At 67.1% G+C, this 56,614-nt stretch carries 49 protein-coding genes and 2 pseudogenes (2 of these 51 only partly in view); 17 read left to right on the top strand and 34 right to left on the bottom strand.

Annotated features, from left to right (window positions below):
- The 4 genes from NIBR502770_RS07400 to coaE form a co-directional block, all read right to left on the bottom strand.
- On the bottom strand, window positions 1–693 hold the 5' portion of the coding sequence (locus tag NIBR502770_RS07400; RefSeq protein WP_141181531.1) for an MFS transporter. 651 nt of this gene lie to the left of the window's left edge; 693 of the gene's 1,344 nt are visible here — the first part of the coding sequence; its start codon is at window positions 691–693; its stop codon lies off the left edge, out of view.
- A 141-nt stretch (window positions 694–834) separates the two neighbouring features.
- On the bottom strand, window positions 835–1,863 hold the full coding sequence (locus tag NIBR502770_RS07395; RefSeq protein ID WP_141181530.1) for a TerC family protein: 1,029 nt from the start codon (window positions 1,861–1,863) through the stop codon (window positions 835–837).
- A gap of 188 nt (window positions 1,864–2,051) precedes the next feature.
- The gene (uvrB, locus tag NIBR502770_RS07390; RefSeq protein ID WP_141160524.1) at window positions 2,052–4,166 is read right to left on the bottom strand and encodes an excinuclease ABC subunit UvrB; all 2,115 of its coding nucleotides are present in this window, start codon (window positions 4,164–4,166) and stop codon (window positions 2,052–2,054) included.
- A 79-nt stretch (window positions 4,167–4,245) separates the two neighbouring features.
- Window positions 4,246–5,460, bottom strand: coding sequence for a dephospho-CoA kinase (gene coaE, locus NIBR502770_RS07385; RefSeq protein WP_141181529.1), 1,215 nt, complete (start codon window positions 5,458–5,460; stop codon window positions 4,246–4,248).
- 57 nt (window positions 5,461–5,517) lie between these two features.
- On the opposite strand from coaE, the gene NIBR502770_RS07380 reads away from it, so the two are divergent.
- The 4 genes from NIBR502770_RS07380 to NIBR502770_RS07365 are packed head-to-tail and all read left to right on the top strand — an operon-like array spanning window position 5,518 to window position 8,923.
- Window positions 5,518–6,456 carry an ABC transporter ATP-binding protein gene (locus NIBR502770_RS07380; protein WP_141160526.1) on the top strand — a complete coding sequence of 313 codons (939 nt, stop codon included), beginning with the start codon at window positions 5,518–5,520 and terminating at the stop codon, window positions 6,454–6,456.
- A gap of 2 nt (window positions 6,457–6,458) precedes the next feature.
- Window positions 6,459–7,739, top strand: coding sequence for an ABC transporter permease (locus tag NIBR502770_RS07375; RefSeq protein ID WP_141181528.1), 1,281 nt, complete (start codon window positions 6,459–6,461; stop codon window positions 7,737–7,739).
- 10 nt (window positions 7,740–7,749) lie between these two features.
- A complete protein-coding gene (locus tag NIBR502770_RS07370) occupies window positions 7,750–8,439 on the top strand; it encodes a YigZ family protein (RefSeq protein ID WP_141160528.1) in 690 nt (229 codons plus the stop codon).
- Complete coding sequence (locus NIBR502770_RS07365; RefSeq protein ID WP_141181527.1) at window positions 8,423–8,923, top strand: GNAT family N-acetyltransferase; 501 nt, start codon at window positions 8,423–8,425, stop codon at window positions 8,921–8,923. The genes NIBR502770_RS07370 and NIBR502770_RS07365 overlap by 17 nt, the downstream gene beginning before the upstream one ends.
- 142 nt (window positions 8,924–9,065) lie before the next feature.
- Here NIBR502770_RS07365 and rpsA read toward each other — a convergent pair whose 3' ends face one another.
- The 3 genes from rpsA to polA all read right to left on the bottom strand — a co-directional run bounded on the left by rpsA (window position 9,066) and on the right by polA (window position 14,794).
- The gene (gene rpsA / locus NIBR502770_RS07360) at window positions 9,066–10,541 is read right to left on the bottom strand and encodes a 30S ribosomal protein S1 (protein WP_018761235.1); all 1,476 of its coding nucleotides are present in this window, start codon (window positions 10,539–10,541) and stop codon (window positions 9,066–9,068) included.
- Window positions 10,542–10,776: 235 nt separating this feature from the next.
- Complete coding sequence (locus tag NIBR502770_RS07355; RefSeq protein WP_141181526.1) at window positions 10,777–12,075, bottom strand: GNAT family N-acetyltransferase; 1,299 nt, start codon at window positions 12,073–12,075, stop codon at window positions 10,777–10,779.
- Between the two features lie 76 nt (window positions 12,076–12,151).
- The gene (gene polA / locus NIBR502770_RS07350; RefSeq protein WP_246857480.1) at window positions 12,152–14,794 is read right to left on the bottom strand and encodes a DNA polymerase I; all 2,643 of its coding nucleotides are present in this window, start codon (window positions 14,792–14,794) and stop codon (window positions 12,152–12,154) included.
- Window positions 14,795–15,011: 217 nt separating this feature from the next.
- Here polA and NIBR502770_RS07345 point away from each other — a divergent pair, with 217 nt between their 5' ends.
- Entirely contained in the window at window positions 15,012–15,476 is a 465-nt protein-coding gene (locus NIBR502770_RS07345) for a hotdog fold thioesterase (protein ID WP_141160532.1), read from the top strand.
- An 11-nt stretch (window positions 15,477–15,487) separates the two neighbouring features.
- Here NIBR502770_RS07345 and NIBR502770_RS07340 read toward each other — a convergent pair whose 3' ends face one another.
- From NIBR502770_RS07340 to NIBR502770_RS07315, 6 genes and pseudogenes are all read right to left on the bottom strand, one after another.
- Complete coding sequence (locus tag NIBR502770_RS07340) at window positions 15,488–16,048, bottom strand: dihydrofolate reductase family protein (protein ID WP_141160533.1); 561 nt, start codon at window positions 16,046–16,048, stop codon at window positions 15,488–15,490.
- A gap of 74 nt (window positions 16,049–16,122) precedes the next feature.
- Window positions 16,123–16,344: a hypothetical protein gene (locus NIBR502770_RS07335; protein WP_141160534.1), complete on the bottom strand. Its 222-nt coding sequence runs from the start codon at window positions 16,342–16,344 to the stop codon at window positions 16,123–16,125.
- Window positions 16,341–17,587 (bottom strand): annotated as a pseudogene (locus tag NIBR502770_RS07330) (anion permease). Before NIBR502770_RS07330 ends, NIBR502770_RS07335 begins: the two are co-directional and overlap by 4 nt.
- A gap of 152 nt (window positions 17,588–17,739) precedes the next feature.
- The gene (locus NIBR502770_RS07325) at window positions 17,740–18,246 is read right to left on the bottom strand and encodes an HAD domain-containing protein (RefSeq protein WP_141181524.1); all 507 of its coding nucleotides are present in this window, start codon (window positions 18,244–18,246) and stop codon (window positions 17,740–17,742) included.
- A 19-nt stretch (window positions 18,247–18,265) separates the two neighbouring features.
- Entirely contained in the window at window positions 18,266–18,940 is a 675-nt protein-coding gene (locus tag NIBR502770_RS07320; protein WP_210418949.1) for a hypothetical protein, read from the bottom strand.
- Window positions 18,941–19,050: 110 nt separating this feature from the next.
- A complete protein-coding gene (locus NIBR502770_RS07315; RefSeq protein WP_141181522.1) occupies window positions 19,051–19,482 on the bottom strand; it encodes a VOC family protein in 432 nt (143 codons plus the stop codon).
- A gap of 155 nt (window positions 19,483–19,637) precedes the next feature.
- Between NIBR502770_RS07315 and NIBR502770_RS07310 the strand changes: the two genes are divergently transcribed.
- Entirely contained in the window at window positions 19,638–20,258 is a 621-nt protein-coding gene (locus tag NIBR502770_RS07310) for an L-threonylcarbamoyladenylate synthase (RefSeq protein ID WP_141160539.1), read from the top strand.
- A gap of 123 nt (window positions 20,259–20,381) precedes the next feature.
- Here the strand turns inward: NIBR502770_RS07310 and ligD are convergent, their stop codons facing one another.
- Window positions 20,382–21,419: a non-homologous end-joining DNA ligase gene (gene ligD / locus NIBR502770_RS07305; RefSeq protein ID WP_141181521.1), complete on the bottom strand. Its 1,038-nt coding sequence runs from the start codon at window positions 21,417–21,419 to the stop codon at window positions 20,382–20,384.
- Window positions 21,420–21,487: 68 nt separating this feature from the next.
- On the opposite strand from ligD, the gene NIBR502770_RS07300 reads away from it, so the two are divergent.
- A complete protein-coding gene (locus tag NIBR502770_RS07300) occupies window positions 21,488–22,174 on the top strand; it encodes an alpha/beta family hydrolase (RefSeq protein ID WP_141181520.1) in 687 nt (228 codons plus the stop codon).
- On the opposite strand, the gene NIBR502770_RS21715 is transcribed toward NIBR502770_RS07300, so the two are convergent.
- Window positions 22,158–25,067: an AAA family ATPase gene (locus NIBR502770_RS21715; protein ID WP_141181519.1), complete on the bottom strand. Its 2,910-nt coding sequence runs from the start codon at window positions 25,065–25,067 to the stop codon at window positions 22,158–22,160. The genes NIBR502770_RS07300 and NIBR502770_RS21715 overlap by 17 nt on opposite strands.
- A 158-nt stretch (window positions 25,068–25,225) precedes the next feature.
- On the opposite strand from NIBR502770_RS21715, the gene NIBR502770_RS07290 reads away from it, so the two are divergent.
- Window positions 25,226–25,450: a hypothetical protein gene (locus NIBR502770_RS07290; protein WP_141181518.1), complete on the top strand. Its 225-nt coding sequence runs from the start codon at window positions 25,226–25,228 to the stop codon at window positions 25,448–25,450.
- A 25-nt stretch (window positions 25,451–25,475) separates the two neighbouring features.
- Here the strand turns inward: NIBR502770_RS07290 and hrpB are convergent, their stop codons facing one another.
- The 7 genes from hrpB to NIBR502770_RS07255 all read right to left on the bottom strand — a co-directional run bounded on the left by hrpB (window position 25,476) and on the right by NIBR502770_RS07255 (window position 33,367).
- Complete coding sequence (hrpB, locus tag NIBR502770_RS07285; RefSeq protein ID WP_141181517.1) at window positions 25,476–28,079, bottom strand: ATP-dependent helicase HrpB; 2,604 nt, start codon at window positions 28,077–28,079, stop codon at window positions 25,476–25,478.
- 42 nt (window positions 28,080–28,121) lie between these two features.
- A complete protein-coding gene (locus NIBR502770_RS07280; RefSeq protein WP_210418928.1) occupies window positions 28,122–28,697 on the bottom strand; it encodes a hypothetical protein in 576 nt (191 codons plus the stop codon).
- Complete coding sequence (locus NIBR502770_RS07275; protein ID WP_141181516.1) at window positions 28,687–29,001, bottom strand: hypothetical protein; 315 nt, start codon at window positions 28,999–29,001, stop codon at window positions 28,687–28,689. Before NIBR502770_RS07275 ends, NIBR502770_RS07280 begins: the two co-directional genes overlap by 11 nt.
- A 104-nt stretch (window positions 29,002–29,105) precedes the next feature.
- Entirely contained in the window at window positions 29,106–29,621 is a 516-nt protein-coding gene (locus tag NIBR502770_RS07270) for a flavin reductase family protein (protein WP_141181515.1), read from the bottom strand.
- Window positions 29,622–29,764: 143 nt separating this feature from the next.
- Window positions 29,765–30,703 carry a 5'-3' exonuclease gene (locus tag NIBR502770_RS07265; protein WP_141181514.1) on the bottom strand — a complete coding sequence of 313 codons (939 nt, stop codon included), beginning with the start codon at window positions 30,701–30,703 and terminating at the stop codon, window positions 29,765–29,767.
- A gap of 60 nt (window positions 30,704–30,763) precedes the next feature.
- Window positions 30,764–32,596: a GTP cyclohydrolase II RibA gene (gene ribA, locus NIBR502770_RS07260; protein ID WP_246857443.1), complete on the bottom strand. Its 1,833-nt coding sequence runs from the start codon at window positions 32,594–32,596 to the stop codon at window positions 30,764–30,766.
- Between the two features lie 135 nt (window positions 32,597–32,731).
- Window positions 32,732–33,367 carry a dihydrofolate reductase family protein gene (locus tag NIBR502770_RS07255; RefSeq protein WP_141160550.1) on the bottom strand — a complete coding sequence of 212 codons (636 nt, stop codon included), beginning with the start codon at window positions 33,365–33,367 and terminating at the stop codon, window positions 32,732–32,734.
- A 154-nt stretch (window positions 33,368–33,521) separates the two neighbouring features.
- On the opposite strand from NIBR502770_RS07255, the pseudogene NIBR502770_RS07250 reads away from it, so the two are divergent.
- Window positions 33,522–35,511 (top strand): annotated as a pseudogene (locus NIBR502770_RS07250) (glycogen debranching N-terminal domain-containing protein).
- Here NIBR502770_RS07250 and NIBR502770_RS07245 read toward each other — a convergent pair.
- Entirely contained in the window at window positions 35,484–37,487 is a 2,004-nt protein-coding gene (locus tag NIBR502770_RS07245; RefSeq protein ID WP_141181512.1) for a VWA domain-containing protein, read from the bottom strand. The pseudogene NIBR502770_RS07250 and the gene NIBR502770_RS07245 sit on opposite strands and share 28 nt — an antisense overlap.
- A 14-nt stretch (window positions 37,488–37,501) precedes the next feature.
- Complete coding sequence (locus tag NIBR502770_RS07240) at window positions 37,502–38,890, bottom strand: sigma 54-interacting transcriptional regulator (protein WP_141181511.1); 1,389 nt, start codon at window positions 38,888–38,890, stop codon at window positions 37,502–37,504.
- Window positions 38,891–38,969: 79 nt separating this feature from the next.
- On the opposite strand from NIBR502770_RS07240, the gene NIBR502770_RS07235 reads away from it, so the two are divergent.
- Window positions 38,970–39,599, top strand: a complete 630-nt coding sequence (locus NIBR502770_RS07235) for an MSMEG_4193 family putative phosphomutase (protein ID WP_141181510.1) — start codon at window positions 38,970–38,972, stop codon at window positions 39,597–39,599.
- Window positions 39,600–39,609: 10 nt separating this feature from the next.
- Entirely contained in the window at window positions 39,610–40,329 is a 720-nt protein-coding gene (locus NIBR502770_RS07230) for an SCO1664 family protein (protein ID WP_246857442.1), read from the top strand.
- 14 nt (window positions 40,330–40,343) lie between these two features.
- Here NIBR502770_RS07230 and NIBR502770_RS07225 read toward each other — a convergent pair whose 3' ends face one another.
- Both NIBR502770_RS07225 and NIBR502770_RS07220 read right to left on the bottom strand, forming a co-directional pair.
- Window positions 40,344–41,087: an SGNH/GDSL hydrolase family protein gene (locus NIBR502770_RS07225; RefSeq protein WP_141160554.1), complete on the bottom strand. Its 744-nt coding sequence runs from the start codon at window positions 41,085–41,087 to the stop codon at window positions 40,344–40,346.
- A gap of 191 nt (window positions 41,088–41,278) precedes the next feature.
- Complete coding sequence (locus tag NIBR502770_RS07220; protein WP_141181508.1) at window positions 41,279–42,103, bottom strand: DUF1206 domain-containing protein; 825 nt, start codon at window positions 42,101–42,103, stop codon at window positions 41,279–41,281.
- Between the two features lie 152 nt (window positions 42,104–42,255).
- Between NIBR502770_RS07220 and NIBR502770_RS07215 the strand changes: the two genes are divergently transcribed.
- Both NIBR502770_RS07215 and NIBR502770_RS07210 read left to right on the top strand, forming a co-directional pair.
- A complete protein-coding gene (locus NIBR502770_RS07215; protein ID WP_141181507.1) occupies window positions 42,256–44,841 on the top strand; it encodes an excinuclease ABC subunit UvrA in 2,586 nt (861 codons plus the stop codon).
- 45 nt (window positions 44,842–44,886) lie between these two features.
- Window positions 44,887–45,774, top strand: coding sequence for an SDR family oxidoreductase (locus NIBR502770_RS07210; protein WP_141181506.1), 888 nt, complete (start codon window positions 44,887–44,889; stop codon window positions 45,772–45,774).
- Here the strand turns inward: NIBR502770_RS07210 and NIBR502770_RS07205 are convergent.
- From NIBR502770_RS07205 to NIBR502770_RS07195, 3 genes are all read right to left on the bottom strand, one after another.
- Entirely contained in the window at window positions 45,719–46,492 is a 774-nt protein-coding gene (locus NIBR502770_RS07205) for an enoyl-CoA hydratase/isomerase family protein (RefSeq protein WP_141181505.1), read from the bottom strand. The genes NIBR502770_RS07210 and NIBR502770_RS07205 overlap by 56 nt on opposite strands.
- Before the next feature lie 48 nt (window positions 46,493–46,540).
- On the bottom strand, window positions 46,541–47,104 hold the full coding sequence (locus NIBR502770_RS07200; protein WP_246839688.1) for a flavin reductase family protein: 564 nt from the start codon (window positions 47,102–47,104) through the stop codon (window positions 46,541–46,543).
- A gap of 69 nt (window positions 47,105–47,173) precedes the next feature.
- A complete protein-coding gene (locus NIBR502770_RS07195; protein ID WP_141181504.1) occupies window positions 47,174–48,496 on the bottom strand; it encodes an MFS transporter in 1,323 nt (440 codons plus the stop codon).
- A 379-nt stretch (window positions 48,497–48,875) separates the two neighbouring features.
- Here NIBR502770_RS07195 and NIBR502770_RS07190 point away from each other — a divergent pair, with 379 nt between their 5' ends.
- Entirely contained in the window at window positions 48,876–50,309 is a 1,434-nt protein-coding gene (locus NIBR502770_RS07190) for a flotillin family protein (protein WP_141181503.1), read from the top strand.
- A 7-nt stretch (window positions 50,310–50,316) separates the two neighbouring features.
- Window positions 50,317–50,559: a hypothetical protein gene (locus tag NIBR502770_RS07185; RefSeq protein WP_141160562.1), complete on the top strand. Its 243-nt coding sequence runs from the start codon at window positions 50,317–50,319 to the stop codon at window positions 50,557–50,559.
- A 32-nt stretch (window positions 50,560–50,591) separates the two neighbouring features.
- Here NIBR502770_RS07185 and NIBR502770_RS07180 read toward each other — a convergent pair whose 3' ends face one another.
- A complete protein-coding gene (locus tag NIBR502770_RS07180) occupies window positions 50,592–51,623 on the bottom strand; it encodes an aldo/keto reductase (protein WP_141181502.1) in 1,032 nt (343 codons plus the stop codon).
- Between the two features lie 58 nt (window positions 51,624–51,681).
- A complete protein-coding gene (locus NIBR502770_RS07175; protein ID WP_246839689.1) occupies window positions 51,682–51,948 on the bottom strand; it encodes a YciI family protein in 267 nt (88 codons plus the stop codon).
- A 224-nt stretch (window positions 51,949–52,172) separates the two neighbouring features.
- On the opposite strand from NIBR502770_RS07175, the gene NIBR502770_RS07170 reads away from it, so the two are divergent.
- On the top strand, window positions 52,173–52,937 hold the full coding sequence (locus NIBR502770_RS07170) for a cytochrome P450 (protein ID WP_246857441.1): 765 nt from the start codon (window positions 52,173–52,175) through the stop codon (window positions 52,935–52,937).
- A 37-nt stretch (window positions 52,938–52,974) separates the two neighbouring features.
- On the opposite strand, the gene NIBR502770_RS07165 is transcribed toward NIBR502770_RS07170, so the two are convergent.
- A complete protein-coding gene (locus tag NIBR502770_RS07165) occupies window positions 52,975–53,706 on the bottom strand; it encodes a lytic transglycosylase domain-containing protein (protein ID WP_370871409.1) in 732 nt (243 codons plus the stop codon).
- Window positions 53,707–53,775: 69 nt separating this feature from the next.
- Here NIBR502770_RS07165 and NIBR502770_RS07160 point away from each other — a divergent pair, with 69 nt between their 5' ends.
- Window positions 53,776–54,291, top strand: coding sequence for a nucleoside kinase (locus NIBR502770_RS07160; protein WP_141181500.1), 516 nt, complete (start codon window positions 53,776–53,778; stop codon window positions 54,289–54,291).
- Between the two features lie 33 nt (window positions 54,292–54,324).
- Here NIBR502770_RS07160 and selB read toward each other — a convergent pair whose 3' ends face one another.
- Window positions 54,325–56,121 carry a selenocysteine-specific translation elongation factor gene (selB, locus tag NIBR502770_RS07155; RefSeq protein WP_141181499.1) on the bottom strand — a complete coding sequence of 599 codons (1,797 nt, stop codon included), beginning with the start codon at window positions 56,119–56,121 and terminating at the stop codon, window positions 54,325–54,327.
- A 3-nt stretch (window positions 56,122–56,124) separates the two neighbouring features.
- Window positions 56,125–56,614 carry the end of an L-seryl-tRNA(Sec) selenium transferase gene (selA, locus tag NIBR502770_RS07150; RefSeq protein ID WP_141181498.1) on the bottom strand. Its footprint extends 842 nt past the window's final position, so only the last 490 of its 1,332 coding nucleotides appear in the window; the start codon falls outside the window, past its right edge; the stop codon is at window positions 56,125–56,127.

Below are 56,614 nucleotides of genomic sequence, written 5' to 3'. Positions count from 1 at the left end.
CGCGGCTGCGGCCGGGCGTTCCCCTTCCCCGGGCACAATTGGCACGATGGACGCCGCTGCAAGCTGCCGTGCCAGCAGGAGCGGGTCAGGCCGCAGGCCGGCGAACAGGAGCACCGCGGCGATGAGGAGGCCGGCCCCGGAAATCACGAACGGGCCCGCGATGGGAGGAAGGCCCAGGAGTGTTCCCACGACCGTTCCGGGCTGGATGAGGTTGGGTCCGGCGACGGCACCAACCGTCACCGCCCAGACCACGGTGGACAATGCCCGGCCGCGGTGTTCGGCGGTGGCCAGGTCCACGGCGGCAAACCTCGCCTGCAGGCTCGCTGCCGTGCCGATGCCAATACCCACCGACCCCAGGACCAGCAGGACAAAAAGCCCGGATACAACGGCCAGGACCATGAGGACTGCGCCGGCCAAGGCAGCCGAGAGGCCGGCCACCTGCCCAGCCCGCCGTCCACGGCGTTCAGCCAGCGAGGCCAACGGCAGGGCCGACGCCGCGGCGCCCAGGGTCATCACGGTGGCCACCGAACCCGCCCAGGCGCTGGAACCCGAGAGTTCCACGGCCAGGATGGAGCCGATGGACACGGTTGATCCGGTCCCCAGCCCACCAAACACCTGGGCCACGCTCAACAGCAGGACGGTTCGCCGCTGCACCCGTCGCGCGCCCGGATCCATCGGAATCGTGCGGACCATGGTTCGAGCATAGTCCTGCCTCTGCCCATGCCACAGGGGGTGCGGACCGAGGTGCGGATCGATGCGTCCTGCGGAGGCTTAAACAGGTAATCCCGGCCGTGGGGGCCGGGATTACCTTGATGTAAAGAGGCGGGTGCGTGCCTACTCGGCGTCGCTGTGGCTCTTCCGGGCGTCCTCTTCGAGGCGCGGATCGATCTTGGCAGCCTGGGCCTTGGAGCTGAGCAGGCTGGCGATAACCGCAACGACGATGGTGCCCACAATCACTGCGAGCGAGACGAACGTGGGGATTTCAGGTGCCCACTCGATGTGGTGTCCGCCGTTGATGAAGGGAAGCTCGTTGACGTGCATGGCGTGCAGGACAAGCTTGACACCGATGAACGCCAGGATGAAGGACAGGGCGTGCTTGAGGTAAATGAGCCGGTTCATCAGGCCACCGAGCAGGAAGTAGAGCTGCCTCAGGCCCATCAGCGCGAAGAGGTTGGCGGTGAAGACAATGAAGGGGCTCTGGGTGAGGCCGAAGATCGCAGGGATGGAGTCCACTGCGAACAAGAGGTCAGTGAGGCCGATGGTGATGAAGACGATCACCATCGGAGTGAAGACCTTCCTGCCGTTGACCACGGTACGCAGCTTGCCGCCGTCGAACTTCTCCGACATCGGGATGACCTTGCGGATCTTCGCAATCAGCGGGTTCTCCCGGTCCTCTTCCTCTTCACCCTCGTCCTGGGCCTGCTTCCAGGCTGTCCACAGCAGGAACGCGCCGAAGATGTAGAACACCCAGCTGAACTGCTCGATGACGATGGCGCCGAGCATGATGAAGATGCCGCGCAGGATGAGCGCAATGATGATGCCCACCATCAACACTTCCTGCTGGTACTTCCTGGGCACGGAGAACCTGGCCATGATGATGATGAAGACGAACAGGTTGTCGATGCTGAGGCTGTACTCGGTTACCCAGCCTGCGACGAACTGGCTGCCAAATTCGGGCCCCGTAAATGCAAACATGGCTCCGGCGAATGCCAGGGCAAGGGTGACATAGAAGGTCACCCACAGGCCGGCTTCCTTCATGGACGGTTCGTGCGGCCGCCGCACCACCAGGAGAAGGTCAACCAGGAGAATCAGGCCGAGGACGGCAAATGAGCCAACCTCAAACCACAGGGGCAAATCGAGCACGGGAAAGCCTTTCGCAGGGTACACAAAATGGTGTAAGTCTCTCCGGCCAGCCTGTGCACTTTGTGCTGATGTGGCGGCCCGCTACGCCCGGCAGGGCAACTATGCCCTGCGTGTTGACGATCGTAGCGCTTGGGATACTCCCCTACGTCCTTTAACTGTACCCCAAGCCGGACACCCGCCCGCGGACGTCAGGCATGCCCTGCCGCCTGCATCTGGCGCAGCTCCTTCTTCAATTCGCTGACCTCATCGCGGATCCTTGCCGCCACCTCGAACTGCAGCTCCGCCGCGGCTCCATGCATCTGTTCGGTGAGCTGCCCGATCAGGCCCACCAGGTCCTCGGCCGGTGCGGCGGCCAGCCCGTCGGAACGGACCTGCGCCGCGCCCTTCCTGGCAGCGGCCTTGTTCGCCCCCGTGATGCCACGCTTGCCCTTGCCGTAGTCGAAGCTGCCCAGCAGCGCATCGGTATCGGCGTCTTCCTTGGCCAACTGGTCCGTGATGTCGGCGATCTTCTTCCGGAGCGGTTGCGGATCGACACCGTGTTCCTTGTTGTACGCCACCTGGATGGCGCGGCGGCGGTTGGTTTCGTCGATGGCGTTGGCCATGGAGTCGGTGATCCGGTCCGCATACATGTGCACCTGGCCGGAGACGTTGCGGGCGGCACGTCCGATGGTCTGGATCAGCGAGGTGGAGGAGCGCAGGAAGCCTTCCTTGTCCGCATCCAGGATGCTGACCAGGGACACCTCAGGAAGGTCCAGGCCCTCACGGAGGAGGTTGATGCCCACCAGGACATCGAAGGAACCCAGCCGCAGCTCGCGCAGGAGCTCCACGCGGCGCAGGGTGTCGACGTCAGAGTGCAGGTATTCGACTTTCACGCCGTGGCCCAGCAGGTAGTCGGTGAGGTCCTCCGCCATGCGTTTGGTCAGCGTAGTGACCAGGACGCGCTCATCCTTCTCCACCCGGGTCTTGATCTCGCCGAGGAGGTCATCGATCTGCCCCTTGGTGGGCTTGACCACCACCTCGGGGTCCACCAGGCCGGTAGGCCGGATGATCTGCTGGACGAAACCGTCCGCTTTGCCCAGCTCGTACTTGCCGGGGGTGGCTGACAGGTAAACGGTTTGGCCGACGCGTTCCAGGAACTCGTCCCACTTCAGCGGCCGGTTGTCCATGGCAGAAGGCAACCGGAACCCGAAGTCCACCAGGTTCCGTTTGCGCGACATGTCTCCTTCGTACATGGCGCCGATCTGGGGGATCGTCACATGGGACTCGTCCACCACCAGCAGGAAGTCGTCCGGGAAGTAGTCGAGCAGGCAGTGCGGCGCGGTGCCGGGTCCGCGGCCGTCAATGTGCGCTGAGTAGTTCTCGATGCCGTTGCAGAAGCCCATCTGCTGCATCATTTCGAGGTCGTACGTGGTGCGCATCCGCAGCCGCTGGGCTTCGACGAGCTTGTTCTGGCTTTCCAGCACCTTGAGCCGGTCGGCCAGCTCATCCTCGATCCGCTTGATGGCCCGCGCCATCCGTTCCGGGCCGGCCACATAGTGGGAAGCCGGGAAGACGTACATCTCTTCCTCGTCGCGGACGACCTCACCGGTGAGCGGGTGGAGGGTGTGGATGTTCTCGATTTCGTCGCCGAAGAATTCGATCCGGATGGCCAGTTCCTCGTACATGGGAATGATTTCCACGGTATCGCCGCGCACGCGGAAGGTGCCGCGGTGGAAGTCGACATCGTTGCGCGCGTACTGCATGGAAACAAACTTGCGGAGGAGGTCGTCCCGGTTCATTTCTGCGCCCTTGCGCAGGGTGACCATCCCGGAGATGTATTCCTCCGGGGTTCCCAGGCCGTAGATGCAGGACACGGTGGCCACCACGATCACGTCCCGGCGGGTCAGCAGCGCGTTGGTGGCGGAGTGCCGGAGCCGTTCAACCTCCTCGTTAATGGAGGAATCCTTCTCGATGAAGGTGTCCGTCTGCGCCACGTAGGCTTCTGGCTGGTAGTAGTCGTAGTAGGAGACGAAGTACTCCACCGCGTTGTTGGGCAGCAGTTCGCGGAATTCGTTGGCGAGCTGGGCGGCAAGGGTCTTGTTCTGCACCATGACCAGGGTTGGCCGCTGCACCTGCTCGATAAGCCAGGCGGTGGTGGCGCTCTTGCCGGTGCCAGTGGCACCGAGCAGCACAACGTCCTTTTCCCCGTTGTTGATGCGTTCGGTCAGCTCCGCGATGGCGGCCGGCTGGTCGCCCGCGGGCTTAAACTCGCTGATCACTTCGAAGGGCGCTACAACACGGTTGATCTCCTGCGCAAGGCTCATGAATCTAATTTACCGCCGGGCACCGACAGTGATGGGTCCAATCCGTTACGGGCGAACATCCGCCAGGCGTGGAGCGGGGTCAGGAACCGTACGACGGCGGTTCCCACCCGGTGGCTCTGGCCCACGCCGCCATCAGGGGCCAGGCGACGTCAGTGAACCACGGTTCCTTGGCCTCCGCGTAGGACCTGGTGCTGTCCGGGCCCGCGTGCTCCGCCGCAAGCTCCGCCTTGTGCCCTTCATAGAGGCTCCGGGCCGAGGGATCGCTCCGCAGCCAGTCGCGGAACATGAGCGCGTACCGCCATCCAGCCGAACCGTGCGCGCGCACGTGCACATTGACGGCGCGGCAGGGGTCTGCGTTGGCGTGGAACCGCTTCAACCATTCGCCCTGGTCCGGGGCGTTGGGCTTGGGAGTGTCGGCTTCGACGTCCCGTACCGCCGGAAAGCCTGCAGCGGACAGCAGTGGTGCGATCGCAGCGGCGACCGCAAGGTCCGGCACAGCCACCTGGAGGTCGATGACGTCCTTGGCGGAGAGGCCGGGAACAGCCGTGGATCCGATGTGGTCCACTGCCAAAATCTGCTCCGGGGCGGCCGCCGCAATCCGGGCCCCAATCCGGGCCGCCTGCTGCGCCCAGTCAGCCCGGTGCGGTTCCAGGACCGGGCCGCCATTCCGGGCGGCCCGTTGGCCCGCAGCCAGGTTGCGGGCGAAGGGGACCAGCCGCCCGTCCCAGAGCCGGTCCACCTGGACCAGCAGGTGCTGCACCGTACCGGAGTTGTCCAGGACGGCATCGGCAGCGGCCAGCCGGTCACCGCGCGTGGCCTGGGCGTCCATCCGGGCACGCGCTGCTTCCCTGGTCATTCCCCGGTGCTCGAGCATGCGCTGCAGCCGCACGTCGTCCGGTGCATCGACGACCACCACCAGATGGAAGCTGCTGCCCTGGCCCGTCTCCACCAGGAGGGGAATGTCCTGGACCACCACGGCGTCACCGGGCGCCGCGGCCGTGATGGCGGCGGCGCGGGCGCGCACCAGTGGGTGGACGATGGCGTTCAAGGCGGCGAGGCGCTCTGGATTGCCGAAGACCGCCGCGCCCAGACGGGCGCGGTCCAGCCGCCCGCCGTCGTCGAGCATCCCTGCCCCGAACTCCTCCGCGATGCGCTGCAACCCTTCAGTCCCGGGCTCCACAACTTCCCGGGCCAGCGCATCCGCGTCAACCAGCACGGCGCCGCGTTCCAACAAATGCGCGGCCACCACCGACTTCCCTGAGGCGATCCCGCCCGTCAACCCGATTCTCAGCACACCCCCACCCTACTTAGCCGCAGCTGCATCCGGTGCCAATGCGGATAGGCTGAAGGCATGACTGCAGGGGGTGCGGCCGCGGAGCCGCTGGTCCATATCGAGGATTTCCGGATGGATTTCGGTGACACCACCGTGATTCGGAACCTGTCCTTCGATGTCCAGGCAGGTGAGACATTCGGGTTCCTTGGCAGCAACGGTTCGGGAAAGACCACGACCCTCCGCGCCCTCCTGGGCATCTACCAGCCGACGTCCGGAGTTCTGCACATCGACGGAAAGCCCTTCGAACCCGGTGATGGGACCCGGCTGGGGTACCTTCCGGAAGAACGGGGCCTCTACAAGAAGGAACCTGTCCTGGATGTCATGGTGTATTTCGGCCGGCTCAAGGGCCTGGGCAAATCGCAGGCCCGCAGCTGGTCCCTGGCATACCTGGAACGCGTCCAGCTGGCGGACAAGGCAACCATGACCCTGGACAAACTCTCCAGCGGCCAGCAGCAGAAGGTGCAGCTCGGCGTCACCATCATGAACGACCCCGAACTCCTGATCCTGGACGAGCCTACAAAGGGATTCGACCCGGTAAACCGCCGCCTGCTGATGGACATCATCGAGGAACACAAGCGCGGCGGGGCAACGGTGATCATGGTCACCCACCAGATGGAGGAAGTGGAGCGCCTCTGCGACCGGGTGGTGCTGCTCAAGGACGGCACCTCCCGCGCCTATGGGACGGTAGCTGACGTCCAGGATCAATTCGGCGGCACGGTCTACCGTCTTTCCTATGCGGGAGACCAGGTCCTGCCCTCCTCAACGCTGTACGACGTGGTCCGGCAGGGAGGCGGCCGCGCTGAACTCGTCCCGCGGCCCGGCGGCAATGAAGCGGCAGTCCTTCGGGAGCTGGTTGCCGCTGGACTGCCGGTCAGCGGTTTTACCACCTCCAGGGTCTCCCTTGAGGAGATCTTTATCCAGGTATACGGCGAACAGCACGCGGCCGGAAGGGTTTGACCATGACGACGACACCGGCCAGGAAATCCTCCCCCAGCCGCCACAACCTCGGCACCGTGGTGGGCTTCGAGTTTGTCCGCACCATCAAAAAGCCGCGGTTCTGGATCGCGACCCTGGCTATTCCGGTGGTTATGGCCATCATCTTCGGGCTGCTCTTCATCAGCAACAGCTCAAGGAGCGCCTCCGCCGATGCGCAGAAAAACGCTGCCCTGGCATTCAGCTATACGGACAGGTCGGGAATCATCCCGGACCAGGTTGCCGCCGCAATGGGCGGCACCAGGGCGGACAGCTCCACCGACGGGGCCCGTGAGGTGAAGGAGGGACGCATCGAAGCCTTTTTCGCCTTCCCGGCCAATCCTGCCACGGAGGCAGTGAAGGTTTACGGTGCTGACAAGGGCGTATTCGACAACGGCAAATACGAGGCGGTCGCCAAACAGCTCCTGGCCCTGTCAGCGCAGGCCAAGATCGGTTCCGCAGCCATCACCGCGGCCTCCGGCGGCAACATCAAGGTGGAGACGGAAACCTATCGGGACGGCCAGGTCTCCGGCGGTTTCGGAGCCGCTGTGCCGCCCCTGATGTTCCTTGTGCTGTTTTACATCACGATCATCCTGCTCTCGAACCAGATGCTGAACAGCACTCTGGAGGAGAAGGAAAACCGGGTCACGGAGATGATCCTCACTACGCTGAATCCCACCACCCTGATCGTGGGCAAGATCATTTCCCTGCTGCTGGTTGGCCTGGTGCAGATTTCCGTGTTCCTGGCCCCAATCGTGGTTGGGTATGCCTTCTTCCGCGAGCGGCTTTCGCTTCCGGACATCGATCTGAGGGAGATCGTCTTCGAACCGGGGCCGCTGCTGGTGGGGGCACTGCTCCTGCTGGGCGGGTTTACACTCTTCACCGCCGTACTGGGCGCGATTGGCGCAGTGATGCCGAACGCCAAGGAAGCCGGGGTCATCTTTGGTCCGCTGATGGCCCTCATTTTTGTGCCCTTCTATGCCATCAGCCTCATCCTCAGCGACCCGCACTCCCCCATTGTCCAGGTGTTCACGTATTTCCCCTTGTCGGCCCCGGTAACCGCGATGCTCCGTAATGGCTTCGGCACGCTCGGCCCGGTTGAATCAGTGGTCACCATTGCCGAGCTGTTCATCGTGGGAATCCTGGTCATGCGCCTGGCCATTCATTTGTTCCGCTACGGCTCCATCCAATACACGGGGAAACTCTCCATCATGAGTACCTTCCATCGCCGTTCGGGCGAGGAACAACACCCGCCGGCACCCCATTAGACTGGGCCGGATGCAGGAGCAAGAGAGCCGGGCCACCTCCTACACCACGCTGGCAGCGGGCCGGGACGTCCGGAATGAACTTCAGGTCAAGCGCTCCAGGTTCATCACGGTCCTCCGGAGGGCGGGCACGGAAGACACAGCCCGTGATCTGGTGGCCGGCCTTCGCCGCGAGTTCCACGATGCCCGCCACCACTGCTCTGCATTCGTCATCGGGCCGGACCGGACCGTCCAGCGTTCGAGCGACGACGGCGAACCCGCCGGGACTGCCGGCATCCCCATGCTCGAGGCCCTGCTGAAAAGGGAAACCGCCACGGGGGTGGCCGACCTCAGCGACGTCAGTGCCGTCGTCGTCCGCTATTTCGGCGGCGTCCTGCTCGGCGCCGGCGGCCTGGTCCGGGCGTATTCGGAATCAATCTCGACAGCCTTGGACGTGGCGCCCCTTGTGCGGCGCAGCAGGCGCCGGATCTGTTCCACCGCCGTTCCGCACGCGGCAGCGGGGCGGCTGGAGAACGATCTGCGCGCCGCGGGTATGGTCATGGCTGACACCAGCTACCAGGACCGGCACGCGGTGCTGCGGATTGCGGTGGCTGACAACGCTGCCGCCATTGCTGCCGCGGCTGACCGGCTGCTCCAACTGACGGCAGGCGCCGCCGAGCTTACTCCCGACGGGACGGAATGGATCGATGAGCCCCTCGACTGATGTGACCCTGGCGGACGTGGATGAGGCAGTGGCTGACCGGCTGCTCCAACTGGCCAAACGCGACGCCTCGCCTGATGAAGTGGCGCCCCCGCTGGGCGGCCCTGGCTGGAACCTCGAGCGCACGGCCTGGTTCTACGGTTACCACCGCGCTGCAGCCGCCGGGTTGGACGGTCCTACGGCGGAAAAGTCCTGGGCCGTCTTCAACGGTTCTTGCATTGCCGGCTCCGTCCGGCTCAGGCGCGACCCCACGGCCGGGATCCCCTCTGCGGAGACCGGTATCTGGCTTGGCCGGAGCTTCCGTTCCCAGGGGATCGGCGGTGCCGCCCTGGACCTCGTCCTGGCGGAGGCCCGCCGGGCAGGCCTGAAGCGCGTCACGGCGCGTACCCTGTCCGGGAACCTCAGCGCCCAGCGGTTGCTCACCGCAGCAGGCGCGGCACTGACGCACGACGGCGACGGGACGGTCCTCGCCGTCGTCGACCTTTAGCGCGGTGGAGGGCCCGTCCGGACGGCGGCCAGGGCGCCAGGCGCCTATTGCCCGGAATGCACGGCGGGCGCCTTAAAGCACAGTGGGCCCCCGCTTTCGCGGGGGCCCACTGTGTCAGCCCGGGAAGTCCGGGCGGCGGCAATTAGTTGCCGGTCAGCTTCTCACGCAGGGCAGCAAGTGCCTCGTCCGAAGCCAGGGTGCCGGCACCGGTGTCGGTGGCAGCAGGCTCGGAGGAGTAGCTGGTAGCACCGGAATCGCTGTCACCGGAGGTTGCAGCTGCAGCGTCGTCGGCAGCGTGCTGGGCAACCTGCTTCTTGTGTGCTTCCCAACGGGTCTGGGCGTCAGCGTACTGCTGCTCCCAGGCGGCGCGCTGGTTCTCGTAGCCCTCGAGCCATTCGTTGGACTCGGGGTCGAAGCCCTCGGGGTACTTGTAGTTGCCCTCTTCGTCGTACTCTGCGGCCATGCCGTACAGAGCGGGATCGAATTCGGTGCTGTCGGCGTCGACGCCCTCGTTGGCCTGCTTGAGGGACAGCGAGATACGGCGGCGCTCAAGGTCGATGTCGATGACCTTGACGAACAGCTCGTCACCAACGGAGACAACCTGCTCGGCCAGCTCAACGTGGCGCACGGCGAGCTCGGAGATGTGGACCAGGCCTTCGATGCCGTCTTCGACGCGGACGAACGCACCGAACGGAACGAGCTTGGTGACCTTACCCGGAACAACCTGGCCGAGGGCGTGGGTGCGGGCGAAGGTCTGCCACGGATCTTCCTGCGTAGCCTTGAGCGACAGGGAGACGCGCTCGCGGTCCAGGTCGACCTCGAGAACCTCGACGGTGACTTCCTGGCCAACTTCGACAACCTCGGACGGGTGGTCGATGTGCTTCCAGGAGAGCTCGGAAACGTGGACGAGGCCGTCTACGCCGCCCAGGTCCACGAATGCACCGAAGTTGACGATGGAGGAAACGACGCCGGGACGAACCTGGCCCTTTTCCAGCTTGTTGAGGAACGTGGAGCGGACCTCGGACTGGGTCTGCTCGAGCCATGCACGGCGGGACAGCACAACGTTGTTGCGGTTCTTGTCCAGCTCGATGATCTTGGCTTCGATCTGCTGGCCGATGTACGGAGCAAGGTCGCGCACACGGCGCATCTCGACGAGGGATGCGGGCAGGAAGCCACGCAGGCCGATGTCGAGGATAAGACCACCCTTGACGACCTCGATGACGGTACCGGTGACGACACCGTCTTCTTCCTTGACCTTCTCGATGTCGCCCCAGGCGCGCTCGTACTGAGCACGCTTCTTGGAGAGGATCAGGCGGCCTTCTTTGTCTTCCTTGGTGAGCACCAGGGCTTCGACCTGATCGCCAACGGAGACAACGTCCCCGGGATCAACGTCGTGCTTGATGGACAGCTCGCGGGAGGGGATGACACCTTCGGTCTTGTAACCGATGTCGAGCAGGACTTCATCGCGGTCGACCTTGACGACGGTACCTTCGACGAGGTCTCCGTCGTTGAAGTACTTGATGGTGGCGTCGACAGCTGCGAGGAAGTCCTCAGCGGTACCGATGTCGTTAATCGCGACTACGGGGGTACCGGGCTTCTCGGTGGAGGTGATGGTCATGTAGTAGGGGCTCCGTTGTGGATAGTTAGTCGGTCAGGCAAACCGGCGCGCCCGCGTTATGGAACGCAGGCGCGATTCTCGGTGAATCCGATGGATTCCCCGGGTCATCCTGATTTGTGGATTGCTTTCAATGCCGTCTTTAGGGGACCGCAAGCGCGTGCACGTGGTACACGCCCGTTCATTCTAGTCGCTGCCGGCAATGGGGGTCAAAGCGGGCGGGGAGCCGGGACGGGGCTCAGAAGTGGGTCAGGCAGTGCGTCGCCCGTTCCACCGCAAACATCTGGCGCGCCCGAAGGGCGGCCCCCGGCCGCAGCTCGCTGATGGCGCCGGCAGCCTTCAGGGTGACCGGGCACACACCACCGAGGAAGATCGAGGACAGCGCGGCGACCCCCAGTTCGAGATCGGCGGCGGTGCCGTCGGGGAGGCGTTCGACGGCGGCCTGGCCGCCCTCCACGGTCAGGGCAAAAATCCCCGGCGTGAGGCCGAGCGGATCATCGACGTTGAGGACCAGCCGGCCATCGGCCGGGTAGTGCCGCGCAGCGAGGGCTTGCGGAACGTCGAGGATCCTGAGCCAGAGCATATCGCGGCTGTCCGAGGCGTCGATGCAGCGGGGGTCAGCCAGGGCCCAGGCGAGGGGATCATCCACCGGGGCCTCGTTCCAGGTAACCCGTTCAACGAGGTCGATGGCCGCCAGGTACTGCCAGAGTTCGAGGTAAGCGTGGTCGGTGGCGGCCACAAGGTCCACCACTTCCACCGTGTAGGGGGTGGTGTCCCAGCCAAGGAACTTGTAGGAGACGTAGCCGTCGATGGTTGCGTCCGGGCCGTAGTGCAGCGCCACCTTGATGGCGGGATCTTCCTTGCCGTCGCGTCCCAGCGACCCGGAGGCCAGGTGCCGGTACCATTCCTGCCGGCCGAGGGACCCGGGCGTGTGCCGGTGGACGCGTTCGAACACGGCGGGAGCCACGTCCAGCAGTGTTTTGGGGTCCGCCACTTCCACGGCGCCCGTGGCCGTGTGCCGCAGGGTGAACCGGCCCGTGGTGTCCACCTTCACGGTGCGCTCGAGGCTTGCGACGCCGTAGCCGAACCTGCCGTAAATGCTGCCCTCCGAGGCTGTCAGCGCTGCCATGGCGACGCCGTCGTCCTTGGCAGCCTGGAGGTCTTCGGTCATCATGCGGCGCAGGAGGCCGCGCCGGCGGTGCGAAGTGCGGACGGTCACGGCCGTGACCATCTGCGTCTCCAGCATGCGGCCGAAACCAATGTTCAGGGTCTTGCGGAAGGTCCCGAACGTGGCAACGGGCACCTCGGCAGGCAGCGAGGACGGGGCCACGGGACCGGTCTGGTAAGCCCCGGTGAAGATCCGGCCATCGACCTCGTAGGTGGCAAGGGACCGCTCCCGGTGTTCGGGCGTTCGGGTGGAGTCGTGGAAACCGAACCCAACGGCCTTGGCCCAGGTTTCGGCCTCCGCGTACCCTTCGTTGCCTTTGGACACGGCGGGAAAGCGCCGGATTTCATAGTTTCCGCTCAGATCGCCCATTTACCCGAGCCTAGCCAATGGATCCGGCGCTTGACCAGCACAAACGCACCGGCCGCCTGCTGGGCGGGCGTGAAGCCTAGTGGCCGGCGTCGTACCAGCTGGGGCCGACGCCGATCTGCACTTCCAGCGGCACGCTGAGGTCGGCTGCGGCAGCCATCTGCTCGGTGACGAGTTTCTCGACGGTTGCGCGTTCACCGGCGGCCACTTCGAGGACCAGTTCATCGTGGACCTGGAGCAGCATCCGCGATTTCAGCCCCTGGGACTGAAGTTCGGCGTGGACGCCCAGCATGGCGCGTTTGATGATGTCGGCGGCGGACCCCTGGATGGGGCTGTTGAGCGCGATCCGCTCGGCGTTCTCGCGCAGCTGGCGGTCGGTGCTGGTGAGGTCCGGCAGGTAGCGGCGGCGGCCTTCAATGGTGGCCGTGTAGCCGTCCACCCTGGCCTGGTCCACTACTCCACGGAGGTAGTCCCGGACGGCGCCGAAGCGGTCGAAGTAGTCCTTCATGAGGGTGCGGGCCTCATCGACGGAGATCTCGAGCTGCTTGGACAGGCCAAAGGACGTCAGTCCGTAGGCCAGGCCGTAGGACATGGCCTTGACCTTTGAGCGCATGGCACTGGTGACCTGGTCCGTGGGGACGTGGAAGATATTGGAGCCGACGAACCGGTGCAGGTCCTCGCCGTCCTTGTAGGCCTGGATCAGGCCTGCGTCGCCGGAAAGGTGTGCCATGATGCGCATCTCGATCTGCGAGTAGTCAGCTGACAGCAGGCACTCGTACCCGTCGCTGACCACGAAGATGCCGCGCACGCGGCGGCCTTCCTCACTGCGGATGGGGATGTTCTGCAGGTTGGGGTTGTTGGACGAGATGCGGCCGGTAGCTGCCACGTTCTGGGCGTAGGTGGTGTGGATCCGCCCGTCTTCGGCCACGGACTTCTTCAGCGACTCGATCATCTGCCGCAGCTTGGCGGCCTCCCGGTGCGCCATGAGCTGGACCAGGAACTCATGCCCGGTCTTCTCCAGCAGGTTCTTCAGCGATGCGGCGTCCGTGGTGTAGCCGGACTTGATCTTCTTGGTTTTGGGGAGCTGGAGCTCGTCGAACAGGACGGTCTGGAGCTGCTTGGGCGAGCCCAGGTTGACCTCGTGGCCGATGGCGGCGAATGCCTGTTCCTGGGCCTGGTCGATCACCCGCGCCAAATCGGCGAGCTGTTCTTCCATTTTGTCCATGTCGATCGCGATGCCGGCGAGTTCCATGTCCGCCAGGACGCGGCTGACCGGCAGCTCCAGGGTGGACAGGAGTTCCTCGGCGCGGCGGTCCTTGAGTTCGTCCTCGAAGTAGCGGCTCAGGGCCAGTACCACGGCGCCGGCCTGGACCAGGGCGTCGGCAGCGGCGGTGTCCTCGCCGTCGAAGGACAGCTCCAGTTGACCCGCTTTGGCCGTGGTGGCCGGTATGCCCACGTTGAGGTGGTGCTGGGCGAGTTCAGCCAGTTCGTACGTGCGCCGGTCCGGCTGGATCAGGTAGCCGGAGATGGAGGTGTCGTCCACGACGCCCTCCAGCTCCAGTCCTCGGGCCGAAAGTGCCTTGAGCGCGGCTTTGAAACCGTGGATCACCTTGGGCGCCCCGGGATCGCGCAGCCATGTGGCCAGCACGTTTTCGGTTTCAGCGTCCTGGCCGGCAAGGTCGACATAGACTGCCGCGTCCCCGCGGACAATTGCCACCCCTGCAGCGTCCTCCCCGATCCGGCCGGGCACGAGGTCGACGGCCAGCGCTGACCGCTGCCCGGTGCCGCCGGCCAGGAACGCGGCCAGCTCCGCGGCACCGGCAGGGGTGCTGTAATTCGGGGTTTCGATGCTTTCGCGCTCCGCGGCGGGGGTGTCTGCGTCGCCGTACAGGGCAAATAACCGGCCGCGGATGGCCTTGAACTCGAGCTGGTCGAAGAGGTCCTCGATGGCGGCCTGGTCAGGGCGTGGCTGGTAGAGGTCGTCGAGGGTGACGGGGAGCTCGAGGTCGGTGTGGAGCTGGTTCAGCCGGCGGTTGCGCTTGACGGCGTCAACATTCTCCCGCAGGGCATCGCCCACTTTACCGCCGATCGAATCGAGGTGTTCCAGGACGCCTTCGAGGCCGCCGTAGAGGTTGATCCACTTGGCTGCGGTCTTGGGTCCGACCCCGGGAACACCGGGAAGGTTGTCCGCCGTCTCCCCCACCAGGGCGGCGAGGTCGGAGTAGCGCCCCGGACTGACAAAATACTTCGCCTCGATGGCGGCAGCATCCATCCGCGGGATGTCGCTGACCCCCTTGCGCGGGTACAGCACGAAGACGTTGTCCGTGATGAGCTGGAATGCGTCCCGGTCTCCGGATACGAGCAAAACCTCGAACCCTGCTTTCTCGCCCATGGCAGCCAGGGTGGCCAGGATGTCGTCGGCCTCGTAGCCGGGCATCTTGATGGTCTTAATGCCCCAGGCCTCCATGACTTGGCCGATGAGGTCGATTTGGCCGCTCATTTCACGGGGGGTTTCGTTCCGGCCGCCCTTGTACTCGCTGTACTCGGTCTTGCGGTGGGTGGATTCGTCAGAGACGTCGAACGCGACCGCGATGTGGGTGGGCTGCTGCTCCTTGATGAGGTTGATCAGCATCGAGGTGAAGCCGTGGATGGCGTTGGTGTGCTGGCCGTTGGAGGTGGAGAACTTGTCCGCCGGCAGCGCGAAGAAGGCACGGAAGGCCATCGAGTGGCCATCAAGGACCAGCAGCCGCGGCTGGCTGGTGATGGGAACCACCGGCGCTTCGGTGGCTGAAACAGACCCGCCGGCGGCGGGGGCGACGCTCGTCACTGCAGGCTTTAGGGCGTCGGCGGGGCGCTGCCCGGCAGCCCCCTCATCGATGGCCTGGGACGGGAAGGGAGCCGGTTTGGTTGTTTCACTCACAGGTGCCAGCCTAGTTGCCATGACAGACAATTTCACGCCGGGCCCTTTCGCCAAAGAGCTGGCGGCCGCCGGGATCCCCGACCATATGCATGACTGGCTGGGCGCCTTCGGGGTCGGTGCCCTGGTGGTCAAGATGGGGATCCATTTCCTGGAGATGAGCCCGGAACGCACGGTCGCCACCATGCCGGTGGAAGGCAACACGCAGGTGGCCGGAATCCTGCACGGCGGCGCGCACGTGGTCCTCGCCGAAACCCTGGGCTCCTTCGCCTCCGGCATGCACGCGGGGCCGGGACGCCACGCCGTCGGAATCGAAGTCAACGCCACGCATCACCGGTCCATCGCTACGGGCCTGGTGACGGGCACCTGCACGGCGGTCCACTTGGGCCGGACCCTGGCCACCCACGAAATCGTCATGACCGACGCCCAGGGCCGGCGCCTCTCAACGGCGCGGATCACCAACCTGCTGCGGGACAACGCCGGCTGACGCGCGCGGCCTCAGGACTGCCGGCCGGCCGCCGGGTGAAGAAGGTACCGCAACTCCACGATCCCCCGGCCCAGGGTGCGTGAGGCAGCCAACTCCAGGGGCGGCGTCGGGCCCTTCATGGGCAGCAGCCGCTTTCCCTCCCCCAGCACCACCGGTATGACGGAGAGGATGATCTCGTCCAGCAGGCCGGCGTCGGCGAACTGGGCCGCCAGCTTGCCGCCGCCCACCACCCAGATGTTCCGGCCACGGGCCGCCTGGCGGAAGTCTGCCGTGAATTCCCGCACGTCCCCGCGCACGAAGGTGATGTCTGCCCCGTCCGGTGCCCGGTGTTCATGGTGGGTGAAGACATAGCAGGGCGTACCGTCGTACGGCCAGGTACCGGGTTCATGCTCCATCAGCCAGGCGTAGGTTTCCCCGCCCATGACAATGCAGCCCACACCTGCCATGAAGTCGTTGTAACTGTCGGTCCCGCCGTCGAAACCGTCGAACTGCAGCAGCCAGTCGAGATCGTCAGTGGGTGTGGCAATGAAGCCGTCGAGGGACGCGGCCACAAAGTATTGGATGCGCGGCATGGCCCCAGCCTAGCCAGCAGGCCCTGCTGGGCCAACAGGCCGGCCAATGGTGTGCGCCGCCAGCCCCGGGGCTGCTACTTGGTGAAGTACGGGATGATCAGGTACAGCCCGAGAAGCACAGCCACCCCGCACAGCCCGAAGCACAGGTACGCGATGGAGCGTTTGACCCCGGGGGACGCCTGCTGGGCATCGCCGGCGATGGCGGTGAACCGGACCCCAAGCGAGTAGAGGGTCACCACAATTGCCGCGGACACGAGCGTGGTGCCTGCAACGGTCAGGAGTTCCAACCACTTCATCGCTGATTCTCCTTGGAGTTGTTGGCTTTGGCGTCAGCCTGCGCCTTGGCTTTTGCTTCCGCCCGGGCGCGCGCCAGGGCCTTCTTCTTGGCGAACCGGACGGCCTGGCCGGCTTCCTCGACCTCGACGGCGTTCTGGTGGCTCACGGAAGACTTGCGGGAGTAGAAGAACATGAACAGGACCGCCGCGGTGCCGGCGATCGCGGCGATGAGGACACCAACGACGCCGGTCTTCACCAGCAGCGCGGTCAGGGCGCCGACGACGCCGGCGGCCGGCAATGTGAAGAGCCACCCCAGCGCGATCTTGCCCACCATGTTCCAGCGGACTGTGGTGCCGCGGCGTCCCATGCCGGAGCCGATCACGGAACCCGAAGCCACCTGCGTGGTGGAGAGGGCAAAGCCGAGGTGCGAGGAGGCAAGGATGGCAGAGGCGGTGCTGGTTTCGGCGGCGAAGCCCTGCGCGGGTTTGACCTCGGTCAGGCCCGAGCCCATGGTGCGAATGATCCGCCAGCCGCCGGCATAGGTTCCGATGGCGATGGCAAGGGCGCAGGCGGTGATCACCCATAGCTGGGGGCCGGAGCCGGGCGTCTGGCTGCCGGCAGCGATCAGCACCAGCGTGATGATGCCCATGGTCTTCTGTGCGTCATTGGTGCCGTGGGCCAGCGCCACCAGGCTGGAGGTGAAGACCTGGCCGGTACGGAAGCCACCGCGTTTCTGGGTGAGCTTGGACCCCGTCTCGGGATCCTGGCGTGCGGTGAGGGCGTAGGCCAGGCGGGTGCATACGTAGGCGGCAAGCCCTGCAATAACGGGGGCGAAGACCGCGGGCAGGATGACCTTCTGCAGCAGGCTCTCAAAGTTGACCGAGTTGAAGCCCGCTCCTACGACAGCGGCGCCGATCAGTCCGCCGAAGAGGGCATGCGAGGAACTGGAGGGCAGGCCCTTCAACCATGTGACCATGTTCCACAGAACGGCCCCATCAACCCGGCAAAGATGATTTCGGGAGTGATCTGCACGCCTCCGGACCCCTCGCGGATGATGCCGCCGGAAACGGTCTTGGCCACCTCCGTGGACAGGAAAGCACCCACCAGGTTCAGGACGGCTGCCAGGGCCACTGCTGTCCGGGGCTTGATTGCACCCGTTGCGATGGGCGTAGCCATGGCGTTCGCGGTGTCGTGGAAGCCGTTCGTGAAGTCGAAAAATAGTGCCAGTCCAATGACCAGCGCCACCATGAAGGTGATATCCACCTGTTGCCCAATCTGCAGAGTCGACGTTCAGCAGTTTCTCGTACCAGGCTGCCGTGGACAGCATAGTTCACCAGCTGTTTGCGTGGAATGACTTGTGTTGTTGGCACAACCGGTGGGAAACCTTATCGATCGTACGCGTCCACGGCATGAGGTCAAAACACGGGTCGGGCCAGAAATGCGTGGATCCGGTCGAGTTCCGCGGGCGTGATTCCGTGCCGTGGGTGGGGTGAGACCGTGAGGATGCGCCGGCCCAGGAAACCTGCCCATCGTTGCGCTTCGGCCTCGAATGCGAGCTGGTCGTCCACCCAGGCGACCGCCCTCGGCCCGGTTTCTTCGACGTCGTCCTGGATGGCGCGGAGTTTCCACCAGCCAGTCCCGCCGGCTGCGCCGTCTGCGGCCAGGTACGGCCAGCCGCCGCCCGTGAGTCCGATGGCGGGGCACAGGTATTGGGGCGCGAGTTCCTCCCAGCTGGTGAGCCAGACGCACCGCAGTCCCGGCATCAGGGCCAGGGAGTTCAGCCCTGCCACGAGCTCGGCCGCGAAGGCTACGGGCAGCAACCCGGCGTCGGCGTGCTGCCAGGAGGAACCCCAGCCGGTGGTCCCTTCGGGGCTGAACGGACAGATGACTCCGTCGACGTCCAGATAGAGGGTGCACTCCATCCCGCAGCCCCGGGCAGCCTCAGCCGCCGTGGAGCTGCGCGGCCCGGGGACCGGCGTCCAGTTCCGGGGCGAGTTTCTCCTCGAGTGCTGCGAGGGTAACGTCCGGCAGTGCTATGAGGCCGTCCAGCTCGCGCCGTACCCGTTTGTAGGCTGCCTGCCGTTCGGCGGGAGTGGCTGCCGAGTTCTCAGCGATCATCAGCAGTTTGCGGGCTGTGGCAAGGCGTTCACGTTCGGGTCCACTGAATTTGCTGTCCCTGATGCGGCGCGCTTCACGCTCGGCCACGTCGAGGGCCACGGCGAAGTTGTTGACCGCCTGCCGGTACGCGTCCAGACCGGACACGGACCGCAGGTCTTCGGCGTTCGCTGGACGCTGCCCGTCGGCTTCCCGTTTGGCGCGAAGGAAGGCCACGGTGAGGGGTTCGCGGACGTCGGTCATGAGGGGGAAGTCGATGAGTTTGCCCACGTCGAGCTCATACTCCAGCCAACGGCGGTTGGTGGCATCGTGCGTGGCCATCAGCGCGCGCACCTCCGCCGTCGACGCCTCCTCGGCTTCCACCGCCTGGTTCTTGAGGGCATGGAGTTCAACCCGGCGCCGGTGGCGGCGCTCCGCCGAACGCCGCCAGCCCCCTGCCCACCGGCCGGCAAAAGCCATCAGTGGAAACACCATCCACCATTTATCGGACAGGAACTCCATCAAGGACCTCACGCGTTAATCCTCGCAGTCCGGGGGCGTGGCCTCAAGAAGCACCGGTAAGATCCGCGGGCAACCGGCCCCGCACCCCTCCAGCCGCTACCGCCGGGTGGTCACGGTGCCGCGGTTGCCTGCCCCGAGTTGACGTTCACCAGCCATGAGACGCCGAACCGGTCCGTGCACATGCCAAAGACGTCACCCCACGGCGCCTTCTCCATGGGGACTGTCACCGCTCCCCCGTCGCCGCTGAGCTTTTCGTAGTAGCCGCGAAGTTCCGCCTCGTTGTCGCCGCTCAGGGATACCGAAATGGCAGATCCTGCGTGGTACTCCATGCTGTTCGGGGTGTCAGCGCCCATGAGCACCAAGCCCTGGGTGGTGGTCAACATGCCGTGCATGATCTTCTCCGCTTCCGCTGGATCCTCGCTGGCTTGGAAGTCGCCGAAAGTGCTTAGCGTCAGTTCGCCGCCAAACACGGATTGGTAGAAGTTCATGGCATCGCGTGCATTATCGCGGAAGCTCAGGTAGGGATTGAGGATCGTGGGCATGTTGGGATCTCCTTCACAGTGCCGGAAGTTGCTGGGCCCGAAACCCGGGGCAGACAACATCCTGCCCGATCCGGGTGAGGACCGGTAGGGGGAACGGTCCCCTGTCCGGCCTGCTGCATGGTGCGGTGGGGGCCCGGGGAACGTAGGCTCGGGGCATGGCCAGATTTTTCGATGTTCATCCCCACGACCCGCAGCCCCGCGCCATTGCCCAGGCGGTGAAGATCATCCGCGACGGCGGCCTGATCGCCTACCCCACGGACTCCTGCTACGCCTTGGGTGCGCAGATGGGAAACCGGGAAGCCCTGGACCGGATCAGGAGCATCCGGCACCTGGACGACAAGCACCACTTCACGCTGGTCTGCCGGGATTTCGCGCAGTTGGGCCAGTTCGTGAACATCGGCAACGACGTCTTCCGCAGCATCAAGGCGGTGACACCCGGAAGCTACACCTTCATCCTGCCCGCCACCAAGGAGGTTCCCAAGCGGCTGCTGCACCCCAAGAAGAAGACCGTGGGCGTGCGCATCCCTGACAACCGCGTGGTCCAGGCGCTGCTGGCCGAACTGGGTGAGCCGCTGCTCTCCAGCACGCTGCTGCTGCCGGACGAGGAGGAGCCGCTGACGGTGGGCTGGGAGATCAAGGAGCGCCTTGACCACCAGGTCGATGCCGTGATTGATGCCGGGGACTGCGGCGCCGAGCCCACCACGGTGGTCGACTTCTCCAGCGGTGTGGCCGAGGTTGTCCGCCGTGGCATGGGCGACCCCTCCCGCTTCGAATAAACCTGCTTCGGTTAGTCCCGGGCCACCCCTGCGCTCCCGGGGCACTTTGGCGGGGCCGCCGTCGTAATTTCCGACGGCGCCCGGCGTGTCCGTGCCAAAGTGCCCCGTTTTGGAGGGCGCGGGTCAGTCGTTGTTGGCGTCAGTCTGCTTTTTCGCGCGGCTCGGCTGCACCCGGGGCGGTTCGCCGGGCATCTTGGGATAGTCCGGCGGAAACGGCATCTCGCCCAAACCCGCTTTGGTGTCGCGGTCCCACCAGTCGAGCAGCGTGCCAATGGAGCCGGGGTTCCCGCCAAACCGGGACCAGGGGTCACCAACGGTTTTCAACCTGTCCGGGACGGTGAGGACAGTGAAGTCCTTGGGATCAACGGTTTCGAGTTCATCCCAGGTGATGGGGCAGGATACCGGGGCGTGCGGAAGGGCCCGCGGGCTATAGGCGCCGGCGATGGTGCGGTCCCGGTTGGCCTGGTTGAAGTCCAGGAAGACCCGTTGACCGCGTTCCTCCTTCCACCACGCCGTGGTTACCTTGTCCGGCATGCGCCGTTCGACCTCCCGGGCGGCGGCGATGACTGCGTGCCGGACGTCCAGGAATTCATGCACGGGTTCGATTGGCGCGTAGACATGCAGTCCCCGGTTTCCGGAGGTCTTGATGAACGATTCCAGCCCTGCCTCCGACAGGACGTCCTTGAGCACCAGGGCGGCCGGCACGGCGTCGCCAAAGTCGGTTCCGGGCTGTGGGTCAAGATCGATGCGCAACTGGTCCGGATTGTCGGTGTTCCCGGCGCGGGACGGCCAGGGGTGGAAGACCACGGTGTTCATTTGCACGGCCCAGACGGCGGCCGCCGGCTCGTCGAGGACCAACTGGGGATGGGACCGGGCACTGGGGTACACCACCTTCACGGACCGGACGAAGTCCGGCGTTCCCCTCGGCGGGTTCTTGGAGAAGAACATCTCGCCCTCGATGTTGTCCGAGTACCGCTGGAGCGACACGGGGCGGTCCCCGTTGGCGGCGATGAACGCCTCCCCGACGTCGCAGATGTACCGTGCGAGGTCGAGCTTGGTCAGGCCCAGGTCGGGCCAGAGAACCCGGTTGGGGCTGGAGATGCGCATCTCACGCCCGCCGTTGGGACCCGGGACGGTAATGGTGGTTTGTTCGCTCGCCATGGGGACAACGTACACCCCGCCGCGCGGACGCTGGACCATTTGTCCCGCTGGTCCGGCATGATGGTCCCATGCCCGGAACCGATCAGCAGCTGACCATTCCCGTGGGCGATGGCACAGTGTCGGCCGCCTACGGCCGTCCCGGCAAACCTTCACCCCACGCACCCACCGTCGTGGTGGCTCATGGTGCCGGCGCCGGTATGGAGGACCCGTTTCTTCTCGGCTTCACCGATGCGCTCAACGTCCTGGGCCTCGCCACGCTCCGGTTCAACTTTCCGTACCGGGAAGCGGGCCGCAAGTTCCCGGACCGGCCTCCGGTGGCCATCGCCACCTGGCGGGCTGTGATGGATGCCGCGGCGAATCAGGCTGCCCTGCGCGGCGACACCGGCCCTTTGGTGGCCTGCGGCAAGTCATTCGGCGGCCGGATGGCGTCAATGGCCGTCGCGGCGGGAATGCCGGCGGCCGGCCTGGTCTATCTGGGATATCCACTCCATCCGCCCGGCAAACCAGACAAGCTGCGTGACGAACACTTGTATGGGTTGGCCACTCCGATGCTGTTCCTGCAGGGAACCCGGGACACGTTTGCCACGCCGCACATCCTCGAGGATGTAGTCTCCCACATCGGCCGCAACGCCGTCCTGCAGTGGGTCGAGGGCGGGGACCACTCGTTTGCGGTTGCTGGTCACAAACGGCCGGCAGGCGAAGTCGGAGCGTCACTGGCCGTGCCGGTGGCTGAATTCATCAGTTCCCTGGAGTGACCGCGTCCAGTCCTGCCAGCCTGGCCAGGTCCACGCGGTTGCCTGCGCCGGTCTTCCTCAGCATGTTGGAGATGTGCGAGCTGACGGTCTTTTCGCTGATGACCAGGGCGCTCGCGATTTCGCTGTATGTCTTGCCGGCAACCACGAATTCGAGAATGACCTGTTCCCGCGGAGTGAGTCCGGGCAGGTGTGCCCGCTTAACGCCAACGGCCGGCAATGGGTCAGCGGCGATGTGGGCGTGTACTGCGAGCCGCTCCAGGGCTTCCTGTTCGGGAGCGGACCGGAGTTCACGGGCCAATGCCAGGCCGCGCCGCAGGAGCGCTGGGGCCCGGTGCCGCCCCGACTGGCCCTGGAGCAGCATCGCTTCGACGGCCCGCCTGCAGCAGTAGGCTTCCTCCCAGGGCAGGTTTCCGGCGTTGAAGGCGTCGGCTGCAAGGACCCAGGACCCACCATTCCCAGATATCCCCCGGACCCTGCCCAGTTCGGCCTCATACAACAGCGAAAAGGCCGTGGTCTGGCGCCGGTACAGGTCGGTATGGGAACCGGATTCGAAAAGCCCGGAAGGAAACCGCTCCTTCAGCTGTCGGGCCTCGGCAACGAATCCGTCCGGCGGGAAGCCGGTGTCCCTGGCCTGTTGGGCCAGGTCGGCCAAGGCACGGGCGGCCAGCGGGAGCAGCCATTCGCACATGGTCGGTGGTGGGCCGGGCCGCATGGCACCCGCCAGCGAGGATTCGTAGGACATCCGGAAATGCCCGACGGCGGATTCCACCTGCGCCCGGACGGCGGCGAAGCTGAGGTTCACGAATGCGCCACTGTCCGTATTGATTTCCTCCGCCCTCGCCAGGTGGGCTGCGGCCTCGGCGCCGCGGCCCTGCAGGAGGGCAAGCCGGGCTGCCGTGAGCCGCCCGCTGACGTCTCCCATAGGGCCGGGATCGAGGTTTATCGCGATCCTCAACGCCTCCTGGGTCGCCCGCCAGTTTCCCACCACCAGGTGGCTGGCGGCTTCGTCCGCCGCGAGCTTGGCCACATACGTGTGCGGGCCGCCGCAGGCAGCCAGCTCCAGCCTGCCCGCGTGCATGAGGTCCGCGTAGAGGGCGCTGGTCCAGGCCTCCTGGGCATTCCCCAGCCAGCTGATGGCGTGAACGTAACCCCAGAAATCGTGCGCCTTGAGCGCTTCCGCGGCGCCCTGGCGGGCAAGCTGGGCCGCCCTGTCCGGCAGATCGGCGCGGACGGCCACCATGGCGGATGCGGTGAGCGCGTAGGACAATGCCCGGGGGTGCCCGGCCCGCCGCGCCGCTTCCAGGGAACTGGCCGCTGCCGCCGGCCCTCCCGGAAGGCCGTTCCATTGGCATGCATAGGAAAACTCTGCCAGCGCGAAGGCATGCTGCCAGCTTTCCGGCGCAGCCCCGGACAGCCTCACCGCTTCGGTGACACCGTCCATGGCATAGAACTCCTGCCCCGTGGAATATCGCAGGTGGGTGCGGCGGATCAGCAGCTCCGCAGCGGCCAGGGGTTCCGCCGACAGGTCCATCCCTGCCAGCAGTGCATCCACTGCCTCAAGTTCAGCTGCAAAAGCCCCCGTTGTCTGGGCAGCCGCCCGGATCCGGTCCCATAGCTCCCGCTGCGCCCTTTCTTCCCCGGACATCTGATGGTGAAGCGACGCCGCCCGCTGGAGCATGCGGAGCCTCTCGGCTGCGGAACCCGAAGCGGTCAGCGGATCGCCGGCTGCCAGGGCCCATCGATATGCGGCGGGGCTGTTCCCGGCGAAATAGTAGTGGTCCGCGATGACGGCCGGAAGTTGGGGGTCCGGGTCCGTGCTGGCCTGCAACTCATACATCGAGGCGAACGCGGCGTGCCGGATCTTCCGTTCGTCCGCGGACACATCCAGCTCCAGCACCTCGGCAATCAAGGGGTGGTGGAACCAGTAGGTGCCGTTCGGGCCCAGATCGAGGATGCCGCGGGCGGATGCTGCCTGCAGAAACAGCGTCACCCGGGTGCTGTCCTGCAACTGTTCGCCCGCTGCCACGGCAGCCAATTCGTGCTCCGTCACTGCCCGGCCGGCCACCGCCAGAAGGCGGGTCAGGTTACGCGCACCCTGCGGCAAGCCACGCCAGGACCGAAGCACCGCCTGCCTGAGGTCGCCGTGGAGCCCCTGGGGAAGTTGGGCCGTACCGGCCGGAAGGCCGCCCACCAGCAGGGCCGTGAAGTAGGGATTGCCGGCGGTCCGGCCAAACACGTCCGTCACGAGGGACTGCGGCGGCGGTGCCCCCAGGATGCCTGCTATCTGGGACTCCGTCGCCGGCCTGTCCAGCGGGCCGAGATCCAGCATTCGGACCTGTGACAGCCGCCGGACGTCCGCCAGCCACGTCTGCAGGGGGTGGCTTTCGCCGAGTTCGCCCGCCCTCAGGGTGCAGATGATTCCCAGGCGCCGCTCGGACGGTCCGCCCGCCAGGTACATGAGGACGTCCAGTGTGTCCTGGTCCACCCAATGCAGGTCATCGATGACCAGGAAGACCGGAGTAGTGGCGCTGGCCGAGGTCAGCCAGTCGTCCACCAGCAGGGGCACGTTTCCGGCGTACCCGCCGTCCATTGCCGCGGATAACGGAACGGCGGGCGTATAGGACGGGGCGGAACGCAAGGCTGACCGCAGGCCAAGGTAGGGAACGGTCACATCGCCCAAGGGCAGGGCGGCACCGCGAAGGATTACGTCGCCAGGCCCCGCGGCAGCGCACGCAGCCTGGACCAGCGCCGTCTTGCCGACGCCGGCATCCCCGGAAACAACCGCGGTCTGCGCGGTGCCACTCCGAACGGCGTCCATCATGTCGGTGAGCGCCGTAAGCTCCTGGTCGCGCCCCACCAGGGAGGGGCCACCAGTGTTCTTGCCGGCCACCATCACAGCGTCCCACCACAGTCGGCCGGCAGTACAGGGGTGGCCTGCCACAAAGATGAGGAGTAGGGATCCCCCTTCTGAGGGTGCATACCGGATGTGGGGGAAGGAGGACAGCGGAGAGTGTGGGTGTCAGTCCAACAATGAGCCAAGGAGGCCGGATCATGACTGCCATACTCCGTTCACCGCGACGCACCCAGGGCGTTGCCGCCCTACTCTTCGTGGCCGCGCTGTTCACTGCCGGGCCAGCGTTCGGATTCCCGGACGAGGCCCCGGGACCGAGCTTTGTGCCGTGCCCGCTGGAGCGGATCGGATCACAACTGGTGCGCTGCGACAACCTGACCGGCGCCGGTGTTGAGGCACCGTCCTGGATCCCCGAGCAGCCGTAGCGCGGCGGCAGGCGCCGCAGCACGGCTATTTGCGGTGTTTGGTGCGCGCGGTGGCGGGCGCCGACCACGGGTCTTCGGGCCACGGGTGCTTGGGGTAACGGCCCCGCATTTCCCCACGCACCTGGCCGTAGGGACCGGCCCAGAACGAGGTCAGGTCAGCCGTTACGGCGAGGGGCCGGCGGGCCGGTGACAGCAGGTGGAACAGGACCGGGACACGGCCGTCCACCAGCCGCGGGGACTCGGCCAGCCCGAAGCACTCCTGGAGCTTCACCGCAACGACAGGGGCGGCGGCGTCGCCCGGTTCCGGGTACTCGATCCGGATCCGGGAGCCGCTGGGGACCTCGAGGATTTCGGGCGCGAGCACATCCAGCCTGGCGGCCTCCGGCCACGGCATGAGGCGGCCCAAGGGGTTGGCCAGGTCGATCGAGCCCACTGATTTCCCGGCTGCAAGCTCCTCAAGCTCCGGGCCAAGCCATTCGTCCAGCCTGTCCAGCAGGGCCGGGTCCGACACGTCCGGCCAGGGCTCTCCCGCCTCCCTGTGCAGGAAGTCAAGCCTGCGCCGCAAGGAGGTCGCCGCCGCCGACCAGCTCAGCGCCGCCAACCCCTCGGACTGGAGCGCGGCCGCCACGGCCACCCTTCCCTGCGCGGCGGTGGGGCGCGCCGGTGCTGTCGACAGGATGATGGAGCCCAGCCGCCTGGTCCTGCGCGCGCTCAGCCGGCCCCCCACGAACGCGGCGTCCACGGTGTCGGTCAGCAGGTGCGAGGCCGCCGCGGCGGCCGTGGCGGCCGTCACGGGTGCGGCAGCACGGATCACAGCGCCCGTGCCCGCAGCATCCCGGCCCGCAGCCCTCGCCACTTCAGCCACTGCGAGCCATTCGTGGTCTGACAGTGTGCTGCCTGCGGGCAGGCCGGCCCGGGTACCGGAGGCCAGCAGGTATTGCCCCGCGTCCGCACTGCCGGCCACGCGGCGGGCCACGCGGTCGGGGAAGGCAAGGGCAACGACAGCGCCCACAGCTTCAGGGCCGCTGGTGGTGGCCGCGATGGTCGAGGCCCCCGCTCCCTGCCGCCGCGCCACGGCAGCAAACCGGCTGGATTCCTCCGCCCAGCGCCGCCCTGCGGTGCCCTTGTCCGCGCGGAGCTGGGCAAGCAGCCGGGGCAGGTCTCCGCCGGGAGCGCGGTGGTCCCCGGTGAGGGCGGCCACCACCTCGGCGGCCAGCGGGCGTCCGGTGGAGGTTCCGCCGTCGAGCAATGCCCGGGCCAGCCGGGGATCGGCAGGGATGGCGGCCAAGGCGCGGCCAGCGGCCGTCACCTGCCCTTCCCCCGTCACCGCACCCAGCTCCCTGAGTACCTCGACGGCGTCGTCCATGGACCCGCGGGGCGGTGCGTCCGGCAGCTCAAGGCCCTTTCCGCCGGGCGCACCCCAGCATGCCAGGGTGAGGGGAGCGCCGGCCAGGTCCGCCACGTTGATTTCCGGCGTGACGTGGGCGGGGGCTGCCCCATAGGCCTGTTGCGAGTAGCAGCGGACCACCAGGCCCGGGCCCTGGCGGGCGGCCCGGCCGGCCCTTTGGTCCGCGGACGCCCGGGAACACGAAATCGTCACCAGCCCGCTCATGCCGCGGCCTGAGTCCCGCCGCGGTTCCCGGGCCAGCCCGGAGTCCACCACCAGCCGGACGCCGGGCACCGTCAAGGATGATTCGGCAAGATCGGTGGAGACGATGATCCGCGGGGCGTCGCCGGGGCGCCGGCCCGCGACGGCCCGGTCCTGCTCCGCCGCTGCCACCTGGCCGTGCAGTTCCAGCACATCCACGGCACTGCCCAGCAGGCCGCGGAGGGACGCCGCAACCCGGGAGACCTCCCGGGCGCCCGGCAGGAACACAAGCGCATCCACGGCGCTGTCTCTTCCCAGGGCACGGACGTGGGCGTCCGCGGCGGCCTCGGCAACATGGTCAAGGAAGGCGGGCGTCACTCCCCTTGCGTCCAGCCGCGCGGCAGGAGCCGGGAGCCAGTGGACTTCCAGCGGATAATTTACCGCCGGGCAGCCGACGACGGGGGCCGGGGACCCGTCGTCGGGATCGCGGAGCAGCGCTGCAAACCGGGTTGCATCCAGCGTTGCGGACATGGCCACCAGCGTGAGGTCGCCGCGGAGCGCACGGACCTCCGCCAGCATGCCGGCCAGCAGGTCAGTTTCAAGGCCGCGTTCGTGCACTTCGTCCAGGACGACGGCGGCCGTCCCGTCAAGGCCAGGGTCCGCCAGCAGGCGGCGGAGCAGGATGCCCGGGGTGACGAATTCAACCAGGGTGCCGGGGCCGGCCTGACGTTCCCCGCGGACCGTGTAACCAACGCGGCCGCCCAAGCCTGTTCCGTCGAGGGCGGCGAGGCGGCGGGCGGCGGACCGGGCAGCGACACGCCGGGGCTGCGTGACGATGACGCGGCCGTCACCGGCATGCAGATTTGCGAGCAGCGGCGGGACGAGCGTGGTCTTGCCTGTCCCCGGGGGCGCCTGGACAACAACGGCGCCCCTGGCCAAGGCCTGCTGGAGTGCCGGCAGGGAGGCTTCGAAAGCGAGCCCGGCACTGATGGCAGAAAGATTGAAGGTGCCGGCGGCAGGGCTGCCGTCAGGAGGAATCATCCGTCCATTCTGCCTTGGCCTGTGCCGAATCCTCCGACCGGGTCAGGGTTTGCCCTGGCCCTTGGCCTTGCCGCTGGCTTCCTTGGCGGTGTCCGATCGCTTTGAACCGGGCGCGTCCTTGGCGGCGGCGGGTGCGGGTGCAGCAGCCGGAACTACCGGTTCCGCGGCGGCGGGCCCTTCCTGGGAGGTGTCAGCCAGCGCCGGCGCCACGGGGGTGTTCTGCTCCACGGCGGGTGCGGACGCGGACGCTGCTGCAACCTGCGTGGCGATATCTGCCCGAACAGCAGAGAGGGCATCCTCGATGCCGCGGTAGCGGGTGGCCGAAATGCGGCCTGCGGAGGCGGCTTCACCGAGATCCTTCTCGAGCGCCTGCAGGGCGGCGAGTGCGCCGTCCATCCTGTTTTCCGACGCCGCCTGGCTGATGCTCAGCACGCGGATCTGGAAACCGCGCAGGACATTGCCGTCCGTACCGCCCGGCTGGGCTCCTGCCGCTCCTGCGACGAGGGCGCACGCGACCACGGCGCAGCAGAGAACCAGCAGGGCGCGGACCCGGCGGCGGGGTGCGGGAGTTGACGCTGCGGCCACCGAGGGCCCCGCCGGCTTCAGTTCAGGCGGCATGCCTGCCCCGGAGCGGGACGGCAGGTCCGGATCGGACGGGCAGGACTGTGACCGGGGCCGCGTCAACGGACGGCCCGGGCACGGGCACCGGCACCATGGTTCCGCGTGCCGGCGGGGTGGGCCGTGCCATGAGGAAACGGGCGGCCGTCCGCATGGCGGTGGCGATCATCAGTCCAATTCCTACTCCGAGCAGAACGTGGCCGGCGAGGTAGTGCCGGGCCGCGCCCGGGCCGTCCAGTGCGGCCACTGCCGCCCCGCCCACGGTCAGCATCAGTGACAGGGCCGTACCGAAAATTGCGCCCATGGCTCCTGCTCCCATCCACTTTAATCAGCAAGCTTACTAGTATTGCTCAGTAAGCTTACTACCACGTGGGCGCGGCGCAAGGGTGCGGTTTTGCGGAACCCGCGTCAGCGGGCGGCTTCGAGCAGGTGGCCCAACGGCTCAAGACCTGCATAGGCGCCCCTGAAGAAGAGCAATGGTTCGGCGTCCTGTCGGGCATGGAGGTGCCGCACGGCCGCCACCACGATGGTGTGGTCGCCACCGTCATACTCTGCGTGCAGGTCGCAGTCGATCCAGGCGAGCGCATTGTCCAGCACCGGATTGCCCAGCGGAGAGGGTGCGTGTTCCACGCCGGCAAATTTGTCCGCCCCGGAGCGGGCGAACTGACCGGCGAGGTGCCGGTGTTCCGCGGGGAGGATGTTGATGGTGAATGAACCGGCCTTCCGCAGCACGGGCCAGGTGGTTGACGTGCGGGACGGGCTGAACGTTACGAGCGGAGGGTCCAGCGACAGTGCCGCAAAGGACTGGCAGGTGAAGCCGGCCGGCCCGTCAGGGGTGGAACCGGTGACTACGGTCAGGCCGCTGGCGAATGTTCCGAAAATATCCCGAAGCCGGCGGGGAGCAAGATCTGATGTGACTGTCATGGAGGGCCCTCTCGTCTGGATCGTTACCCCACCAAACCATCACCAAACCGGGCCACCCAAGCCCTCCGAAACACGCCGACCCGGACCGCAACGAAAGGTCACGCCCGGACATCCGGCGTCATCGGCATCCCGCCGGCCGCGGACTACGCCCGCTGGTCCAGCGCGGCGAGGAGCCGGCGGACCGAGCCGCCCAGATTCCAGTCGATGGCCAGTTGCTCGAGTTCGGAGCGCCGGCCACCGGTCACCGGCTGCAGCAGCGCGCCTGCCTGTTCAAGGGTGGGCAGCTTGAGGTCCCGCACCAGGCGGACGACGGCGGGGGCTGCTTGGAGGTACGCCGCAGCGGCGGAAAGCTTGGCCCGGACGGGACCGGACACCCCGCCGTCGTCCGCTTCCGCCGCCTCCAGCAGCCGTTCCAGGGTGCCGTACTTGAGCAGCAGCGACGCGGCCGTCTTCTCCCCGATCCCGGCCACGCCGGGCAAGCCGTCGGAGGCATCGCCGCGCAGCGTGGCATAGTCCGCGTACTGCTGCGGAAGGACTTTGTACTTGGCCACTATGGTCTCTTCCACGATGACCTCGAGGTTCTTCATGCCGCGGGCGGTGTATATCACCCGCACCCCGCGGGCGTCGTCGCACACCTGGAAGAGGTCACGGTCTCCCGTGACCACGTCCACCGGCAGGCTGGCGTGGCTGGCGTAGGTGCCCACGACGTCGTCGGCCTCGTGCCCGGCCGCGCCCACAATGGCGATGCCCGCCAGCTCCAGCGCCCGGCGGATCATGGGCAGCTGCGCTTCCAGGCCCTCAGGCACCACTTCGACGTCCGTGCCGCCGGGTACGGCCCGGGCCACCCGGTGCGCCTTGTAGGTGGGGACCAGGTCCACCCGCCATTGCGGCCGCCAGTCGTCATCCCAACAGGCCACAAGGTGGGAGGCCTGGTAGTCCGTGCTGAGGCGGGCGATCATGTCCAGCAACCCGCGGACCGCATTGACCGGCGTCCCGTCAGGGCGGCGGATGGTGTCCGGCAGCCCGTAGAAGGCGCGGAAGTACAGGGAGGCAGTGTCGAGCAGCATGAGGCGCTGGGGCATAACTCGATCCTCACACGGAATTGGTCCGCTGCGCAGGAGCCGTGACTCCGGCCGTGGCGCCTAGAAGGACTGCGTGCTGAATCCCAGCCCCAGCAGGCCCCGTCCCGACTGCTCCAGGATGGCGTCGATGCCCAGGGTTGGGTGGTTCAGGAGCACGCCGATGTCCCGCTGGATGCGCTGGAGCGGGTGTGTGAGCCGGTGCACGCTGCCGCCTGAGCCGCCCACCGCCAGCCGGACCGCCTCCTGCGAGGCCTCGGCGCTGAGGGCGAGGGAGAGCCGGAACGAGGCGTGCTGATCCTCAGCCAATGCGGGAGCAGCCTGCCCCTCCGGGGGCAGTACGGACAGGGCCGCCTGCCACTGCAGTTGTGCCGCAGCCAAGGCCCCGGCCGCCCGGGCGTAGCGCGCCTGGGCGAGGGTTGAATCCGCCTGCCGCGTTTCGATGCCGTTCTTTTGCCTTGGCACCAGGAGCTGCTCCCGGAAAAGTTCCATGGCGTACTCGGCGGATCCCAGGGCCGCGGCGGGCGCCACGAGATTCAGGAGCATGGCCATGGGTGCGTGGATGAGCGCGTCCTGGTGGATCAGGCTGCCGGGGTTCTCCGGGCTGCTGAGCAGTGCCCATTCCACCACGCGATGGTCCGGAACAAAGAGTCCGTCGGCATGGAGGTCATTGCTGCCGGTTCCCCGCAGCCCGTCGGTGTGCCAGGCGTCGAGCAGTTCAAGGTCGGCTACAGGAACCAGCGCCTGCAGCCGCGCACCGTTGAGCTGCACGGCCAGCAGGGCCCACCGCGAGTGCATCACACCCGAAGCGAAACTCCAGTGGCCCGAAATGGCGTAGCCGCCCGGTACCTTCCGCGCCATTCCCACGGGGGCGCTCGTCGCGGCGGCAAGGGGTACCTGGCCGCCCGCAAAGACCTCCTCCTGCACCGCGCGGGGCCAACGGGCCAGCATCCAGGCGTGTTCGGCAAGGTGGCCGGCAGTCCAGGCGGTGGAGGCGCATCCCCTGGCAAGGACCCGGACAACTTCAGCATAGGTGCGCGCACCCAGCCCATACCCGCCCACAGCGGCGGGCGCCAGGATGCGGAAGACGCCGGCCTCCTGCAGCTCCTGTACTGTCAACTCCGGCAGCCGGCGTAGCCTCTCGGCCTCTTCCGCCCTGGCGCGCAGCCCCGGAACCAGCGCGGCGACCCGGGCCGGCATGTCCGGCAGGCCCGCCACGGTCCCGGCAGCGGGCTGCACGGAATGGTCAACGGCGCGGCCAAGTTCCAGCGTATGGCCGGTGCGGTCGCGCTTGGCGGCAAGGTAGCGGGAGTTGGCCTCCGTAAGGTGGACGCCGGTGCGAACCTGCTGCTGGACATTAATTCCCAGTGCAACCAGCTGGTTGGCCTTGTCCGGGTTGTTGCTGAGCAGCCGAACCGTGGTGGCGCCAAGGGTGTTGAGCATTTGGGCTGCCGCCGTGTAATCGCGCTCGTCCTCACCATGCCCCAGGGCGAGGTTCGCGTCATAGGTATCAAGGCCCCGGTCCTGCAGCGCATAGGCATCAAGTTTGGAATACAGGCCGATGCCCCTGCCTTCCTGCCGGAGGTAGAGAAGGAAACCCCCGGTGGCGGCAATGCTTTCGACGGCTTCCCGGAGCTGTGGTCCGCAGTCGCAACGTTCGCTGCCGAAGACGTCACCCGTCATGCACTCGCTGTGCAGCCGGACCAGCGGGGCCCCGCTGCCGGCGCCGCCGGCCCCGGAGCCCTGTCCCAGCAGCGACTGTTCCCAGGGTCCAAGGGCGAGCAGCAGGTGTTCCCTGCCGTCCGCCAGGCCGTGAAAGGTGAGGACCTCCGCCGTCGTGCCATAGCCGTCAGGAAATCGCAGCGGCACGGTGACGCTGGTGCGGACTGTAGCCAAGGGGAGGGAACCCGGCGGCGGGGCTGCATGGGTGGCGACGGTCAAAAGAGCCTCCGGGATCGCGGGCAGTGGATACTTGAAACTTAAACTTAAAGGTAACCCAAAGTACTTCAACCTTCAAGTATTTTCTTCGCATCACTGTTTCCGGGTGCCCGGCGGCCCGGTGAGCACCGTGGGTACGTACTCGAGAAGCTGGAGCCTGCCGTCGAACGTCCTGCTCTGCACCATCTCCAGCCGGACATCAGGGTAGCCATCGTAGATCCGCTCCCGGCCGGTGGCCCCGGTGATCACAGGGAAGATCACCAGCCGGAACCTGTCCACGAGACCGGCCGCCAGCAACGACCGGGCCAGGCTGATGCTTCCCAGGGTACTCAGCGGCCCTTTTTGCGTGCGCTTCAGTTCGCGGACCGCCTCAACCGCGTCCCCGGTGACCAAGGTCGAGTTCGGCCAGTCCAGCGGCGCGTGCAACGAGGAGGAGAAAACGAATTTCGGCACGGCGGACAGCCCGGTGAGACTGGCGCCCTCCTCCTCGGAGAAACCGGACCGGTCTGCCGCGGCCTGCGCAGACATTCCGTACATCAGCCGGTAAGTGTTCGCCCCCAGGAGGAAGGTGTACTCCTTTGCCGACTCCTGGCCGAGCCACGCCAGGTATTCCGGCCCTTCCAGTCCCCACCACCCGGGCCACCCCTCGGCGGAGGCATACCCGTCCAGGGAGATGATCAGGTCCACCATCAGTGTCGCTGGTGACATTTCAGCTGGTGCGGCGCCCATGGCTGCCTCCTCAGGACTGATCGGCATCGATGTGCCGGCCATGTTATGCCCGACCGGACGGGACGTACAAGGGTGCCGCCTCCCCTTTCATCAGCCCTTCCACAGGCGTAGCGTCTATCCCGCCGGAGGCATCGCAGCCGTCAAAGGAGCGGACATGGCCGGGTGGAATTCAGACACAGCGGCGGGGCCGGTGGGCGCGGGAACCGTCACCTTGGTGGAAGGCTCATGTTTTTGCATCTCCGCCGCCAACGGGGACATCCACCCGGACCTGCCCCACGGCGTATTCCATGAGGACACCCGCATCCTGTCCGGATGGAGTATGACTGTGAACGGCTCGCCGCTCGAACCACTGACGGCGGAAACGAAGGAACCCTACCGGGCACTGTTCATCGGCCGCGTTCCCCGGGCCGACGGGTACGCGGACAGCCCTTTGATCGTGGAGCGCCTGCGTGAAGTGGCAGCCGGAGTGGTCGAGGAAATCACCATCCGCAACTACTCGGGCCTTCCCGTCGCCTGCAACGTTTCCGTCGGCGTCGATTCGGACTTTGCCGACCTGTTCGAGGTGAAGGAAGCAAGGGTCCAGCGGCGCTGGGACGTCACCCGCGGAGCCGACGGCGATTCGCTGATCATCAGTGCGGCCTGGCAGGACCTGCGGAAGGCCGTCCTGGTCAGGGGCCGTGGCGCCGTCGCCTCCGCCGGCGCGTTGGCATACCATGCCGTGATTCCCGGCTACGGCCAGTGGTCCACGAGGCTGAGCGTGGCACCCGCAGGACAGGACAACGTTTGGCGCCCGGCCGGGCACGGGCTCTCCCCGAGTGACCGGCGGCACCAGGAATGGGTTGCCAAAATCCCCAGACTGCAGATGACGAACCGTTCCATTGAACGGACGCTGCGGCGCAGTTATGACGATCTCGGCGCTCTCCGGATCGAAGACCCCGAGCATCCGGAACGGATCGTGGTGGCAGCCGGCGCCCCCTGGTTCATGACCCTGTTCGGTCGTGACTCGCTGTGGGCTTCGGAAATGGCCCTTCCCGTGGACCCGTCCCTGGCCTTGGGCACCCTGCAGACGCTGGCGGACCGGCAAGGACACCATTGCCGCTCTCCTTCCCAACGCCGACCGCGCCCTGGACTGGGTCAGGAACTACGGCGACAAAGACGGCGATGGGTTCGTTGAGTACCAGCGCCTCAACGACCAGCCCCTCATCAACCAGGGATGGAAGGACTCCTGGGACGGGATCAATTTTGCGGACGGAACCATCGCCGAACCGCCCATCGCGCTGTGCGAGGTGCAGGCGCTCGTCTACTCAGCGCTCCTGTCCCGGGCATGGATGGCATTTGATGCCGGGGATGCACCCCTGGCAGCCCGGCTCACCGCCGAGGCGGCACGGTTGAAGGAACGGTTCAACGAGGAATTCTGGCTGCCGGACCGCGGCTACTTTGCAGTTGCCCTGGACGGCCGCAAACGGCCGGTTGATGCCTGCGCATCAAATATGGGGCAGTGCCTGTGGCGTGGCATCGTTGACGACGACAAGGTGCCGCTTGTGGCTGAACGGCTGATGTCTCCGGAAATGTTCAGCGGCTGGGGTGTCCGGACCCTTGCCTCCAATATGGGCGCCTACAACCCGGCCAGCTACCACAACGGTTCCGTATGGCCGCACGACAACGCCATCATCGCGGCGGGACTCATGCGGTACGGATTCGTCGATGAGGCCCAGCGCATCGCCACCGCACTGCTTGAAGCCGCTGACTTTTCCGGCGGCCGGCTTCCGGAGCTGTTCTGCGGCTTCAGCCGGGAGCAGGTTGCCCAGCCGGTGCCCTACCCCACGGCATGCTCCCCGCAGGCCTGGGCGGCCACCACGCCGATCATGCTGATCACCTGCCTGATGCGGTATGACGCCCACGTCTCCCGAGGCGGTTTCTGGATGGATCCGGCCCTGCCCTAGTCCTACGGGAACCTGCACATCACCAACGCACCCCTGGCCGGCGGCCGCATCACTATCGACATCACTGGCAGCGAAGCCGCGGTGCAGGGCTTGCCCGCGGGCCTGACGTTCCACCGCGAACACCGTCCCTGGCTGACCGAACTCATCTCGCAGGCCGGGCTCGATGGGAGAAATCAAAGCTCCCATCCGGCGTCGCCATAGAAGCTGCGGACGTGGGCACGCAGGTACTCCCCCACCACCGCCGCACCAAGGTCGCCCACCTCCGGGGCGACAACACGGCCCTCCAGGCGCCGGGCCATCCGCTGGATAAACCGCTCCAGGCCGGGGTCGCTTCCCAGGCGGAAGAAGGTGGCCTGGACGCCGGCGCGGCCAAGGCGGTCCAGCTCGGCAACCGTCGCGCGGATGGTCTCTGCGTCCGGAGGCCAGTTGAACCAGGAGTCCCCGTCCGGCAGGAGGTGCGCCGTTGGCTCGCCGTCCGTGACCACCAGCAGGACCGGCTGCATGGATGGGTGACGGCGGAAGAAACGTCCGGCGAGGAGCAGGCCGTGGTGCAGGTTGGTTCCCTGTTCGCGGAAGGCCGGCAGGGCCGTGAGTTCCCCGATGTCCATGGACTGGGCGTAGCGGCCGAAAGTGATGAGTTCGAGGCGGTCACCGCGGAAGCGGGTGGAGACCAGGTGGTGCAGTGCCAGCGCGGTCCGCTTCATGGGAACCCACCGCCCTTCTGCAGCCATGGAGAAGGAGACGTCCACCAGCAGGGCAACCGCGGCCTGGGTCCTGGCCTCCGTCTCCGAGACTTCGATATCGCCCACCGCGAGGCGCAGGCCACGGGCCGGGTCCCCGCCGTCGGCCATGGTGCGCCGGATGGCGTTGGTCATGGTGCGGGTGACGTCCCACGGTTCGGCGTCCCCGAACTCCCACTGCCGGCTGGATCCTGTCTGTTCTCCGGCGGCACCTGCCATCCTGGTGTCACGGCTTCCCTGCCTGCCGGAGAGTTGCTTGGCGGCGTCGCGCAGCAGCGACTTCCCCAACCGCCGCATGGCTTGTGGCGACAGCCTGAGGTCACCGTCGGCGCCACGGCGAAGGTAGCCGCCCTCCTGCATTGCCCGTTCGATCTCCGCCAGGGTACGGGCGCTCACCGCGGCGTTCTCGCCCAGCTGCCGGGCCAGGGCGTCGAGGTCCAGGTCATCGAGCGTGGAACCGTTGTACGACTGGGACAGCTGCTCCGACAGTTCGTCGAGTTCGGCGATGTCCTGCAGCACACCGGTGCCGTCGCCCAGTCCCAGGCCCTCCTGCCCTTCGAACCGTTCCGATCCCGACCAGTCCTCCCCCGGACGCAGGGCCTGGAGGCTGGCATCGAGTTCGCTGAGCTGGGCCATCAGCCCGGGCGACCCAAAGGCCTGGGCGGACAGCCGCATCAACTCATCGCGCTGTTCCGGGGACATCGACTGCAGGAGGCGCTGGGCCGCGGCTGCGCGCTGGGCCAGGGCGTCCACCAGTTCCTCCACGGACTGCGGGTCCTCAGGAAAGAACTGGCCGTGTTTGGCCATGAACTCCTGGAAGTCGGCCTGGGTATCTTCCCCGCGACGGTGTTTTGCCAGCAGTTCGTTGAGGTCCCGGAGCATGTCATTCACGGCCGCCCGGTCATCATCGGTGGCGCTCTCCAGCGCTTGCTTCATGCCGGCGAAGCGTTGGTCCAGGATTTCGCGGCCCAGCAGGTCCTTGATCCGGTCGTAAGCTTCCCTGGCTGTGCTCGACTGCCAGTCGTAGGATGCCAGGTCATTGACAGCCGCCGCCGTGGAGGACGGCAGGTTCTCCAGCTGCATCTCGCGGAAGGCGCGGTCCGTGTCGTCCATCATGGCGTCCCGCGCCAGCTGCTTGCGTTCCTCCAGCACGGCCGTGTCCAGGAGTTTCTTCACCTCGTCCAGGGTGCCGTCCAGCCGGTGGCGCCCCAGCAGCTCGCGCCGCCGCTGCTGCACCCGCCGGGCAAGGTCGTCCAGGCCGTCCCGGTCGCGTCCGCCGCGCCGCAGGAACTCCTGCAGGGCGTGCCGCGGCGAGTACCCTGCCATGACGTCTTCGGCGACGGCGTCCAGGGCCTCGGCCAGGTCGACGGGCGGGGCCAGCGGATCCGGACCGCCGGCATACCGGCCGTACCTGGCGGACCTCCTGTGGATGGCCATGGTGCCTCCTGTGCCTAGCCGTAGATGGTTTCCTCGTCGTCGGACTCCTTGGAGATCCGCCGGCCGAGGTACAGCCCTTCAAGGGCCAGTTCGACGGCGGCGGCCCGCTGTCCGTCGTTGGCCGCACCCAGGCGGCGCCCAATTTCGTCATACAGGCCGGATCCGTTCAGCGACGGGAGGTTGCCCAGGAACTCCCGTGCCGTGACCTGTTCGCCGGTGGTGACGGTGCGGTGCCCATCCAGGGCCGCCACGAGGGGGCCCATGTCCAGGCCCTGGAAGTGGGCCCGGACAGCTTCAGCGGTGGCGGTCCGGAGGAGGTGGTCCAGGATCCCCTCCTCCCGTCCTTCCTCGCCGGATTCGAACTCGATTTTGCCCGTCAGCACCTCCACGGCGGGCTCAAGGTCGATGATCCGGGCTACTGCCTGGTCCTCGCCCCGCAGGCTGGCCCGGCGCAGGGCCGCTGCCGCCACCGTTTCTGCCCCGGCAATGGCGAACCGTGCCGACACGCCGGAGGCCTGGTTGATGGCAGGGGACTGCCGCAGCGCCCGGGTGTAGCGGGCCAGGATTTCAAGGATGAACGGCGGGACGTCGGCCACCAGCCGCCCTTCCTGCCGGATGACCGCTACTTCGTCTTCCAGCTCAATCGGGTAGTGGGTGCGGATTTCCGCACCGAAGCGGTCCTTCAGCGGCGTGATGATCCGGCCACGGTTGGTGTAATCCTCCGGGTTGGCAGAGGCCACCACCAGCACGTCCAGCGGAAGCCGCAGGACGTAGCCGCGGATCTGGATATCGCGTTCCTCCATGACGTTCAGCATGGCCACCTGGATGCGTTCAGCGAGGTCGGGGAGCTCGTTGATGGCAATTATGCCGCGGTTGGAGCGTGGGATCAGCCCGTAATGGATGGTTTCGGGATCCCCCAGGCGGCGGCCCTCGGCCACCCTCATCGGGTCCACGTCGCCAATGAGGTCAGCCACCGACGTATCCGGTGTTGCGAGCTTCTCCACGTAACGCTCTGAACGGTGCCGCCACGCCACCCGCAGCCGGTCCCCCTCGGTCAGCGCCCGGGCGCGTGACTGTTCGGTGATGGGTTCAAAGGGGTGCTCGTTCAGCTCTGAATCCTCGATGACCGGCGACCACTCGTCCAGCAGCCCCGCCAAGGTGCGGAGGATGCGGGTCTTTCCCTGCCCGCGCTCCCCCAGGAGGACGACGTCGTGGCCGGCGAGCAGTGCCCGCTCCAGCTGCGGAACCACTGTCCGGCCGAAGCCGTACAGGCCGGGCCACGGGTCACGCCCCGCAGCCAGGGCGGCGAGGAGGTTGTCCCGGATTTCATGCCTCAGGTCCTTCAGGACATACCCGGCCGCACGCAGTTCACCAACGGTGTAAATTTCGGGGCGATCAGTCACCCCTCTACGGTAATCCCCGCCCCGCGGCTTATCGAGGGATTCCGCCAGATTCCTGTGCGGCTGGCCTTAGGCTTGAGCCGTGACAGAAAGCACACTGATTCTTTTGGTCCGCCACGGCGAGACGCCCACCACCGGCACCGTCCTGCCGGGCCGGGCCCCGGGCCTGCATCTTTCCGAACGCGGCCGGGCGCAGGCTGACGCCGCTGCCGGCCGGCTCGCCGGCCTGCCTGTGGAGGCGGTCTACTCGTCGCCCCTGGAACGGGCACGGGAAACTGCGGAGCCCACGGCTGCGCGCACCGGACGGCCGGTCACGGAAGAAGCCGGGCTCCTTGAATGCGATTTCGGTGACTGGACCGGCGCGGCGCTCGCCGGACTGGCTGCGCTGCCGGAGTGGCAGACCGTCCAGCACAACCCGTCCGCGTTCCGGTTTCCCAACGGGGAAGGCTTCTCCGGGATGCAGGCCCGGATGGTTGCGACGCTGGACGATCTTCGGGCCGCCCACCGGGGTGGCGTCGTGGTTTGTTTCTCCCATGCCGACCCCATCAAGGCGGCCGTGGCCCACGCGCTGGGCACGCACCTGGACCTCTTCCAACGGATCATGATCAGCCCGGCGTCGGTCTCTGTGATCTCCTACACTGACGGGCAGGCACCGGCCGTGCTCACGGTGAATTCGACGTCGGAACCCCTCAGCGGTCTGAGGTCGCCGTGACCAGGCCGGGATGCGTATGGGGCATGCGGTGTCCGCGCGGGAGCTGACCCTCCTCACCGACGGCCGCGTGGAGCTGCTGGGCCGCATCATGAGCGGAAGCAATGCCACGTTCCTCGCGGAGGTTTCCTGCGAGGGTGATTCGGCGTGGGCCGTCTACAAGCCGGAGGCGGGAGAACGGCCGCTGGTGGATTTCGACGCCGGCCTGTACCGCCGCGAGTGCGCAGCGTTCCATCTGAGCGAAGCGCTGGGCTGGGGCTTGGTGCCCCCTACGGTGGTGCGCACGGACGCCCCGCTTGGAGTGGGGTCGCTCCAGTGGTTCATCGAAGGGGACCATCAGGAACACTATTTCACCCTGTATGCCGACGCCCCGGAGACCCACGACGACCTGGCCCGGATGGCCTTGTTCGATTACGTGGCGAACAATACGGACCGGAAAAGCGGTCATGTGCTGCGCGGAACCGACGGGCGGATCTGGGGCATCGACCACGGCCTGTGCTTCTCCGCCGCCTTCAAGCTGCGCACCGTAATCTGGGACTTCGCCGGCGACCCCATTCCGGACCACCTGCTGGAGGACATCCGTCCACTGGCCGGCGCTGTTCCGGCCGAGGTGGCCGGGCTGCTCCACCCTGCCGAAGTGGCTGCCCTTCAGCGAAGGGTGCAGCACCTGTTGCGGGACATGGTGCTTCCGGTTGACCACACGGGGATGCGCTACCCCTGGCCGCTGGTCTAAGCTCCCGCGGGATCCTAGGCAGCCGGCTTGTGCAGGTCCTGGCGGCCTTCCAGCGCGGCCTGGGCCGCCGGCGCAGCCTGCTCAAGGTACGCCCCGATATGCTCCAGCAGGTAATGCTGGCCCAGGACGGTCGGGTGGTCGCCATCGGGGCCGATCAGGTCGTCAAAGTCGTCGCTGATCCAGCCTTCCGAGATTGGGTCGACGAATTCTGCGCCGGCCCTCGCAGTGGCGGTCCTTAGCTGGTCGCTGATATCCACCAGTCCGGGGTCGGGATTCGACGTATACGACGGCGGCCCCACCACGATGATCCTCGCCTCCGGGGCAAGGGCCTCGGCCCTGTCCATCGCCGCCAGCGCAGCGTCGCCGACCTCCGAGGAGGCATAGCCAAGGTCGTTCTCCGAACCGAAGAAGACCACGATTCCGGTGTCCGGGGTGACGAAGTCGTCAACCTGGGTCCCGAAAGTTCCGTTGTAGTCGCCCAGGCTGACGTAGCCGCTGCCGTCCTCGGCCGCGTTGACTACTTCCAGCCCTGCCACGCCAGGGTCCGTCCGCATCAGCGCCGGCCACGCCTCCTGCGGGGACGTCCCATGGCCGGTGCTCAGCGAGTCCCCCACCACCACAACGCGGACCAGGGGTGAAGCGGTGGCTGTCGGCCGGGTCTGGGCGGCGCTTCCCGACGTCACGGCCAGGAGGATGGCGGCCACCCCGGCCGTCAACAGCCGGGCGGGGTGCCCGTGCAGCAGCATGCTGTCCTGCATGGCGCCTCCTCCTGCCTGGATTTACCGGGTGGCCGGGCAGGTGCCCGGCAGCGGTTCGTCTTGTTGTCCGTGTCCCATCGTAGGCAATTGTGGGATTACTTTAGGGCCAAAGGTGACCGGATCAACAGGATGCACAGCGACTCCACAGGAACGTTTAGGGCATTAGGTACCCCTGGCCGGGCTCCGGGACCCTAGAACTTTCCATAGCGTGCACGCGCCATGGAGTACACGCCGTAGCAGATAAGCCCTGCGGCGATGGCAGCAAGGAGGAACACGCCGTACGGCTGCGAACCGAGTGTCTTCAGCCCCCCGTCGAGGCCTGAGGATTTGGAGGGGTCCGCGGTTGCGGCGGCCACAATGATCAGGACTCCGACGACGGCGAGCACCACGCCCTTGGCTGCGTAGCCGATCGTGCCGATCCACTCCACGGCCGTCCGAGCGTTTACCGGGTCCTGCAGGTCCTCCATGAATTTCCGGGTGACACCCCGGAACGCGTAAAAGACGCCGGCGCCAATGATCGCCAGGCCGACCACCACCAGGACAACCACCCCGGCCGGCGCTCCCATCAGCTTTGCGGTGAAATCACTGGCGGACTGGCTGGAGTTCTTGCTGCCGCCGGAGGCGAAGACGGCAAAGGTGAAGGCAAGGAAACCGAAGACCACTGCCTTCCCCGCTGCGCTGGCTGCGTTCTTCAGCTTCGTTTTGGAGTCAGTCTCCGTGCGTGCCCCGAAAACTGCCTCGCTGACCATCCACAGGGCCAGCGCGGCACACGCAACAGCACCGGCCCACAGCAGGATGCCGCCGCCGGGCTTGGAAGCCAGGGCACCGATCGCCCCGGACTGGTCGGCTTCTCCCCCCTGGCCCCTGGTCAGCTGCAACGCGATGGCCCCGATCAGGATGTGCACCAGGCCGATGAAAACGAATCCGGCGCGTGCCAGAATCCGCACTGCCGGGCTGCGGCTCGCGGACGCGGCCTCGGATACTGCCCTGTTAGCTCCCTGCGACGCGTTGCCCATGGCCGGCCCTTCCACCTATGTAGTTGATCTTGTGTTTTCGGTCCGCTTCCCCCGCCTGCGCCGCGGAATGCTTCAGTGTAAATCCGTCTGCGCCGTCCCGACAGATCCCGGAAAGTTCAGGCCACGCACGGACGCCTACTAGAGTCGAAGCGGTGCATGCCAAACAGAACACCGGGACATTGACCGCGCTGAACACCTCCGCTCCCGCGGCGGCCCACGCCGAAGACGGATTCGTCCGCGTGCGCGGTGCCCGAGAAAACAACCTGCGGAACATCAGCGTGGATGTGCCGCGGGACGCGATCGTGGCGTTCACCGGCGTCTCCGGTTCCGGCAAGTCGTCCTTGGCATTCGGCACCATCTACGCGGAGGCGCAGCGCCGGTTCTTCGAATCCGTGGCGCCCTACGCCCGCCGGCTTATCCAGCAGGGCCACAATCCCAAGGTGGACCTCATCACCGGGCTGCCGCCCGCCGTCGCCCTCCAGCAGCGCCGCGGAACCGCAACGTCCCGCTCCACCGTGGGAACGGTCACCACCTTGTCCAATTCGCTCCGGATGCTGTTTTCCCGCGCCGGCAGCTACCCGGAGGGCGCGGCGCCCCTCGATTCGGACGCTTTCTCCCCCAACACCGCTGCCGGCGCCTGCCCGGAATGCCACGGGCTGGGCACGGCGCACACCGTGACGGAGGCGTCCCTGGTCCCGGACCCCTCGCTGAGCATCCGTGAGGGGGCAATCGCCGCGTGGCCCGGTGCCTGGCAGGGCAAGAACCTACGCGACATCCTGACCCACCTGGGCTACGACGTGGACGTCCCGTGGCGGCGGTTGCCCAGGAAACAGCGGGACTGGATCCTGTTCACCGAAGAGCAGCCAGTGGTGGAGGTGACACCCCAGCGGGACCGCGTGGCCAAGCCCTACAAGGGCAGGTTCTGGAGTGCCAAAAGCTACGTCATGCACACATTGCTCGATTCCAAGAGCCCCGCCATGCGGGAAAAGGTCCTGCGCTTCATGGAGACCGGGCCGTGCCCGCGGTGCGGCGGAACCGGGCTCAGGCCCGAAGCCCTCGCGGTGACCTTTGCCGGCCACACCATCGCCGCGCTGAACGCGGTACCCATGACCGAACTCGCCGCGATCATCCGCCCCACCACCACACTGGCCGCGGCAGCGACAGCATCCCGCAAGCAGTCATCGGAGTCCAACGAAGTGGCCGTGGCCATCACCCGCGACCTGCTCCAGCGCATTACCGTGCTGCTGGAACTGGGCCTGGGGTACCTTGCGCTGGGGCGGGCCACGCCAACGCTTTCGCCCGGGGAAATGCAGCGGCTGCGGATCGCCACCCAGCTCCGCTCGGGGCTGTTCGGCGTCATCTACGTGCTGGATGAACCGTCGGCGGGCCTGCACCCCGCCGACGCGGAACCCCTCCTGGCCGTCCTGGACCAGCTCAAGTCGTCAGGAAATTCCGTCTTCGTGGTGGAACACAACATGGACATGGTCCGCCGGGCGGACTGGCTGGTGGACGTGGGGCCGCGGGCGGGCGAAGACGGCGGAAAAGTGCTCTACAGCGGCCCCGTGCAGGGCCTCGATGAGGTGCCGGAGTCCGTGACACGGCCGTTCCTGTTCCCAGGCGCCCCACAGGAGGGAGCGGACGACGGCGGCGCCCGGCAAGGTGCCCGGCGCGAAGCGGCCGGGTGGCTGGAACTGCGGGACGTCAACCGGCACAACCTGCGGAACCTGGACGCGGCTTTTCCGCTTGGCGTCCTGACAGCGGTCACCGGGGTCTCCGGTTCCGGAAAGTCCACCCTGGTCAGCCGGGTCCTGGCCGATGTCGCCGGCGCCGTGCTGCAGGCCGGGACCGGAACACCAGACGAGGAGCCGGACGAGGACGCGGGGGAACAGGGCGGAACCGGGACCGTTGGGTACGTGTCCGGCCTGGAGCTGATCGACCGCCTGGTGAAAGTGGACCAGAGGCCGATCGGCCGGACCCCGCGCTCCAATCTGGCAACCTACACGGGCCTGTTCGATGCGGTCCGCAAGGAATTCGCCGCCACCGGAGCTGCCCGGAGCCGGGGATTCGGGGCCGGCCGCTTTTCCTTCAACGTGGCAGGGGGCAGGTGCGAGACGTGCCAGGGCGAAGGTTTCGTGGCCGTGGAGCTCCTGTTCCTTCCCGGCAGCTACGGTCCGTGTCCGGAATGCGACGGAACCCGGTACAACCCGGAAACCCTGGCGGTCACCTACCAGGGCAGGAACATCGCCGAAGTGCTGGGCATGACGGTCAACGCTGCCTCTGGCTTCCTCGCCGGCGTGCCCTCGGCCGCCCGGTCCCTCAAGACGCTCCAGGAGGTGGGCCTGGGCTACCTTCGTCTTGGCCAGCCTGCCACCGAACTTTCCGGCGGGGAGGCCCAGCGGATCAAGTTGGCTACGGAACTGCAGCGGGCACGCCGGGGGCACACCCTGTACCTCCTGGATGAGCCCACCACCGGCCTGCACCCGGCCGACGTCCAGCTCCTCATGGCACAGCTGAACCGCCTGGTCGACGCCGGGAACACGGTGATCGTCGTGGAACACGCCATGGATGTAGTGGCGGCCGCCGACTGGGTGATGGACCTGGGGCCCGCCGGTGGCGACGCCGGCGGCAGGATCGTCGCCGCCGGCGGCCCGGCCGCCGTCGCGCGTTCCCGCAGCAGCCGCACTGCCCCCTACCTCGCGGCAGCGCTCCGGGCGGCTTCCCCCGGCACGGACCACTAAGCCGGTACCCTTGCCGCCACAGCCGTAACGGCGTAGGACAAGGGGATGCGGATCCAACGGGCGGCGCCTGGCCAGGACATCCTTCGCGGCCGGGTAGCGGTGGTGACCGGCTCGTCGCGGGGGCTGGGGTTTGCCATGGCCCGCGTGCTGGGCCTGCACGGCGCAACGGTGGTGCTTGCAGCCAGGTCCGGGGACGACGTTGCTGCGGCCGTCCGCCGCCTGCTCGATGAGGGGATCGCGGCATCCGGATGCCGCTGCCACACCGCCGAACTGGCTGACGTTGAGGCGCTTCGCGACGAGGCCGTTGCCCGGGGAACGCTGGATATCTGGGTTAACAATGCGGGAACGTCGGGGGTGTACGGACCCACAGCGTCGACGCCCGCCGACGACTTCACGCGCGTGGTGCGCACCAACATCCTGGGTACGTTCCACGGCTCCAGGGTTGCCTTGCCGGTATTCCTGGGCCAGGGGCACGGCGACCTGGTCAACCTCTACGGCCAGGGCGACCGGGGTCCGGTGGCGCTGCAGAACGCCTACGCCTCAAGCAAGCGGTGGGTCCGCCAGTTCACCGAGACACTCCGCCTCGAAACCAAGGGCACCGGCGTCCGGGTCCACGGCATGAACCCCGGACTCGTGGAAACTGCGCTCCTGGCGCGGGTGCGGTCCCAGCCAGGCTACCAACAGCGCCTCAGCGGCCTGCAGGTGGTGGTGGGGCTGTGGGGACAAAATGCGGGCGAGGCGGCGCTGCCCATCGTGGACCTTGTCACCTCGGACCATCCGGAATTCAGGTTCCTGACCAAGCGGCGGATGGTGGCTCACGGACTCCGCAGCGTGCTGGCCGGACGCCTGCGCCGCGTCAACCGGATGCCTTTGGACATCACGGTGGTGGAGCCGGCGGCCCCGCCCCGGTCCGGCGGTGGAGAAAGCCCGTGACCCGGTCCCGGAATTCCACCGGATCCACCGCAGGGCCCTTTGGCGCGCGGCGGCCGGCTTCCGTCAGGAGGCGCAGGCCCTCGTCCACCGCTGCCTTCGATGCCTTTAGAGACGCCGACGAGACGCCTTTCCACGGGTCGAGGACTGCAGCCAGGGCCGCGTCCGCATCGTCGTCGGGGGCGAGGGTGGTGACCAGCCCCATGTCCCACGCCTCGCGGGCAGTGAGCATACGGCCCGTGTAAAGAAGGTCCTTGGCCCGGGACGGACCTACCCGCAGTGCCAGGCGGGCGGCGAAGGTGGCCGGAACCAGCAAGCCCAGGCGTGCCACGGGCATGCCCATCCGCGCTGTTGGGGTCACCAGTTGCAGGTCGCAGGCAAGGGCAAGCTGGCAGCCCCCACCGGCCGCAACCCCTTCGACCACGGCCAGCGTTGGGACGGGCAAGTCCTCGAGTGCCTGCAATGCGGCTTCCAGAACGTCAAAGGTCCGGCCAACGTCCGCGCCCGACGTCCCGTCCCATTCGCTTATGTCAGAGCCGGCGCAAAACACTCCACCGCGGCCGCGCACCACGACGGCGCGCAGGGTCGGGCCGGAGGCCAGCCCGTGTACTGCGCACCGCAGATCCTCCCAGTCCCTCTGGCCCAGGGCATTGAGCCGCCCGCCGCTGCCGAAGGAAATCGTGGCAATGGACTCCGCCACGTCAACACCGACCGCCGCCATCAGAAGCCTGCCTCCCCGGGGCTGGCATGGCTCCCGCGCCAGGCTCCGTCATGTGCCCTCCCGCGGCCTGAAAGGACCAGGCCACTGCGAGGCACGGATCCGCGGCAGGTGGAGGATGGGGCCAAGCATGCCCCATTCGTCCCCGCCCAGCCTTGACAGCGGATCAAGCCCGGCCACGTCCGGGTGGTCACCGCTGAGCACCTGGGAGGAGACGGCGGCGTGCACTACCAGGCCGAACACCAGGACACAGTCACCCATGCGCAGGGTCTGGTGAAGCGAGCATTCCAGCACCGCCGGAGAGTCCTTAACCCGGGGCGGCCGGACCATGGCACTGGGCTCACGGGCCAGGCCGGCGGCATCGAACTCGCTGACATCGGGGCTGAAATTGGTACCAGTGGCATTGACCTCCTGGATCAGCGCCGCCGGCGCCAGGTTCACCACGAACTCCCCCGTCGCCTCGATGTTCCGCAGCGAATCCTTCTCGCCGACGGAGGTGAACTGGATGATCGGCGGGTCCACCGAGGCCACGGTGAAAAAAGAGTGCGGCGCAAGATTGTCCACCCCGTCCGGGGATGTGCTGGACACCCAGGCGATGGGCCGCGGAACCACCACTGACGTCAGTAACTTATAGAAGGCCCGCGGCCCCAGGTGTCCAGGTTGAAAGTCCGTCCGCATCCGGCCCTACAGGTTTCTGGGCATTGCGGCGGCAGCGGCGTCCTTGGCCAGCGCCCCCTTGGCCCTGGGCAGGAAGATCAGGGCAAGCATGGCAATCACGCAGCAAAGGATGATGTACAGCGAAATCGACGTCGAATTGCCATAGCTCGCCAGCAGGGCGGCAGCGATGAGGGGTGCGGGACCTCCGGCAATCACGCTGGCCAGCTGGTAGCCCAGGCCGGCGCCCGTGTAGCGGATGTCGGTGTCGAAACTTTCGGCGATCAGGGCGGCCTGCGGTCCGTACTGGATGTCGTGCAGGATCAGGCTGACCACCACGGCAACGCCAACCCACAGGGAGTCCCGCGTGTTCAGCAGCCCAAAGTAGGGGAATGCGAACAGCGCGGTAAGCACAATCCCGGTTCCGTACACCCGCCGCCGCCCGAAGCGGTCGGACAGGCGCCCGAACAGCGGAACACTGACCAGCCCCAGCGCCGCCGCGATCAGCGTGTCATCAAGGATCGAGTTGCTGTCCAGCTTCAACTGCTTGGTGGCGTAGGTGATCACGAAGGTGATGAAGAGGTAGAAGGGCGCCTGCTCCGAGGTGCGCACCAGGGCGGAAAGGAGGATCTCCTTGGGCTGCCGGCGGATCACCTCGATGATCGGGGCCCGCACCACCTTGTTGGACTTGCGGACTTCGTCGAACTCCGGGCTTTCGATGACGCGCAGCCGGACGAACAGGCCCACACCGATCAGGATGATGCTCAGGATGAACGGGATCCGCCAGCCGTAGGCAGCAAACCCTTCAGTTCCCGTTGCGGCCGTGGTGATCCTGACGACGCCGGTGGACAGGACAAGCCCCAGCGGCACCCCGATCTGGGGCCAGGAGGCGGACAGACCACGGCGGTTCTGGTCGCCCCATTCCATGCTCAGCAGGACAGAACCGCCCCACTCGCCTCCCACGCCGATTCCCTGGATGATCCGGAGCAGGACCAGGAGGACCGGCGCGGCAACGCCGATGCTTTGGTACGTGGGCAGGCAGCCGATCAGGACCGTGCCGAAGGCCATCAGGAAGAGCGTGGCCATAAGTGTCGTCTTGCGTCCAATCCGGTCGCCGAAATGGCCGAAGACCGCCGCGCCGATTGGCCTGGCAACAAAGCCGACAAACTGGGTACCGAAAGCCGCCAGCACGCCGGCGAAGGCAACCTGGCCCGGGAAGAACAACTGGGGAAACACCAGGGCGGCGGCCGTCCCATACAGGAAGAAGTCGTACCACTCGATGGTGGTACCCACCACGCTCGCCACCGTGGCGCGGCGTACGGCCTGCTCCCGGGTCACTCCTTGAATACTCATCATCACTCCGTTGGTCAGATGCAGTAGAGCGCCCGGCCTCATGGCAAGAACAAAAGGAGAAATTGTCAATGCCTGGCGCTGGACCCGCATTGCGGTTCCATTTCCATCGTGCGAGCACTGGTTGCCCATGTCAACGGTTTCCCACGCCGCACGACCCTGTCCGGGAACTGTGCGTGCCGCCGTCGCCCGTCTTTTATTGTTGCTGCAGGCAAATATCGTCACGGCTATGGACTCTTGCCCGGGGCCGAACCAGACTGTCTACAACAGCTGGCCGGAAGCACCGGAATTGACGGCAGTTTTATGTAGCCGGATAAATGGGCGGCTGTGTTTATTGGGGTTTTACCGTGATGCCGTTGCGCGGCATTGAAAGGATCTGGTTATGCCGGACTTTACAGCGTTCTTTCCGCTGCTCGCCATTATTCTGGGAGTGCTCTTTGCCGTTGGGTTTGTCTGGGTCGCCACCAAACTGATGTGGAAAGTGGCTGAACCAAATGAGGCCCTGATCATTTCCGGGCTGACCCGCGGAACCCTGGAAACCAGGGAGGGAATGGATTTCAAGATTGTCACGGGCAAAGGTGCCCTGGTCCTTCCCGGACTGCAGACGGTACGGCCGCTCTCGCTGACATTGAATGAAACCGAGCTTAAAGTCTCCTGTGTCACCTCGCAGGGAATCCAGGTCATTGTCGAAGGCGTGGTTATATACAAGATCGGGGACGCGCCGCCCTTTATCGCCAATGCCGCCCGACGTTTCCTGGGCCAGCAGCCAAAAATGGAAAGCCAGGTCTACAACGTCTTCGAGGGCCACTTGCGCTCCATCATTGGCAGCATGACCGTGGAGGAGATCATCCGCGAACGGGACAAACTCGCCTCACAGGTCCGCAGCGCCAGCGGTGTGGAGATGGAGAAGCTGGGACTGGTGGTGGACTCGCTGCAGATCAAGGACCTGCAGGATCCCACCGGCTACATCCAGAACATTGCGAAGCCGCATATCGCCCAGGTGAAGATGGAGGCCCGGATCGCCGAGGCAACGCGCAACCGGGAAGCAGCGGAAAAGGAAGCGGAGGCAGCCGCCCTGATTGCGGATGCGCAGAGTGTCTCGGCGATCCGGCAGTCGGTGGCACAGGCCAACGCCGAACGGGCCCGGGCCAATGCCGCCCAGGCCGGGCCGCTGGCCGAGGCCACAGCACGGCAGCAGGTGGTGGTGCAGGAAACAGAGGTGGCCAAGCTGGAAGCAGACCGGGAAGAGCAGAAACTGCAGACAACCATCAGGAAACCTGCCGACGCGAAGGCCTACGCCAAGCGCACGGACGCAGAGGGCCAGAAAGCTGCGGACATCAGTGCCGCCGAGGCACTGGCGCGCCGCACCGAGCTTGAGGCCCAGGCCAACGCGCGCCGGACCGAAGTGACCGCACAGGCAAACGCCACGGCCGCGGCAGCGGCAGCCGGAGCCACCAAGGTTACGGGTGAGGCCGAAGCGGCCGCCACCAAGGCCAAGGGCGACGCAGCCGCCTCGGCGATCAAAGCGAAGGCCCTGGCCGAGGCAGACGGCATCAAGGCGCGGGCCGAGGCCCTCGCCACCAACCAGGACGCGGTCATCTCACAGCAGCTCGCCGAAAACATGCCCGCCATCATTGCCGCCGCCGCTGAGCCCTTCTCGCACGTCGGGCAGATGACCGTCCTGAACGGCGGCGAGGGCGTCAACAAGATGCTTGGCGGGATCCTGGCGCAGGCAGGCGACTACCTGCCCGCCCTCCGGTCCGCGCTGAAGAACGGCAAGGGTGCCAAGCAGCCACCCACCGCTTCCGGGGCATAGGGATACCATGCGCAAGGAGGTCGACAGGAGCCTGACCGGCAAGATCGGGCGGGTCACCGGCCGCATCGGCCCGGGCACCATCGGCGAAGTCATGCTGCCCTACCTTGGCGGCACCATGGCATTCCACGCCCATCCGTTCGACAAGACCAGTGACTTCCCGGTGGGCGCTGAAGTGCTGGTGATCTACTTCGACCCGCCGCAAACGGTATACGTGGAGGAGCTGCCGGACGTGCTCAAGCACACCCGGTAAGGGCTGGCCCCCGATTACCCGCCGGTGGGGCGCTACCGTCCGCCCTCCATTTTGCGGCTGCGCTGTTCCTGGGCCATGGGCCCGTAGGGATAGACCCCCACGTCGGGCTGGCTGGCCAGGGTGAGACGGGTGACCTCTTCGGCGCTGAGCTGCAGCTGGGCGGCCGCCAGGTTGTCGGCAAGCTGCTCCGTGGAGCGGGCACCCAGGATTACGGACGTCACGGCGGGCCGGTGTGCCAGCCAGGCCAGTGCCACCTGGGCCGGGCTCACATTGTGGTGGGCAGCGATATCTTCGACGGCGTCGATGACTGCCCACGTACGCGGGTTGTCATTGCGTGCCTTCCAGGCTTCCATGCCGCGTTCGGGATTCTCCCCCAGGCGGGTTGCCCCGGAAGGCCGCTGGTCGCGGCGGTACTTGCCGGACAACCATCCTCCGCCCAGCGGCGACCACGGCAACAGGCCGATTCCTGCGTCAAGCGCGGCCGGTACGATCTCATGTTCGATGTCCCGGACCAGGAGGCTGTATTGGGGCTGCAGGCTGACGGGCGGGTTCCAGCCCTGGCTGCGTGCAACATGGACCGCCTTGGTGAGCTGCCAGCCCAGGAAATTCGAAAACCCGTAGTACGCGATTTTCCCGCGGCCTACGGCGTCGTCCAGGAACCGCAGGGTCTCCTCCAGGGGGGTGATGGGGTCCCACGCGTGCATCTGGTACAGGTCGATCTGTTCCACTCCCAGGCGGCGGAGGGAATCATCGAGTGCGCGGGTCAAGTGCCGGCGCGATGTTCCGACGTCGTTCGGTGCCGTTCCCATGGGGAAACGCCCTTTGGTGGCGATCACCGCCCGGTCCCTCAGGCCCGCCCGCCTGGCCAGCCAGCGTCCGATGATCTCTTCGGACACTCCCGAGCTGTAGACGTCGGCGGTATCGATGAAGTTGCCGCCCGCGTCGAAGTAGCTGTCCAGGATGTCGTGGGAGGTTTCTTCGGTCGCCTCCGCGCCGAACGTCATGGTGCCCAGCGCGAAGCTGGTGACGACGGCGCCGCTGTGGCCCAGGGTCCGGTGCTGCATGGTGAGTCCTCGCGTTCAGTGGTCCTGTTGATGGGAAAGTTGCGTGCGGCTGCGTCCCTCAGGCGAGGTGCACGGCATTCCATTCGAGCAGCTTGGGGTCTGCGAGCCCCTCGGTTACGAAGGGGTCTCCGGCGATGAACCGTTCAGCTTCACTGCGCGAAGTGAAGATGCCCATTGAGCTCAGGCCGGCTTCGGGAGACTGGAAAGGGCCCAGGGCAGTCAGCCCTCCGCCGTCGGCCCGGAAAGCCTCGTAGAAGGCCTTGTGCCGGGGATAGACGGACATGACCGTCGCCCTGTCCACACCCTCGCGCACGCTGTAGATCACTACGCATTCCATAGGGCCGAACTTACCCCATCCCCCGGCCATACGTGCGGGACGCGCAGCCAGCGGCCCGGACCTGATGACGCCGGGGCCCGCCAGGGCTAGGATCAAAAATCTCCGGTCTGGCTCCCCGCATCGCCGGACTCACCAACGAGCTCCTCGACGGGATCGCTGCCGGCGGAAGCGCGGACCTGATCAGGGACCTGGCCTATCCGTTGCCGGTCATCGTGATTTCGGAGCTGTTGGGCATTCCCGCGGAGGACCGGGAGCGCTTCAAGCACTGGTCTGATGTCATCGTCAGCCAAACGCGGACCGCTCCCGCGGGCGAAACCCAGGACACCACCACGTCAGAAATGGTGGAATACTTCCTCGCCCTGATCGACCGGCGCCGGAGCAGGCCCGGCACGGACCTTATCAGCAGCCTGCTGTCCGCGGAGATCGGCGGGCAACGGCTGACGGTGCCGGAACTGCTCGGTTTCTGCAGCCTACTTCTGGTTGCAGGCAATGAGACCACCACCAACCTGATTGGCAACGCCGTTTTGTGCCTGGCCGAGTCACCCGGCACGCTTGGCCGGCTCCTTGAGGAACCGGGCCTGCTCCCCCAGGCGCTCGAAGAAGTCCTCCGCTTTCGGTCACCGGTCCAGTCCATGTACCGGGTGGCGGTCGCGGAAACTGTCCTCAGCGGCCAAAGGGTTCCCGCCGGCGCTCCGATAGTGGCGTGGATCGGCTCGGCCAACCGCGACGGGCAGCAGTTCCCGGCGGCCGCTGAGTTCGACATCGACCGCAGCCCCAACCGGCACCTGGCCTTCGGCCATGGCATCCACTTTTGCCTGGGTGCCCCGCTGGCACGGCTTGAGGCCAGGATCGCCCTGGAGGCGCTGCTGACCCGTCTGCCGGGCCTCTCCCTGGCTCCCGGAGCGGAACTGGAGCGCATGGAAAGCAGCATCGTTTACGGGTTGAAGGAGCTTCCGGTCACCTGGCAGCGCGACTGACGGGCAGGACGCCGGGGCCCGCTGCTTCGCCTGCCCGTCATTGGACCGTGTCCGTTGCCGCTGCGTAGGCGGTGGCCTGGGAGCGCACCTGGCGGAGGTAGGCGTCGGACTGGTTGTAGGCGTGCACTGCATCCGCCCAGCCCCGGGCAGTGGTGAGGTCACCGCCGTGGCCGCACAGATATGTGGCCGCGCTTAAGGCTGCATCGTCAATGTTGAACGGGTCCGCTGCCCCATCCCCGTTCCCGTCCATCCCGGCGATCCGCCACGTGGAGGGGATGAACTGCATCGGGCCCACCGCGTGGTCCCATTGCGCGTCACCGTCCAAGGCTCCGCCGTCGGTGTCAGGAATGGCGGCGAACCCTGCACCGTTGAGGCTCGGGCCCACGATCGGGCCGCTGGCCTGGCCGGCGGAACTCAGGCTGCCGCCGCCGTAGGTTCCGTGGGCTGATTCGACGAAGCCGACGGCGGCCAAAGTGTTCCAGCCGATTCCACACGCGGGAGCAGCTTGGTTGGCGGTGACAACGGCACTGACGTAGGCGCGCAGCGCGCGCACGGGAATGCCGGTTGCTGCGGCGGCGTGGCCAAGCCACGTGGATTCGGGGACCGGTGTGACGTTGACGGCGGTGGCGATCCCGTCAGGCGCGGCCTGGAGCCTGGCCGCGGCGAGGGGCGGCGCCGGCGTGGCGGCGATGTCCCCGGCGCCTGCCTGGCCCATCACCCAGAAAGAGAACGCTGCACTGGCACAGAGCACGAAAAGGCTGAAGACCACAAAGCGTTTTACACGAAGCACCGACCAATCAAACCATCACACCCCTGCCGTTCGTCGGTACCATCAGGCATGGGCAGGAAGAATTACCTTGTCGAGGGCGGTTCCGGTACAGGTAAGACCGCTGTATGCCATGAACTGCGGCGGCGCGGCTACCAGGCCATCAACGGAGACCGTGACCTCGCCTACCAAGGTGATCCGGAAACCGGCGAACCGGTTGCGGGGATCACCGGAACCGCAGTGCACAGCCATCACCTCTGGCGGGTGGCCGACGTCCGGGAGCTGGCCGCAGACCAGCGGGAACCAGCGACATTCTTCTGCGGCGGGTCCAGGAACCTGGCCTCCTTCATCGACCTGTTCGATGCCGTCTTCGTCCTGGAGACGGATGTTGAAACGCTGCGTCGGCGCCTTGACCAGCGGCCGCCGGACGAATGGGGCGGCCAGGCGGCGGAACGGCAGCTGATCGAACACCTGCACGTAACCCGGGAAGAAATCCCGCCGGGCGGCATCCCAATCGACGCCTCCGCGCCGCTCGCGCGCGTAGTGGACGACATCCTGCGCCATCTCCGGGACGGCGGCCCCGGCTAACCGGGGCCGGCGGCTTTCCCGGCCGACGGCGGGTCAGCGCACTACGGTGCGGTGCCCGGCGTCGAGCCTCCTGGTCCAGCCGCGGGCATCGAGGTGTTCCAGCAGCGGCACGGCTATCCGGCGTGTCGTGCCGAGGGCCTGGCGCGCCTGGCTCGTGGTGAAGGGCTGCTCCAAACCGGCGAGGGTGCGCATGGCCAGAGCCGGTGCGGTGGGCAGCAGCACCACCCCGTCGCGCAGCCTCAGTATGCGTCCGGTGCGCTCGGCCGCGGCGAGCTCGCGGGCACCCAGGCCGAGTGCCGCCAGCTCATCGGCTTCGGGGGCGCGGAAGGCGTCCACGCCGAGCCTGCCCTCCAGCCTGGCGATGGCCGGCTCGATGTGTCCAAGGTTGCCCTGGCTCCCGGGAATCCGGACGTGGCCGCCGTCCTGTTCCAGGCCGGCCCCGAGGATGACGTGGGAAAGCAGCTTCTCGTCGGGCAACTTGAGAAGGTCCCGTGCGGCGCCCATGGAAAGGCCCGGTGCCAGGGCGTCCCGCTCCTGCAGCGCCTGGACCGCGGCGCGCAGCTGGTGCTGCCAGGACTGAAAGACGGGAGCGTGCACCCACCAGTCCTCGATGACCTGCACGCCGGCGGGTGCCTCGGCGTCATGCCCGGACAGCAGTCCGAGCCGGCGCAGGCGGTCTGGCTGCACGGCCCTGCGGGCCGCCACTTCCCCCAGCACATCACCTGAGGGATCCATCCCCGCAAGGCGCTGGGCCCAGTGGGCACCGTCACCGCGCCGCCGCAGGACCGGGGGGTCGGCATCGAGGATGCGTGCGCCGCCCAGCACGGTGCGGCTTCCGGGGTCGCGCAGCACCAGCCGGTCCCCCAGGACCAGGGGCAGGTGCCGGTCGAGGACCAGCCGGGCGTGGTCCGCCCCGAAGGGACGCAGCCGGGCCGGCACGGATGCGGTGCCGACATGGACCATGAGTTGTTCCGGTACGTCCGTGTATGCCGCCCCGGTGGTGCGGTGGATGCCCACCACGGCCGTGGTGGGCCAGGCGCCCGGGGAGACCAGGGCGTCTCCGCGCCGGACGTCCGTCGCTGCAACGTCGCGCAGGTTCAATGCCACTCGGCTTACCGGCTCCACGGAAGGGTAGGAGGTGTCACGGCTTTGCAGGCCCCGGACCACCACAGTCCGGGTACCGGTGTGCCCGAGCAGTTCCAGCCGGTCGCCCTGGGCCAGCGTTCCTGCCGCCAGGGTTCCGGTCACCACGGTTCCGGAACCGGTGATGGTAAACGAGCGGTCCACCCACAACCTGACCCGCCCGGTGGTGACCGGGGCAGGCACCCGGGCCAGGACGTCGTCGAGCGTTGCCCGTAACTCCGGAAGCCCGGTCCCGTCGATGGCGGACACCACCACCGCGGGAGCATCCCGCAGCCCTGTCCCGGCCAGCTCTGCGCGGGTCCGCGAGAGCACGTCTGCAACCTGCTGCCCCGTGGCCCGGTCTGCCCGGCTCAGCACCACGACGCCGTGGTCGATGCCCAACGCAGCAACGGCGTCCCGGTGGTCGCTGGACTGGGCCTGCCAGCCCTCGTCCGCGGCCACCACGAAGCAGACCACCGGCGCCGGCCCAATGCCGGCCAGCATGTTTCCGAGGAACCGTTCGTGGCCGGGTACGTCGACGAACGCAACATCCTGCCCGGAGGGCAACGTGGTCCAGGCGTAGCCAAGGTCGATGGTCAAGCCGCGGCGGCGTTCTTCCTCCCAGCGGTCCGGTTCCATGCCGGTGAGGGCACGGACCAGGGTGCTTTTACCGGAATCGACATGTCCGGCTGTGGCAACGACGTGCACCGCTCAGCCCGCCCTGCCGGCATCCGCGGCTTCGAGGCTTGCCAACGCCTCCCGTACGGCCGCGGCGATCCGGGCGTCGTCCCGTTCGGGGACGCACCGCAGGTCAACCAAACAGAAGCCGTCGTGGACGCGCGGCAGCACGGCCGGATCCCCGGTCCGCAGGAGCCGGGCGACGCCTTCCGGGAGCCGGAGTGCCCACCCGGCCAGGGGAACCCCCGGGGCACCTCCGCCGCCTACCCTGCCGTCATGCGGGACCACGGCTGCACCAAGTTCCCGGGCCAGCCGGTCAGTTCGGCGGCGCAGTTGCCCGGCGTCGGCGTGCAGCGCCTGGACGACCGGCGGCGGGCCGCCGGCAACGGTCGCCTCCAGGGCGGCAAGGGCAAGTTTATCGGCCCTGACCGCGCGGGCCAGCGGGTGGCGCGCCAGCCGCGCGATGACTTCCCTGCGGCCCAGCAGCAGGCCGGCCTGGGGGCCGCCCAGCAGTTTGTCGCCG

The sequence above is a fragment of the Pseudarthrobacter sp. NIBRBAC000502770 genome (assembly GCF_006517815.1).
In the GTDB taxonomy this organism is placed as follows: domain Bacteria; phylum Actinomycetota; class Actinomycetes; order Actinomycetales; family Micrococcaceae; genus Arthrobacter; species Arthrobacter niigatensis.
This window is presented reverse-complemented; position numbering and strand designations above follow the sequence as displayed.

Bases quoted from the DNA above. Each gene is read 5' to 3' on its own strand.
- uvrB (WP_141160524.1), bottom strand. From the start codon at position 4,166: ATGAGCCTTGCGCAGGAGATCAACCGTGTTGTAGCGCCCTTCGAAGTG.
- NIBR502770_RS07380 (WP_141160526.1), top strand. From the start codon at position 5,518: ATGACTGCAGGGGGTGCGGCCGCGGAGCCGCTGGTCCATATCGAGGAT.
- NIBR502770_RS07375 (WP_141181528.1), top strand. From the start codon at position 6,459: ATGACGACGACACCGGCCAGGAAATCCTCCCCCAGCCGCCACAACCTC.
- NIBR502770_RS07370 (WP_141160528.1), top strand. From the start codon at position 7,750: ATGCAGGAGCAAGAGAGCCGGGCCACCTCCTACACCACGCTGGCAGCG.
- NIBR502770_RS07365 (WP_141181527.1), top strand. From the start codon at position 8,423: ATGAGCCCCTCGACTGATGTGACCCTGGCGGACGTGGATGAGGCAGTG.
- rpsA (WP_018761235.1), bottom strand. From the start codon at position 10,541: ATGACCATCACCTCCACCGAGAAGCCCGGTACCCCCGTAGTCGCGATT.
- NIBR502770_RS07355 (WP_141181526.1), bottom strand. From the start codon at position 12,075: ATGGGCGATCTGAGCGGAAACTATGAAATCCGGCGCTTTCCCGCCGTG.
- polA (WP_246857480.1), bottom strand. From the start codon at position 14,794: ATGGCCTTCCGTGCCTTCTTCGCGCTGCCGGCGGACAAGTTCTCCACC.
- NIBR502770_RS07345 (WP_141160532.1), top strand. From the start codon at position 15,012: ATGACAGACAATTTCACGCCGGGCCCTTTCGCCAAAGAGCTGGCGGCC.
- NIBR502770_RS07340 (WP_141160533.1), bottom strand. From the start codon at position 16,048: ATGCCGCGCATCCAATACTTTGTGGCCGCGTCCCTCGACGGCTTCATT.
- NIBR502770_RS07335 (WP_141160534.1), bottom strand. From the start codon at position 16,344: ATGAAGTGGTTGGAACTCCTGACCGTTGCAGGCACCACGCTCGTGTCC.
- NIBR502770_RS07325 (WP_141181524.1), bottom strand. From the start codon at position 18,246: ATGGAGTGCACCCTCTATCTGGACGTCGACGGAGTCATCTGTCCGTTC.
- NIBR502770_RS07320 (WP_210418949.1), bottom strand. From the start codon at position 18,940: ATGGAGTTCCTGTCCGATAAATGGTGGATGGTGTTTCCACTGATGGCT.
- NIBR502770_RS07315 (WP_141181522.1), bottom strand. From the start codon at position 19,482: ATGCCCACGATCCTCAATCCCTACCTGAGCTTCCGCGATAATGCACGC.
- NIBR502770_RS07310 (WP_141160539.1), top strand. From the start codon at position 19,638: ATGGCCAGATTTTTCGATGTTCATCCCCACGACCCGCAGCCCCGCGCC.
- ligD (WP_141181521.1), bottom strand. From the start codon at position 21,419: ATGGCGAGCGAACAAACCACCATTACCGTCCCGGGTCCCAACGGCGGG.
- NIBR502770_RS07300 (WP_141181520.1), top strand. From the start codon at position 21,488: ATGCCCGGAACCGATCAGCAGCTGACCATTCCCGTGGGCGATGGCACA.
- NIBR502770_RS21715 (WP_141181519.1), bottom strand. From the start codon at position 25,067: ATGGTGGCCGGCAAGAACACTGGTGGCCCCTCCCTGGTGGGGCGCGAC.
- NIBR502770_RS07290 (WP_141181518.1), top strand. From the start codon at position 25,226: ATGACTGCCATACTCCGTTCACCGCGACGCACCCAGGGCGTTGCCGCC.
- hrpB (WP_141181517.1), bottom strand. From the start codon at position 28,079: ATGATTCCTCCTGACGGCAGCCCTGCCGCCGGCACCTTCAATCTTTCT.
- NIBR502770_RS07280 (WP_210418928.1), bottom strand. From the start codon at position 28,697: ATGCCGCCTGAACTGAAGCCGGCGGGGCCCTCGGTGGCCGCAGCGTCA.
- NIBR502770_RS07275 (WP_141181516.1), bottom strand. From the start codon at position 29,001: ATGGGCGCAATTTTCGGTACGGCCCTGTCACTGATGCTGACCGTGGGC.
- NIBR502770_RS07270 (WP_141181515.1), bottom strand. From the start codon at position 29,621: ATGACAGTCACATCAGATCTTGCTCCCCGCCGGCTTCGGGATATTTTC.
- NIBR502770_RS07265 (WP_141181514.1), bottom strand. From the start codon at position 30,703: ATGCCCCAGCGCCTCATGCTGCTCGACACTGCCTCCCTGTACTTCCGC.
- NIBR502770_RS07255 (WP_141160550.1), bottom strand. From the start codon at position 33,367: ATGGGCGCCGCACCAGCTGAAATGTCACCAGCGACACTGATGGTGGAC.
- NIBR502770_RS07245 (WP_141181512.1), bottom strand. From the start codon at position 37,487: ATGGCCATCCACAGGAGGTCCGCCAGGTACGGCCGGTATGCCGGCGGT.
- NIBR502770_RS07230 (WP_246857442.1), top strand. From the start codon at position 39,610: ATGCGTATGGGGCATGCGGTGTCCGCGCGGGAGCTGACCCTCCTCACC.
- NIBR502770_RS07225 (WP_141160554.1), bottom strand. From the start codon at position 41,087: ATGCAGGACAGCATGCTGCTGCACGGGCACCCCGCCCGGCTGTTGACG.
- NIBR502770_RS07220 (WP_141181508.1), bottom strand. From the start codon at position 42,103: ATGGGCAACGCGTCGCAGGGAGCTAACAGGGCAGTATCCGAGGCCGCG.
- NIBR502770_RS07210 (WP_141181506.1), top strand. From the start codon at position 44,887: ATGCGGATCCAACGGGCGGCGCCTGGCCAGGACATCCTTCGCGGCCGG.
- NIBR502770_RS07205 (WP_141181505.1), bottom strand. From the start codon at position 46,492: ATGGCGGCGGTCGGTGTTGACGTGGCGGAGTCCATTGCCACGATTTCC.
- NIBR502770_RS07195 (WP_141181504.1), bottom strand. From the start codon at position 48,496: ATGAGTATTCAAGGAGTGACCCGGGAGCAGGCCGTACGCCGCGCCACG.
- NIBR502770_RS07190 (WP_141181503.1), top strand. From the start codon at position 48,876: ATGCCGGACTTTACAGCGTTCTTTCCGCTGCTCGCCATTATTCTGGGA.
- NIBR502770_RS07185 (WP_141160562.1), top strand. From the start codon at position 50,317: ATGCGCAAGGAGGTCGACAGGAGCCTGACCGGCAAGATCGGGCGGGTC.
- NIBR502770_RS07180 (WP_141181502.1), bottom strand. From the start codon at position 51,623: ATGCAGCACCGGACCCTGGGCCACAGCGGCGCCGTCGTCACCAGCTTC.
- NIBR502770_RS07160 (WP_141181500.1), top strand. From the start codon at position 53,776: ATGGGCAGGAAGAATTACCTTGTCGAGGGCGGTTCCGGTACAGGTAAG.